Origin of the sequence: Streptococcus ictaluri 707-05 (genome assembly GCF_000188015.2) — a bacterium.
Lineage (GTDB): Bacteria > Bacillota > Bacilli > Lactobacillales > Streptococcaceae > Streptococcus > Streptococcus ictaluri.
The window spans coordinates 1-57,671 of the sequence record NZ_AEUX02000004.1 but is presented as its reverse complement, the minus strand read 5'-3'; the positions used below and the strand labels follow the sequence as shown (position 1 = coordinate 57,671).

The following is a 57,671-nucleotide window of genomic DNA, read 5'->3' as shown; positions in this document are numbered from 1 at the left end:
ATTTGAGTCGATTTAATTTGCTAGATGAGCCCAGGCTATCCGTTGTCATTGATGATCAGGGGATAACAAAAGAAGTGTCTTTACTAGATCTATTTACCAATGCTCACCACTATAAGGACCTAGCTGGTGATACAAAAACGCAGGATTTTGCCGTTTTACGAGTGCTTTTAGCTGTCTTACATACAGTTTTTTCGAGATTTGATGCAGATGGACATCCCTACGATTACCTAGAAGTGGATGAACGTTTCAGACAGGTTGAAGTTGTAGAAGAAGAAGATATTGAAGAATATGCAGAAGATCTGTACGATACTTGGGTAAAGTTGTGGGAACAAGGGAGATTTCCTGAAATTATCAGCCAATATTTAGAAAAATGGCGAGACAGATTTTATCTCTTTGATGAAGAGTATCCTTTCTTTCAGGTCAGAAAAGAGGATATTGAAGAAGTTCTAGACTTAGAAAAAACTTCTGGAACATTATATGGCAAAAATATTAATAGGTTAATTTCAGAAAGTGAAAATACATGTGCTCTATTTTCACCGAAATATAGAGCACAAAAAAATAAAGATCTATTAACAGCATCTGAGATTATTCGTTGGTTGTTAACGTATCAAGGCTATAGTGGTGCAGGAGATAAGCAGAAATTTGCTTCTCAAAGTGGCAAACATTTTATTGGATGGTTGTATGGACTAGGTGGCGTTTATTTACATGGAAACAATTTATTTGAGACTTTAATGCTTAATCTTATTCTTCCCTATAATGAATATGATAATTTATTTCATATTCAAAAACCATGCTGGGAATTTAAAAGTAGTGAAATAGTAGAACTTACAAACGTTAACAATATTGCTAGTTTATATACAATTTGGAGCAGAGGAGTTTATATTGCTCCAAATATTGATACAAATCAACCCTTTTTATGTCGAATAGCTAAAATTGGTAGAATCAGTGAACAAGACAACTTTTTAGAGCCAATGACTTTATGGAAGTATAATAAAACGGGAGTTAATCGAGATACCTTTACTCCTAAAAAACATCTATCTAATCAAGCTCTATGGCGTTCATTCGGACTTTTGACAATTGATCATATAACAAGAAAGCCAGGCATTATTGATTGGCTAAGGAAGATAAAAGAAGAGTTGGGTGATAAAAATATTATTATTTCTGCTGTTAGCCTAAAAGATGATGGTAATAAGTCTTCAATGGTTCCTACTGATGAAATTATTGATTCTTTATCCATAAATGATTTTATAGTAACTGACTTAAGGGAAAATGGTTGGGTTAATCGTATTAACGACGAAGTCGAAGAGACCAAAAAGGTTATCTCAAGAACCTATAAAAAATATATTGATGATATAAAAGAAATACGTAATATTTCTTCAAGTTTATTCACTAATCAAAAAGTGGAAGAATTGTATTTTAAAATTGATCAGCCATTTAGACAATGATTAGCAAGTATTCAGTTTGATGCTGATAAAGATGCAACCATCATGGATTGGCGTAAGATTTTAAAAAGGCTTGTGAAAGAAGAAGCAGAACAAATACTTCGTGGCGGTGGTAATAGAGATTATATTGGCATTTGGGGAGAACGCTCAGTTAAGAATATTGCAACGGCCTACAATGAATTTGAATATTGGCTTAATCAGAATTTGAAATAAAGGAGGGACCAGATGACAAAACAAAAGAAAGTGAGTGTTTCTGAGGTAACGAGAAAAATTCTAATAAAGCTAAGCAAGCAAAAAGATACCTCCTCAGGAAAAGCATTGCTAGCTAGATTACGTCAATCTATTGGAAAGCCAATTAGTGAGACAGTGGTGATATGGTCTGTTTTGTTTAAGGATTTACCAGAGGAATTTTTAGGACGCAATGGTCAGCCTAGCAATGAAGAGCAAGCTATTTTGACCACACTTCAGCTTTATGCCTTACATCAGCAGAGCCAATCTCATAGTGTACTGATTAATAGAGAGGATAAGTATCAGAATATCGGCTATTCATTAAAGCAACTGCGTCAAGGTGAGGATACAACAGCAATAGATCGACGATTCAATGTTATGATAACGGCATCAAGCTTTGAAGAATTGGTTTATCATTTAAGACATCTTATCAGTTTACTAAAAACAAAATCACCTGAAACAAAGGTGGATTACGCCAAGCTATCAGAGGATTTGTATTGGTTTTTAAGAGACTATCAGGAAAGAGTTCGCTTGTCTTGGGCGAGAGAATACTATAAACGCAATGTTAAAGGAGAAAAAGACGCTGCCAAATAATCAACACCTATTTTTAGATATTCACGCTATTCAAACACTTTCCCCATCAAATATTAACCGAGATGATACAGGAAGTCCCAAAACTGCTCAGTATGGCGGTGTCAGACGTGCTAGAGTTAGCTCACAATCCTGGAAGAGAGCGATGCGAAGATATTTTTCAGGCAACAAACAACAAAGCGATGTCGGTGTTAGAACAAAGGATATTGTAAAATACGTTGCTGATAAGATTATTGAACTAGATAAGTCAATCTCTGCTGAGGATGCTTTAAACAAAGCTGACAAGGTTCTCAATGGAGCAGGTGTCAAGACTAAAGATTTTAAGGCAAAAGCCTTGTTCTTTTTAAGTAGCGTTCAAGCTAGGAACTTGGCTCAAGCAGCAATTGATAATGTTACGGACAAGAAAGTATTACATGACATCCTAAACTCTAATGTGGCTATTGATATAGCTTTATTTGGTCGAATGGTGGCAGATGATCCGTCTTTAAATGAAGATGCTTCCTCGCAGGTTGCCCATGCCCTTTCTACACACGCTGTGCAAACAGAGTTCGATTTCTATACAGCAGTAGATGATTTAGCGCCTGAAGATAATGCAGGAGCAGGAATGTTGGGAACAATTGAATTTAATTCCTCGACCCTATACCGTTATGCTAATGTAGCTGTTCATGAATTATTGGAACAGTTGAAGGATAGGGAAAATCTCGTTAATACTTTAAATTTATTTATTGAAGCTTTTGCTAAGTCTCTCCCGACAGGAAAGGTGACTTCATTTGCCAATCAAACGTTGCCACAGGCTTTAGTGGTGACATTGAGAAATGATCGGGCAATTAGCTTGGTTAGTGCCTTTGAGAAACCGATAAAATCAAGTGAAGGTTATGTAAGAAAGTCTATTGAAAAATTATCAAGTGAATTTATCAAGGTAGAGAAATTTGTTAATGAGCCAGTGCTGACTTTTTATGTTGCTTTGGAAGATGTGGAGGCACTAAAGAGCACTGGAGGCATCGAAAAGAACTCTATTTCGGAACTGTTAAATGATTTTTATCAAGAATTGTCACATTTAATTCAAGAGTAGGTGAATAAAATGAGAACCATTTTATTAAAGTTGGCTGGTCCTCTACAATCATGGGGAACTAGTTCACATTTTGAAACCAGGCAGACCGATTGTTATCCTTCAAAAAGCGCAGTGATTGGACTAATTGCTGCTAGTCTTGGTTACCGCAGAGATGAGGATGATAAACTAAGACGATTGAATGAACTAGATTTTGCTGTACGGATTGATCAAAATGGAAATTTACTAAGAGATTATCATACTGCGAAAAAGTATAAACATAATGGTGAGTTTGAAAGAACTTATGTGACTAATCGCTACTATTTAGAAGATGCTATTTTTATTGTAGCCATTTCACATGAAGATGCAGGGCTGATATCAACTATCGAAGAAGCATTGAGACAACCTTATTTTCAACCTTTTATGGGACGAAGGAGTCTGCCTTTGAATGCTGATTTTATTTTGGAAATAACAGCTGATAGTGCGCTAGAGAGTCTGAAGCGATTGGAATGGCAGGCTTCTGAATGGTTTATGAGACAGCATTCTAATGAGACTAGTCTGACTTTGGAAATGTCTGCTGATAGCTATTTGATAAATAAAGAATCCTATCGATTAAGGCAGGATAGAGTTCGGTCCTTCTCACAAAAATCAAGGAAGTTTGGCTTTCGGTACGAAGTACGAGATCTTGTTAATGTATCAAATCCCATGGCTCAAGGGACTGAGACGCGACATGACGTTTTTGGCAGTATAGGAGACTGATCAGCATGTATATTTCAAGAGTAGAGATTGATAAGAATAATAGACAGAAAATTAGGGATCTGAGGAATATTGAGTCATATCATGGTTGGGTAGAGCAAAGTTTTCCAAAAGAGCTTGAGCAAAAGATACATACAAGAAAGCTATGGCGTATTGATCAATTACAAGGTAGTTATTATTTAATTGTGATTAGTTCAGAAAAACCTGATTTAAGGTTGCTTGAAAAGTATGGTGTAAAAGATAGTGCTCAAACAAAGTCTTATGATGCTTTGCTGAGTTCCATAAAAAAAGGGAAGCGAATGGGATTTCGTGTGGTACTCAACCCAGTCATCTCACTAGCCTCAAGAGATGGCTATCATAAAAGAGGGGTTATGAAACCCCATACGACTGTTGAGCACCAACTGAAGTACTTGCGAGATAGGTCTTTGAAAAATGGCTTTTTATTGAAGGAAGATGACTTTTCAATTGTTGAAAAAGGCTACGAAGTTTTTAATAAGGGGACATCACATCCTATTAAGCTTATTAAAGTTGTTTATGAAGGGATTTTAACTGTAAACGATGCTGATCTTTTTAGACGAACATTAATTGAAGGAATTGGCAAAAAGAAAGCTTATGGATTTGGTATGATGACGGTTATTCCTTTAGGTGACCAAAAATGAAGGAAAAATGTGGTGCCAAAAAAACTTCTTTAAAAGAACTTCCTAAAATAAGTGATAGGGTCAGCTTTATCTACGTTGAGCACGCCAAGATCAATCGAACCGACAGTGCAATTACCGTTGCTGACAGTAGGGGGATTGTTAGAACTCCAGCCGCTATGATTGGTGTTCTTTTATTTGGTCCAGGAACTGATTCTCGAAAAGCAAGCTAAATTAGTATCTAATTCGCGCTTACGCTTGCAAGTGGCTCGGAAGATGTATCAGATGAGATTTCCAAATGAGGATGTATCAGAATTGACGATGCAACAGTTACGTGGTAGAGAGGGTGCAAGGATCCGGAAAGTCTATCGTCTACAAGCTAAAAAGCACGATATTCCTTGGACGAAACGAGATTATAATCCTGAAAACTTTGAGGATGGAACACCAGTCAATCAAGCTTTATCTGCTGCTAATGTTGCTTTGTATGGTTTAGTGCACAGTGTTATCGTAGCACTAGGGATTTCTCCTGGTCTGGGTTTTGTTCACACTGGTCATGATTTATCATTTGTCTATGATGTAGCAGATTTATATAAAGCGGAAACGACGATCCCAATTGCATTTGAAATTGCAGCAAACAGCACTTTAGAAGATGATATTGGGAGAATAACAAGGCTTAAAGTGAGAGACTGTTTTGTTGATGGCAAGCTGATATCCCAAATTGTCAAAGACCTTCAATATCTTTTAGAAGTTGAAGAATCAGAGGAATTGGTCATAGATATGTTGGCTTCATGGGATGATAAAGAAAAATTGGTCAAGTACGGAGTGAGTTATAAGGAGGAATCTTAAGATGCCTTTAACGGTTATAACAGTAAAGAATGCTCCGCCTTCTTTAAGAGGGGATTTGACTAAATGGATGCAAGAGATTGCGACAGGTGTTTATGTTGGCAATTTCAATATTAAGATTCGAGAACAATTGTGGAACAGGGTACAGAATACTGTAGGCCATGGAGAAGCCACCATTAGTTTTGCCTATAGGAATGAGATTGGTTATCAATTTGATACGATTAATGCTCAGAGACAGGCTATTGATTACGATGGTATTCCTTTAGTTTTGCTTCCTAACTTATCTCAGAATGCTAGAAAAGCAGAAAATTTGGGATTTAGTAATGCTACTAAATTTAGAAAAATAAAACGGTATAAAACGAGCTATTCACAAGTTGGTGTTCAAACGACTGTTCCTTATGTTGTCATGGACATTGAGACCGATGGTCTGGATGAAAACGAACATTCGATTATAGAAATTGGTGCTATTAAGGTTAATGATTCAGAAATAGAAGAGTTTCATTATTTGGTAAAATACAATAAAGTTTTACCTAAAAACATAGTTACTTTAACAGGTATAAACCAAGAACTTTTGAAGCAACAGGGTAAAGAGATTCAAATGGTACTTCAGGAATTTTTAGAGTTTATTGGAGATCTAAAGCTTGTAGGTTATGGAATTGGATTTGATATTAAATTTATCAATAATGAATTAAAAAAGTTAGGCTACCCTCTATTAGAAAATGAAGCATATGATTTAATCAAGTATGTCAAAAAAGAAAAATTATTCTTAGATGACTACAAACTTCAGACAGTATTGAAAGCTTACAAAATAAACGAAGCTGTTCCTCATAGAGCTCTTCTTGATTCTCGATTAATTTATCAGCTATCTACCAAAGTGAATAAATTTATTGCAAAAATCAATCAAAAGTAGCGGTTTCATAGGGATCTTTTAGTGTTTTACCCGCACACGCGGGGGTGATCCCCACCGTTTTCCGTTCTGTGTCCAAACTCAAGTGATTTTACCCGCATACGCGGGGGTTGTTTCATAAATTTCTTTTTGTCTTCCATATGCTATAATAACCTTATCAAGGTTTAAGGAGAATGTGATGTCTAAGGTCAGGTTCGGGATTGTGTCGACGGCGCAGGTGGCGCCACGCTTTATTGAAGGGGTGCGCCTTGCTGGCAACGGTGAGGTTGTCGCTGTGTTTAGTCGTTCTTTAGCTAGGGCACAGTCTTTTGCTAAGGCTCATGGTTTGCCAAAGGCATTTGGTTCTTTAACAGACATGCTTTTAGATGACGACATTGATGCGATTTATGTTGCTAGTATCAATAGTGACCACTATGAGGCTGCTAAAGCCTCTCTTTTAGCAGGAAAGCATGTGGTGGTTGAAAAGCCTTTCACTTTAACTTCTGCACAGGCTGAGCATCTCTTTCAGCTAGCTGAAGAAAAAGACCTCTTTTTAATGGAGGCGCAAAAATCAGTTTTTATCCCCATGACAGGAGTTATCAAGAACTTGCTTACTTCAGGAGACTTAGGTGACATCGTTTCTGTTTCATCAACGACAGCTTACCCCAATATTGACCATGTGACTTGGTTTAGAGAATTAGTACTTGGAGGTGGCACGGTTCATTTTATGGCACCTTATGTCTTGTCTTATTTGCCCTTTATTTTTAACACCTCTATTAGTCAGATTAAGGGCAAAGTGATAGCCAATCTAAGCTAGTTTTAGAACTTTCAAATGGCATTTTGGCAGATATCTTTTTAACCACACATCTTAAATTAGCTCATGAGCTAGTGATTTATGGTACAAATGGTCATCTTATTATTCCTAACTTTTGGAAAACGACTCATGCAAGATTGATGAAATCAGATGGTAGCCATCAAGTGATTGAAGCTACTATGGCTAGTGACTTTGAAGCAGAGGCTTATCACATCAGTCAAATGATTCTTGAAGGACGATTGACTAGTCCCTATGATGACTAAAGAAATGACTTTAGAAGGCATAAGGGCTATTGAAAACCTTTATCAGAGCTGGGGAAAATGATTTTTTGGCCATACTGAAAATAAATAGTATTAACTTAGGAAAATAGGAGTCGAAGGGCTTGTTATTTTCCTTTTTTTAAGTCATAATGAAGGCAAGATTAGTTCTGGTGAGGAGGACTCTTATGACACCGGCAATTGACTATCGTGGGAAAATCACATTAATTAACTTAGATCGTTTATCCAAGGCAGAAGAAAAAGAATTAGTAGGTGGTAGCACCATAGATGCTGAAATTTTTGACTATGCCAGAGATAAAAACGAAACCTCTTTTATGGAAGAAAATCAAGGAAGATTGACGGTTGTTTATCAAATATTGGAACAACAAAATAAAGCCTATCATCCTAATCATATTCCTCGGGTTTTGCCCATAACCCTCTTTTTAGGTCAAGGTGATTTGTACATCTTAGGAACCCAGCAGGGCTTATCCTTGATAGAGGAATTATTTGATGATCTGGACCAGGACCATTCCCCAAAACATGTGGTCTTTCAACTTTTAACGTCTTTTGCTAAGCAGTATGTGCCCTTAATGGAAGAAATTGCCATCCAAAGAGATCAGCTCATCCAATCTTTACGACAAAAAGCCAATAAAACAAACCTTGAAAGCCTAGCCAATCTGCAAAGTGGGACTGTTTATATCTTGATGGCATCCAAGCAGAATGCACAGATGCTATCTGAGTTAAATGAGTTTCTCAGTCAAAAAGACTTATCAGAAGAAGAGTCAGAGCAGTTGCAAGATGCTATTATTGAGGCGCGCCAGTTATCTAATATGTGTGACTTAAATGCACGTGTCTTGAAGGAAATTTCCTCCTCTTATAATAACGTTCTAAGTAATAACCTCAATAACAATGTGACCAGTTTGACGATTTTTTCCATTGGGATTTCAATCATAGCTATGGTCACTAGCTTTTATGGTATGAACGTTAAGCTTCCTTTTGCTAAGGTTGATCTCGTTTGGCTTTGGATTGCTTTAGTAACGGCTTTGGTAGCTACTATTATCATGTTAATCATGTATATCTATGTGCATAAAGGCAATAAAAAATTTAAAACAGCTGATTCAGACTAAAAAAGTATACTGCGGTATGCTTTTTTGTTTTGAAAATATTAGCAATCGGATAAATGTTTAGGAGAAATCATATCAAATTCAAGTTTTTTCATGTGATTTTCTATGGTTTCCTCTCAAGAGATTCGGTAAAATGATAGTAACTTAAGAAAGGAGTTCACCATGGAAGTAAGTTTTATTTTTGTCTTCTCTGTTTTTGCAGCGGGAGTCTTATCATTTTTCTCACCTTGTATTTTTCCGGTACTACCTGTTTACCTTGGTATCCTATTGGACTCTGACGATTCAAGGACGGTAACCATTTTTGGTAAAAAAATCTATTGGTATGGTGTTGTAAAGACGCTTGCCTTTATACTTGGTTTATCGACTATTTTTGTCATTTTAGGCTATGGCGCTGGCTTTTTAGGAAATATCCTTTATGCCGCTTGGTTCCGTTACTTATTAGGTGCTATTGTCATCCTTTTGGGGATTCACCAAATGGAACTGATTACGATCAAAAAACTTCAGTTTCAAAAGTCCTTCCAGTTCCAAAATAAAAAAGAACGCAATGCAATAGTGAACGCATTCTTACTCGGCATTACCTTTAGTTTTGGATGGACACCTTGCGTTGGACCTGTTTTGAGTTCTGTTTTAGCTTTGGTGGCTTCTGGAGGCAGTGGTGCTTGGCAAGGTGGCTTATTGATGATTGTTTATACCCTAGGTTTAGGGATTCCATTTTTGCTCTTGTCTTTTGCTTCTGGAATCATGTTAAAACAATTTAATAAGCTTAAACCACACATGTTGTTATTGAAAAAACTTGGCGGTGCCTTAATTATAGTCATGGGTCTACTATTAATGACTGGACAACTCAATAACTTAGTTAATCTATTTGGATAGAAGGAGAATAACAATGGCAAAAGGAAAAATGGTAGCAGCAGGAATGGCTTGCTTAGCTCTCTTAACAGCTTGTTCTGCTAAAGATAAGATGACAAACAATGATATGACAAAGAATCAAACCAGCATGGCTCAAAAGGATTCTAAAATGATGACAGACAAGAAGATGTCAGATACTAAGGAGATGCCTAATCAAGGCAAAGCAGTCGACTTTGAGCTAAAGGATATCAATGGTAAGACCTACCGTTTAGCGGATTTTAAAGGGAAAAAAGTCTACCTTAAATTTTGGGCATCTTGGTGCTCTATCTGCTTATCCACGCTTGATGACACTCAAAAGTTGGCAGAAATGTCAGATAAAGATTATGAGGTGATTACAGTGGTTTCACCAGGTCATCAAGGGGAAAAATCAGAAGAAGACTTCAAAAAATGGTTTTCTGGGACAGATTTCAAACAACTACCAGTCCTTCTGGACCCAGAAGGCAAGTTGATTCAAGCCTATGGGGTACGCTCATACCCAACGGAACTCTTTATTGATAGTAAAGGCAATGTTGCTAAAAAACATATCGGCTATGCTAAAAAAGCTGATATTGAAAAGAATCTCAAGGAGATTAATTAAGGAAAGGAGTCTCATTTATGGAAAACAAATGGAAATGGATGCTAATATTGTCTGCTTTCCTACTCATATTAGGAGGTGCTTTCATGATTTTTCAAAAGGGCTATGCTAATGGTTTTGGATCTGGGCAACCCAAATTACCGGCTAAAAAATCAAAAGTCACATCAAGTCATAAATCTGATTTACCAGTCATCCCTAAAGACATTTATTTAGCAGGTGGCTGTTTCTGGGGAGTGGAAGAGTATTTTTCTCAAGTAGATGGTGTTATTGATGTGGTCTCTGGCTATGCCAATGGTCGAGGTGAGACAACCTCTTATTATCTCATTTCCCAAACAGGTCATGCCGAAGCGGTACATGTGACTTATGATGCCAATCGGGTTAGTCTCAGAGACATTCTCCTTCATTATTTTAGAATTATTGACCCAACTAGTCGTAACAAGCAAGGTAATGACAAGGGAAGTCAGTATCGAACTGGTGTTTATTACACTGACAAGGCTGATTTGGCAGTCATTGATCAGGTCTTTAAGGAGAAAGCCAAGGATTATGACAAAGAGATTGTGGTGGAAAAAGAGCCCCTTAAAAACTTTGTCAAGGCTGAGGAATATCATCAAGATTACTTAAAGAAAAACCCAAATGGCTATTGTCATATCAATGTCAACGAGGCCACTTATCCAGTTATCGACCAAGCCAAATACCCTAAACCAAGTCAGGAAGTCATCAAAAAGAAATTAAGCAAGGATGAGTACCGAGTGACTCAAAAAAATGAAACCGAAAGAGCCTTCTCAAATCGCTATTGGGACTCTTTTGACAAGGGGATTTATGTGGATGTGGTTACTGTTGAGCCTCTCTTCTCATCAAAAGATAAATTTGAATCAGGATGTGGCTGGCCTAGCTTTAGTCGTCCTATCAGTCCAGACGTCTTACGCTACAAAAAAGATCATAGTTTCAACATGACTCGTACTGAGGTACGTAGTCGCTCTGGAAATTCTCATTTAGGGCATGTCTTCACAGACGGTCCAAAAGAAGAAGGTGGCCTACGCTACTGTATTAATAGTTTGTCAATTAGTTTCATTCCTAAAGACAAAATGGTAGAAAAAGGATATGGTTACCTCTTATCATCAGTTGACTAGAGTTTTCAAGCCATTCTTTGCTATAATAGAATAAGAAAAATCAGATCAGTTGTCTTGTCTTATAGCAACTGGTCTGATTGTGATTGGAGAAGATTTGTCCAGATAATTGGGATGTTAAGGAGAAAAATGTGTACTCACTTTTGATTGTAGAAGATGAATACCGTGTCAGACAGGGAATTCGGTCATTAATTGATTTTGCTCAGTTTGAGATTGATAGGGTAGAAGAAGCTGAAAATGGTCAGATAGCTTGGGAACTTTTTCAGGCTAGTCCTTTTGACATTGTCTTAACAGATATCAATATGCCTAAGTTAAATGGTATCCAATTAGCAGAATTGATTAAGGCTCACTCTCCACAGACCCACCTTGTTTTTTTAACCGGATATGATGATTTTAATTATGCCCTTTCCGCTCTTAAGTTGGGAGCAGATGACTATCTCTTAAAGCCTTTTTCTAAATCAGATGTTGAAGACATCTTGGCAAAGGTTAAGACAAAACTGGAGATTTCTAATAAAAATAAGGTCCTTCAAAGCTTGATTGACCATTCTGAAAGTGAGGCTTCTGATATCGCTCAGGCTATCCAGGAGCACTTAGGACATTCTGGGCTTACCCTCAAAAGTCTGGCGAGTCAGTTAGGTTTTAGCCCCAGTTATTTCAGTGTCTTGGTTAAAAAGGAGTTGGGTATGCCCTTCCAAGATTATCTGGTTCAAGAGCGTCTCAAGAAAGCAAAGCTTCTCTTATTAACGACAGATTTAAAAGTCTACGAAATTGCTGAGCAGGTTGGATTTGAAGACATTAACTATTTTTCACAACGCTTTAAACAATTAGTAGGCGTCACCCCTCGCCAGTTTAAAAAAGGAATCAATCAATGAAACGCTACCCACTTCTGGTTCAATTACTGACTTATTTTTTTCTCATTGTGATTGTGTTAACAACAACTTTGGGACTTTTGTATTATCAAACCAGTGCTCGTAATATTAGGCAATTAATTGAGAGGGATACCCGACAGAGCATCAGTCAAAGTTCTCAATTTATTGACGCTTATATCAAACCGTTGAAAGAAACAACATCAGCTTTAGCCAATCATCCTGACTTGAGAGCATTTGCTAAAGAAACACAAAGACCGCAGGACCCTAACGTTTTACAATTAATGCAGACAGTTTTGGCGACCAATTCGGATTTAGTGACAGCTGTTCTTGTGACCAAAGATGGCCGTATGATTACGACAAACCCCAAACTCAACATGAAGACCTCTCATGATATGATGGCAGAGCCATGGTATCAATCAGCTATTGATCAAAAAGCCATGCCAGTTTTAACGCCAGCTCGGCAATTGTCCTTTCATTCCAAAAAAGATTGGGTGGTTTCGGTCACTCAGGAGATTGTTGATGAAACTGGAGGAAACTTGGGAGTCTTGCGCTTGGATATTGGTTACAATACGCTTAAATCGTCTTTAGACCAATTACATCTTGGCAATAAGGGATTTGCTTTTATTGTTAATGACAACCATGAGTTTGTTTATCATCCTAAAAAAAGAGTCTATAGTTCTAGTCGTGAAATGGCGGCTATGAAGCCTTACTTGGCTATAAAAAATGGCTATGCAACTGATAAGTCCTCTTACATTTATCAACGAGTGATTCCGGATAGTCACTGGACCTTAGTGGGTGTAGCCTCGCTAGACCAACTTCATCGCGTGCAAAATCAGATTTTATGGTCCTTTTTAGTGACCGGGTGTTTGGCTGCCATTATCTGTGGCTTAGGAAGTATGCTGGTTTTAAGAATGTGGCTCAATCCTCTCAAACAATTTCAGTCAGTTATCTTAGCCATACAAGAAGGTGATTGTCACTTGAGAGCCAAAGAAGAAGGGTCACAAGAATTAGTTTCTTTAGCAAGACAGTTTAATGCCATGTTGGATCAAATCGACAGCTTGATGATTTCAGTAGCTGATCAAGAAAAGGCTATTGGGCAATACCGCTTGCAGGCCTTGGCCAGTCAAATCAATCCCCATTTTTTGTATAACACCTTAGACACCATTATTTGGATGGCAGAGTTTAATGACAGTAAGCGCGTGGTAGAGGTAACCAAGTCCTTAGCCAAATATTTTCGATTAGCACTCAATCAAGGCAATGAGCTGATTCGCCTGCAAGATGAACTAGATCATGTTGCACAGTATCTTTTTATTCAAAAACAACGCTATGGAGACAAATTAACCTATGAGATTAATGGTTTAGAAGATTATCAAGATATGGTCATTCCAAAATTAGTGTTACAGCCCTTAGTTGAAAACGCCATTTATCATGGCATCAAAGAGGTGGACCGTATCGGTATCATTCGTGTTAGTCTTTCTGAAGATCAAGAACACTTACTCATTTCTGTTTGGGATAATGGCCAAGGAATGTCTTTTGACGCAGAAGCAAATAGCCAACACCTATTAGAGCGTGGAGGTGTGGGACTAAAAAATGTCGATCAACGCTTACGCTTACACTATGGTAAGGGGTATTATATGAGCATCAATAGCCAAGCTGACGCTTTTACAGAAATTGTTCTTCATCTTCCAAAAGAATCCTTAAAGCAAAATTGATTGAGTGAAATCGCTTTTGAGCTATCCTTATCTAATCTTAGAAAAGAGAAGAAATGTCTATTCTATCCACTTATTTTAGTCGTAAAGTCCCTCTATTTGATCATTTAATTCCTTATGGTTTTACGTTCGAGGATGGTCTTTATACCTATGAAACTTATTTTTTAGACGGAGCCTTTATTGCCTCATTCACCATTGATTCTTCTGGGAGGATTTCAGGTAAAGTGATCGATAGTGATTTAAAGGAGCCCTACTTGCCTCTACAAAATGAGAGACAAATGGGACCATATGTCACGAAGGTTCGCCAGGCTTATCAGGAGCTGCTGAATCATCTGGCAGAACCTTGTTTTAAAGAGCAGCCCTTTCTTTCCAAGCAAGCTAATGACTTAGCTGAAAAAATAGCCAAGGAGTGGTCAGATCCTAGAGACTACCCTTTTGAGAAACATCCCGAATTTGCCACTTATCGCGTCTTAGGAAAATGGTATCTGATGATTTTCCCACTCCTAGCTGATAAACTAGACAATCCGCCTAAAGCGCTCCTTGGAAAAGAAGTGACTCTCATCACTATCAAGGTGGACCCTAAAATATTGCCAAGGCTCTTATCACAAGATGGTGTTTATCCTGCTTATCACATGTCTAAGAAACACTGGGTTAGTATTATATTGGATGGGTCTTTTGATTGGGAGGTCTTATGGCAGCTCGTTTGTCAAAGCCGCTATTTAGCCAATCCAGATCCTTTAGCCACTGGCGAAGAAAGGGATTACTGGATTATTCCTGCTAATCTCAAGTATTATGATATTGATGCTGAATTTGCAGCTAATCGCGACATTCTCTGGACACAAAAAGCCAGTATCAAGCCTGGCGATTACGTTTTGATATACATTACAGCCCCTACAAAGGCTATTCGCTATCTGTGTCGTGTCTTGAAAAGTGCTATTCCTAATGATGGCTATCGTCAAGATGCCACTATTGAGCAATTGATGCTACTCTCGCTTGAGGAAAGCTTCCAAGATGATTGGTTGACCTTTGAGTTCTTAAAAAAGCAGGGGATTAATGCCATCAGAGGTCCAAGACGAGCAACCCCTCAATTAATTGCTTTTTTAAAGGAAAAAGAGTATCTTAAAGATAATCCATCCAAGGATTAATAGAGGAGGATAAGTCATGGTTCAATTTATTGCTGATCAGAGTTTTTGCACACTTTTTCCAGAAGCTAAATTAGGGGTGTTATTACTGAAAGATTTGACTAATCAAACAGAAAACCACCCTGAAATCGAGTGTATACTGGCAGAAAGTCAGAACATGGCTAAGGCTTACTTGACTAATCCTTCTTTTAGCGATAATGAGATTATTCAGGTTTATCGAAAAGCTTATCAGCAATTTAAAACGAAAAAAGGAGCTAGGTCAAGTATCGAAGCACTTTTAAAACGAGTATCAAAAGGCCAGACGCTTAGTCCTATTAATCCCTTGGTAGACTTGTATAATGCTGCTAGTTTGCGATTTGGTTTACCCGTGGGAGCAGAAGATAGTGATAGCTTTGTCGGAGATTTGCGCTTAACGCTTACTGATGGTGGTGATGACTTTTTCTTAATTGGTGATTGTGAGAACCAGCCAACCCTAGCAGGGGAGTTGTGTTATAAAGATGATGCGGGTGCTGTTTGCCGTTGTCTTAATTGGCGTGATGGTGAAAGAACGATGATTACAGAGCACACCCAAAATGCCTTTTTAATCATAGAGGCCTTAGATGCTAGTGGGCAAGACCGCTTGCAAGAGGCGCTTGATTTTATAGAAGGACACGCCAAAATCTCTCTTGGAGCAAATACAACGTCTTATATCTTGGATAAGGATTGTTCTAGTATTATTATTTAAAAACATAAAAAAACTAGGTTAAGCATATAATAGCTCCCTAGTTTTTGCTTATTTATTACTAAAGAAAAAGGGTGGGGTGTAATGACTCAGGGTTTCAAAGCAAGCTCTAGCTTCTTCATTGCTTTCGCAAATGATAAGGCAGGTATCATCTCCACAGACAGTAGCAATAATTTCTGAAATTTGCATGGCGTCCAAAATGGAACCAAATGATTGAGCCAGTCCAGGTAAGGTTTTTAAAACAATTTGATTTTGAACAACCTTTAGCATCACTAAGGCATCTTCCATATAAAAGCGCAAGCGGTGTTCCCAACGTGTTTGAGAGATAGCTAAGGCTTCATAATGGGTATCGTTACCTGAAGTCACTTTGACAAGATTTAATTCTTTCATATCACGAGAAAGGGTTGCTTGTGTAATGCTAATACCATTTTTTTTCAGGCGTTCTTGCAACTCTTGTTGGGTATGTATAGTGGTTTCAGAAATAAGAGATCTAATCAACTGGTGACGTGTTTCTTTCTTATTCATCTTTTATAATTTTCCTTTAATTTATATTCATACAATCCGAGTATAACAAAAAGACATAAAGGCGTAAAGTTTAAACTGAACCGCTTACAAATATGTTGTTTTTATGTTACAATGAAGTAATGCTTAGTAAAGGAGAATGGTGTGATTCGACGAGAAGATTATCAATACCTTAGAAAACTAGATGACTTTAGTCATTTTACCATTGAACAATTTGATAAAATTGTTGGTCAGATGGAGTTTCGAAAAGCTAAAAAAGACTATATCCTTTTTTTTGAAGGAGATAAGCGAGATAAGCTTTTTTTAGTCACTTCTGGCTATTTTAAAGTGGAACAAACAGATCGTTCAGGAACCTTTATTTACACGGATTTTATTCGACATGGGACTATTTTTCCTTATGGCGGCTTATTTACAGATCCTACCTATCATTTTTCGGTAGTGGCCATGACTGATGTCACTTATTTTTACTTGCCAGTTGAACTCTTTGAAGCCTATTCGTTAGAGAATCGTCAACAAATGAAACATCTCTATAGTAAAATGTCAAAACTTATGGAATTGCACGAATTAAAAGTCCGTAACCTTATTACTTCTAGTGCCAGTTCACGAGTGACACAAGCCTTAGCCATTTTATTGGTTGAAATGGGAAAAGAAAGTGACAGTCTTCCATTTCAGTTGACAACAACAGATATTGCCCAAATGAGTGGAACTACCCGAGAAACGGTTAGTCATGTCTTGCGTGACTTGAAGAAGAAAAAACTGATCAGTATGAAAGGAAAATACCTGACCTATTTAGATCAAACCTATTTTTTACAATATACAAAATAAAGAAAAGCCAAAAAATTAAGATTTTTGGCTTTTTTTCTGAATTTATAAGTATAAAATTTTACGCTAAAATGTAAAAAACTTACAAGTAAACGTATACAAATTTATAAAGATAAAAAAACGACAAGAAAAGTGTAAACGATTACACATTTTAAACGTGAGAAATACCCCCTTTTTAAGTATTCTTTGAGGTAGACTAAGCATGTAAGCAAGAAGAAGAAATCTTGACTAGTGAATTCACAAAACTTATCAATTAGAAAGAGGTAATTCTTATGACTGCTAAATCACCGATTCATGTTTATTCTGAAATTGGTAGACTCAAAAAAGTCTTACTCCACAGACCAGGAAAAGAAATCGAAAACTTGATGCCTGACTATTTGGAAAGACTTTTATTTGATGATATCCCTTATCTTGAAGATGCTCAAAAAGAACATGATGCTTTTGCACAAGCTTTGAGAGATGAAGGTGTTGAAGTTCTTTACCTAGAAAAATTGGCGGCTGAATCATTAATTGATGCTGACATTCGTGAACAATTTATTGAGGAGTATATCTCAGAAGCTAATATCAGAGGGCGTGCCACTAAAAAAGCTATTCGTGAATTATTGATGTCTATCGAAGACAACCAAGAATTAATTGATAAAACCATGGCAGGGGTTCAAAAATCAGAACTTCCAGAAATTCCTGCTGAGGCTAAAGGATTAACAGACCTTGTGGAATCTAACTACCCATTTGCTATTGATCCAATGCCAAACCTTTACTTTACACGTGACCCATTTGCGACAATTGGTGAAGGGGTTTCTCTCAACCACATGTTCTCTGAAACACGTAACCGTGAAACCTTGTATGGGAAATACATTTTCACCTATCACCCAATTTATGGTGGTGGCAAGGTGCCAATGGTCTATGACAGAAGTGAAGACACTCGTATCGAAGGTGGGGATGAATTAATCCTTTCTAAAGATGTTTTGGCTGTAGGGATTTCACAACGGACAGATGCTGCTTCAATTGAAAAACTCTTGGTTAATATCTTTAAACAAAATCTTGGCTTCAAGAAAGTTTTGGCCTTTGAATTTGCTAATAACCGTAAATTTATGCATTTGGATACCGTGTTTACAATGGTTGACTATGACAAATTCACCATTCACCCTGAAATTGAAGGCGACCTCCGCGTTTACTCTGTAACATATGAAAATGATGAACTTCATATTGAAGAAGAAAAGGGTAATCTTGCTGAATTACTAGCAGCTAACCTTGGCGTTGAAAAAGTTGAATTGATCCGTTGTGGTGGTGATAACTTAGTAGCAGCTGGACGTGAGCAATGGAATGATGGTTCAAATACCTTGACCATCGCACCAGGTGTTGTAGTGGTTTACAACCGTAATACCATTACCAATGCTATCTTAGAATCAAAAGGATTGAAATTGATCAAGATTCACGGAAGTGAATTGGTTCGCGGTCGTGGTGGACCTCGTTGTATGTCAATGCCATTTGAACGCGAAGACATTTAAAAAGCTATGAAAGAGCTTATTATTGGTAACCAAGCCTTTCAACGAGCAGCTAGTCTTTATATTAGATACTCAGTTTTCGTTTTAGAAAAACATATCAAACGAGATGAAGAGTTCGATGATAAGGACGTTAGTGACACTTGTTATGCTGTTCTTTATGATCATTCAGAGCCTGTTTCAACTGCACGCTTCCTTCCAGAAATAGCTACTGAAGCTAGAATAACACGTGTTGCTACACTATCAAAACATCGTGGAAAAGGCTATGGTGCTCAGATTATTAGAGCTATGGAAAAGTATGCTCAAAAAGAAGGTTACCATGTATTAGTGATTCATAGTGAACTAAGCGCTAAGTCCTTTTACGAAACGCTTGGCTATAAAGCAAAAGGTCAAGTTTATCTAGAAGATGGGCAAGCTTGTCAAACGCTAGAAAAACATATAGGGGACAGCTAATGCTATGAATAGGTTACACTAAACTAGACAGAATTTATAAAGTGTTCTACACTAAAGAAAATAGGAGAATATTATGTCTAGAAAAATACGTCGCCACTTCACCGATGACTTTAAGCAACAAATCGTTGACCTTCACAATGCAGGGATGAAACGAAGTGAGCTTATCAAAGAATATGAGTTAACCCCATCAACCTTCGATAAGTGGGTACGTCAGGCTAAAACAACTGGTTCCTTTAAAACTATTGATAATCTTACAGATGAGCAGCGTGAACTGATTGAACTCCGAAAGCGTAATAAAGAACTCGAAATGCAGTTAGATATCCTAAAGCAAGCGGCGGTGATTATGGCACGAAAAGAGAAGTAATCACTGCTAATAAAGACAAATATAGCATTTCAGCCATGTGTCGTTGGTTGAACATTCCTCGTTCTAGCTATTACTACAAGGCTGTTAAACCAGTCTCCGAAGCGGAACTTGAAGAAAATATCAAAGCTATTTTTCTCGAAAGTAAGGCCAGATACGGGGCTAGGAAAATCAAGAAATGTTTGGAAAATGAAGGCATCCAGCTGCCTCGTCGTCGGATTCGTCGCATCATGCACAAACTCAACTTAGTATCCGTTTATCAGAAAGCAGCCTTCAAGCCACATTCAAAAGGGAAGAATGTGGCAGCTATTCCTAATCACTTAGCCAGACAATTTCATCAAGAAAAGCCTCTAAATGCTTTAGTAACAGACTTAACCTACGTTCGTGTCGGTAATAGCTGGGCTTATGTTTGCTTGATTATTGATCTCTTCAATCGTGAAATCATCGGTTTGTCAGTTGGTTGGCATAAGACCGCCGAATTGGTTAAACAAGCGATTCAGAGCATCCCTTACGCTCTGACCAAGGTCAAGATCTTCCATTCTGATCGTGGGAAGGAGTTTGATAATCAGCTGATTGATGACATGTTGGAAGCTTTTGGAATCAATCGTTCTCTAAGCCAAGCAGGCTGTCCCTATGACAATGCGGTAGCTGAGAGCACCTATCGCGCTTTCAAAATTGAATTTATTCATCAAGAAACCTTTCAGTCACTGGAAGAATTAATCCTTAAAACGAAAGATTATGTGCACTGGTGGAATTACCATCGCATTCATGGCAGTCTCAACTACCAGACACCCATGACATGGAGATTAATTGCTTAAAGAAAAAAGCACTTTATAAATGTTGTACAGAAAAGTGTTGCCTTTTCACTATTTTGGACATTATCTCTAATGTTAGGAGGCTTTGTTGCCTACTATCTCTATATCACATTCAAGAAAAACAATAAATACTCAAAGGAGAAAAAAGATGACTCAAGTATTCCAAGGACGTAGTTTCCTAGCAGAAAAAGATTTTACACGTGAAGAATTTGAATACCTAATCGACTTGTCAGCACACTTAAAAGACCTTAAAAAACGTGGGATTCCTCACCATTACTTAGAAGGCAAAAACATTGCGCTCTTGTTTGAAAAGACATCAACTCGTACACGTGCAGCCTTCACTACTGCAGCTATTGATTTGGGAGCTCATCCAGAATACCTAGGGGCAAACGATATTCAACTGGGTAAAAAAGAATCAACTGAAGATACTGCCAAAGTTTTGGGACGTATGTTTGACGGTATTGAATTCCGTGGCTTCAGCCAAAGAATGGTAGAAGAACTAGCAGAATTCTCAGGGGTTCCAGTCTGGAATGGCTTGACAGATGAATGGCATCCAACACAAATGCTTGCTGACTACTTGACTGTTAAAGAAAACTTTGGAAAATTAGAAGGCATTACTCTTGTATACTGTGGTGATGGACGTAACAATGTGGCTAACTCACTGTTAGTAGCAGGTACTTTGATGGGAGTAAACGTTCATATCTTCTCACCGAAAGAATTGTTCCCTGAAGAAGAAATTGTTAAACTTGCTGAAGGTTTTGCCAAAGAATCCGGAGCACGTATCTTGATTACTGACAATGCTGATGAAGCTGTTAAAGGCGCTGATGTCTTCTATACAGACGTTTGGGTATCAATGGGTGAAGAAGATAAATTCAAAGAACGCGTTGAGTTGTTGCAACCTTATCAAGTCAACATGGACTTAATCAAAAAAGCAGACAACGAAAATCTTATCTTCTTGCATTGCTTACCAGCTTTCCATGACACAAATACTGTTTATGGTAAAGATGTTGCTGAAAAATTTGGCGTGAAAGAAATGGAAGTTACTGATGAGGTTTTCCGCAGCAAATACGCTCGTCATTTTGATCAAGCAGAAAACCGTATGCACACCATCAAAGCTGTTATGGCAGCAACACTTGGTAATCTCTTTATTCCAAAAGTGTAATTAAGACTTAATGCATTAATTCTTAACAAACAGTAATATAACCATTTCATGTTACTACTTAAAAGGTACTTTAACTAAATGCACAAGTCGTTCTGGTTCTGGCGTCCTTGACCGGAACTAGGGCGACTTCTTTTTATGAAATGTAAGAGGTAAAACATTATGACAGAAGAAAAAAACGGGGGTTTTAGAATCCCTTCTTCTTACACTGTTCTTTTTATCATTATTGCCATTATGGCAATACTTACTTGGATTATTCCAGCAGGATCTTATGATAAGAATAAAGCTGGAGAAGTTATCCAAGGTACTTACCACACCGTAAAAGCAAATCCTCAAGGTTTGTATGATGTCTTTATGGCTCCTGTTCGTGGGATGCTAGGAACTGACAAAACAGATGGCGCTATTCAAGTTTCTTTCTTTATTCTTATGGTTGGCGGTTTCTTGGGTGTTGTTAATAAAACTGGCACACTTGACCAAGGTATTTCATCAATTGTTAAGAAAAACAAGGGTAGAGAAAAAATGCTCATTGCCATTTTGATTCCAATCTTTGCATTAGGTGGATCAACTTATGGAATGGGTGAAGAAACCATGGCCTTTTACCCATTGCTTATACCAGTAATGCTTGCGGTTGGATTTGATACCTTGGTTGCTGTGGCTATTATACTGATTGGTTCGCAAATTGGTTGTTTAGCCTCTACCATAAACCCATTTGCAACAGGAGTAGCAGCTGACGCTGCTGGTGTTTCTATTGCAGACGGTATGTTTTGGCGTATTCTTCAATGGTTTGTCTTAGTAGCTCTATCTATTTGGTTTGTTTATAGCTATGCGATCAAAGTTGAAAAAGACCCAAGTAAATCCTTGGTTGCCGATAAAATGAAAGAACATCGTGAGTTCTTTAAACTTGAAAATCAAGGTTCAGATATGACAAAAGCTCAAAGTAAAGTCCTTTGGATTTTCATTGCTGCTTTTGCCATTATGATTCTAAGTCTTATTCCTTGGGAAGGCTTCAAAATCAATCTCTTTACAGATATTAATAATTTCTTAACAGGATTACCTGTTTTTGGGACATTGTTTGGCAAAACAGCAGCCCCACTTGGAACTTGGTACTTCCCTGAAATTTCAATGCTCTTCATCATGATGGGAATACTAGTTGCTCTCGTTTATAAAATGAAAGAAGAAGACTTCATTTCATCATTTATCGCTGGAGCCGCAGATCTTTTAGGGGTAGCTATTATCTGTGCGGTAGCACGTGGTATCCAAGTCATCATGAACGATGGTCAAATCACTGCAACCATTCTTTCTTGGGGTGAAAAAGGACTTTCTGGACTTTCTTCACAAGTCTTTGTTATCTTAACTTACTTATTCTACCTACCAATGTCATTCTTAATCCCATCAACTTCAGGACTTTCTGGAGCTACTATGGGTATCATGGCTCCTTTAGGCCAATTCTCAAATGTACCGGATCACTTGGTTATTACAGCCTTCCAATCTGCTTCAGGGGTGCTAAATATTGTATCACCAACATCAGCAATTGTAATGGGAGCTCTTGCACTTGGTAAAGTTGACATCACAACTTGGTGGAAGTTTGTCGGAAAATTTATTGCTCTTGTAATGGTAGTTAGTGTTGCTATCATGTTACTAGCAACATTCTTTATCTAAGAGATTTAGCCTTACCTTATTAGAGCTAAGTAATATGGAGGCCTTAATTTATGAAAACCTATATCACACCAAACCATCAAAAAGATTGTGTGGCAGCTATTAAAAAGATTGTCTCCTTTCCTTCTGTTTTAAAAGAAGGAGAGAATGGCACGCCATTTGGACAAGCCATCCAAGACGTCTTGGAAGAAACGTTGAAGCTATGTGAAGAGCTTGGTTTTTCAACTTACATTAATCCAAAAGGTTACTACGGTTATGCCGAATTAGGTGACCCAAAAGAGGTCTTAGCTATTTTGTGTCATTTGGATGTGGTGCCAGAAGGTGATCGAAACTTGTGGAAAACAGATCCTTTTGACTGTGTTGAAGAAGATGGTCGCTTATTTGGTCGGGGGACACAAGATGATAAGGGACCTTCAATGATGGCACTCTTTGCAACCAAAGCCTTAATGGATGCAGGGATTAGCTTTAACAAACGGATTCGTTTCATTTTCGGTACTGATGAAGAAACCTTATGGCGCTGCATGAATCGCTATAATGAAATAGAAGAAGAAGCTACATTTGGCTTTGCACCTGACTCTTCTTTTCCTCTGACTTATGCTGAAAAAGGCTTGCTTCAAGCTAAGTTAATCGGAAAAGGTTCTGAAAGTCTAGAGTTAGAAGTGGGTCAAGCTTATAATGTGGTCCCTGCTAGAGCAAGTTATCAAGGTAGAGACTTAGAAGCAGTAGCCAAAGAGCTTGATAAGTTAGCCTTTGAATATGTCAAAACCGATCAAGAATTAACAGTTTATGGTTTGGCTCAGCATGCTAAAGATGCTCCTGATGGCATTAATACCTTGATCCGTTTAGCCAAAGCCTTAGTCGCTATTTATTCTGATCCAAGCTTGGACTTTTTAGCCAATGTCGTGGATGAAGATGGTAAAGGGCTTAATATCTTTGGAGATATCCAAGATGAGCCTTCAGGAAACTTGAGTTTCAATGCTGCTGGGTTAACCTTGAATAAAGATGAAACCGAAATTCGTTTAGATATTCGGATTCCAGTATTAGCTGATAAAGATAAGCTGGTTGAACAATTAACTGCTAAGGCAAAAGAATATGGGCTAACTTATGAAGAGTTTGATTATTTAGCACCGCTCTATGTGCCTTTGGATAGTGAGTTGGTAAGGACGCTTCTTGAAGTATATCGTGAGCAAACAGGCGATCAAAGCCCTGCTCAATCTTCTGGCGGTGCTACCTTTGCCAGAACCATGGCTAACTGCGTTGCTTTTGGAGCTTTGTTCCCTGAGGCAGTCCAAACCGAACATCAAGAAAATGAACACATCGTCTTAGAAGATGCCTTTAAAGCAATGGACATCTATGCGGAAGCTATTTACCGTCTAACGAGATAATAAATGATGAGGAGAAGAAAAATATGTCAAAACAAAAAATAGTTGTTGCACTTGGAGGAAATGCTATTTTATCCACAGATGCTTCAGCTAAAGCACAGCAAGAAGCCTTAATTTCAACATCAAAATCACTTGTGAAATTAATCAAAGAAGGTAATGAAGTGATTATCACCCATGGTAATGGACCACAAGTAGGTAACTTATTATTACAACAAGCGGCAGCTGATTCCGAAAAAAATCCTGCAATGCCTTTAGATACCTGTGTTGCCATGACTGAAGGAAGCATTGGTTTTTGGTTAGTAAATGCTCTTGATAATGAATTGAAAGCTCAAGGCATTGAAAAGGATGTTGCAGCAGTAGTAACTCAAGTTATTGTTGATAAAAATGATGCTGCTTTCAGCAATCCAACAAAACCAATTGGACCTTTCCTTTCTGAAGAAGAAGCTAAGAAACAAATGGAAGAAACTGGTGCTAACTTTAAAGAAGATGCTGGGCGCGGTTGGAGAAAAGTTGTACCTTCTCCAAAACCAGTTGGCATCAAAGAAGTTAATGTTATTCGTAGCTTAGTGGATTCTGGTGTTGTTGTTGTCAGCGCTGGTGGTGGCGGTGTTCCAGTTGTGGAAGATCCTGAAACGAAACACATTACTGGTGTTGAAGCTGTCATTGACAAAGACTTTGCTAGCCAAACACTTTCAGAATTAGTAGATGCTGATCTGTTCATCGTTCTTACAGGTGTTGATAATGTTTTTGTTAACTATAACAAACCAGACCAAGAAAAATTGGAAACTGTGACTGTTTCTCAAATGAAAGAGTACATCACTCAAGATCAATTTGCTCCAGGTTCTATGTTACCTAAAGTGGAAGCAGCTATTGCCTTTGTAGAAAACAAACCTTCTTCAAAAGCAATCATCACGTCACTTGAAAACATTGACAAGGTCCTTTCTGAGGGAGCTGGTACTCAAATCGTGGCTGACTAGTAGGGTTTGCTAGCTAAAATAAAAACAGAAATAAGTAAAGGAAAAGGCTAAATTAAGCGAATTTAGTCTTTTCCTTTACTTTTATTAATTGTATAATAAGCATAATATTTTTTATTTTTGGACTATTTAAAGATAGAGAATAAAGTGATTAGATCACACTAAATTTTTAAGGAGGGGCTATGAAGAAAAGTTTTATTCATCAACAAGAGGAGATTTCCTTTGTTAAGAATACTTTCACTCAGTATTTAATTGCTAAGTTAGATGTTGTTGAAGTGCAAGGACCCATTTTAAGTCGGGTCGGGGACGGTATGCAGGATAATTTGTCCGGTATTGAAAACCCTGTTTCGGTTAATGTTCTCAAAATTCCTAATGCAACATTTGAAGTTGTCCATTCCCTAGCTAAATGGAAACGCCATACATTAGCACGTTTTGGGTTTAATGAAGGTGAAGGTCTTGTGGTGAATATGAAAGCCCTCCGTCCTGATGAGGATTCTTTGGACCAAACCCACTCAGTCTATGTGGATCAATGGGATTGGGAAAAAGTTATTCCAGATGGCAAGCGTAATCTAGCTTATCTGAAAGAAACGGTTGAAACCATTTATAAGGTTATCCGTTTGACCGAATTAGCGGTTGAAGCCCGTTATGACATTGAAGCTATTTTACCTAAAAAAATTACCTTTATTCACACTGAAGAATTAGTGGCTAAGTATCCAGACTTAACTCCTAAAGAACGTGAAAATGCCATTACTAAAGAATTTGGAGCCGTCTTTTTAATTGGTATCGGTGGGGTTTTACCTGACGGTAAACCACATGATGGCCGCGCTCCTGACTACGATGACTGGACAAGCGAGTCTGAAAATGGTTACCATGGCTTAAATGGTGATATCTTGGTCTGGAATGATCAGTTAGGATCAGCCTTTGAATTGTCTTCTATGGGTATTCGAGTTGATGAGGAAGCCTTGAAACGTCAGGTTGACATCACAGGCGACCAAGACCGCTTATCTTTTGATTGGCATAAATCACTCTTAAACGGCCTCTTCCCTCTAACGATTGGTGGCGGAATTGGTCAATCTCGTATGGCCATGTTCTTATTGCGTAAAAAACATATTGGTGAAGTACAAACTTCTGTTTGGCCACAAGATGTAAGAGATACCTTCGATAATATTTTATAAGCTAAAAAAGTTCTTAGAAGAGTCCTTCAATTGACTCATCTGGGACTTTTTTGGTTTTGATTGGTTTATTCCTTAGGAAAAAAGGGACTAAATTTGAAAAAAGTTATTCTTTTTAAGGTATGGTTAGGGATTTTTGCTATAATAACTATTATGAGAATTGTATCAGGTGAATTTGGTGGTCGTCCCTTAAAGACCTTAGAAGGTAAAACGACGCGTCCCACTTCCGATAAGGTGCGTGGCGCAATTTTTAATATGATTGGCCCTTACTTTGATGGAGGTAGGGTCTTAGATTTGTTTGCGGGCTCTGGTGGACTAGCCATTGAAGCTATCTCTCGAGGTATGTCTGAAGCAGTATTGGTGGAGCGTGACCGTAAGGCACAAGCTATCATTCAAGACAACATCGCCATGACCAAATCTTCTCAGCAATTTCGGTTGATAAAAATGGAGGCTGAACAAGCCATCAAAAGTCTTGACAGGCCTTTTGACCTCATTTTTTTAGACCCGCCATATGCTAAAGAAAGAATTGTTGAGACCATCGAAGCCTTGTCTGCTAAGAAGCTTTTGAGTGAAGAGGTTATGATTGTCTGTGAAACCGATAAAGCGGTACAATTACCCGAAGAAGTAGCAGACGTAGGCATTTGGAAAGAAAAACAATATGGAATTAGTAAGGTAACCGTCTATGTCAAGTAAAATTGGACTTTATACAGGATCCTTTGATCCCGTAACAAATGGCCACATGGATATTATTAAGCGTGCCAGTCACTTGTTTGATCAGCTCTATGTGGGTATTTTTTACAATCCTAATAAAAAAGGCTCTTTTTCTATAAGAAGCCGTGTCCAGATATTGGAAGAGGCCTTACAAGAAATGGATAATGTTATAGTCGTTACAGCTGAAAACCAATTAGCTGTTGAACTGGCAAAAGACTTATCCATAACTCATTTTGTTAGGGGCTTACGCAATGCCACTGATTTTGATTATGAAGCGAATTTGGATTATTTCAATCACCAATTAGCACCAACTATTGATACCATTTACCTGATTTCAGATCATCAATTACAACCCATCAGTTCAAGTCGTATTAGGGAGCTCATTCATTTTGGCGCTTCTATTCACGACTTTGTCCCCCAATCTGTACTTAACCAAGTGGAGAAAGAAAAAAATGAAAACAGTTAAAAAACTAAAATGGTGGCTAGTTACTTTAGTCGCTTTAATGGGAGTCTTGGTTTCTTTAGTCTTTCCATTACCCTATTATATTGAGATGCCAGGTGGTGCCTACGATATTCGGACAGTTTTAAAAGTCAACGACAAAAAAGATAAGGAAAAAGGTTCCTATAACTTTGTTGCTATTACGTTAAGCCGAGCCACTTTAGCCCAACTCCTTTATGCCTGGTTAACACCTTTTACGGAGATTAGTTCTGCAGAAAATGCTACTGGAGGCTATAGCGATGCTGATTACTTGCGAATTAACCAATTTTTTATGGAAAGTTCTCAAAATGAAGCGATCTATCAAGCCCTAACTTTGGCTGGCAAAAAAGTAGATGTGGATTATAAGGGTGTTTACGTGCTTGATATTAGTAAAGACTCAACTTTTAAAGGAAGATTACACTTAGCTGATACGGTAACAGGTGTCAATAACAAAGAATTTGAAAGCTCAGCCGAACTTGTTAAATACGTTTCAAGTCTGAAACGTGGTGAAAAAGTTAGTGTTCAATTTACCTCTGATGGAAAATCCAGGTCTGAAAAAGGCAAGATTATCAAGCTCAAAAATGGTAAAAACGGTATCGGCATTAGCTTGGTAGACCATACACAAGTTAAATCGGAAGATAAAGTGACATTTGATGCCCAAGGTGTAGGTGGACCAAGTGCTGGTTTAATGTTTACCCTTGATATTTATGATCAAATTAATCATGAAGATTTACGTAAAGGTAGAGTCATTGCTGGAACAGGTACGATCATGAATGACGGGCGAGTTGGAGATATTGGAGGTGCGGGCTTAAAAGTCGTTGCGGCACATGAAGCTGGAGCAGAGATTTTCTTTGTGCCTAATAACCCTGTCGATAAAGCCCTTAAAAAAATAGACCCAACAGCTATTAGCAATTATGAAGAAGCCAAAAAAGCAGCTAAGCAATTGAAAACCAAGATGAAAATTGTTCCAGTTAAAACCGTTCATGAGGCCATTGCTTACCTAAAAAAATAAGACAGTGAGTGACTAATTGATAAAAAAGATAAAACCAAAGACTTCCAGATTATTCTGGAAGTTTTTTGACTTTTATCTTTTTCTAAATAGACTATACTAGTTAATGTAAGGGGTTACAATATGAGGAGATATCATGAATAGTAGGCAAAAGAGTTTATTAAGAGATTTATTGAATCAGAACGATTATAAAAGATCAAAGGACTATGCAGAGCTTTTTTCGGTATCTACCAAAACGGTCTATAAGGATATTGACCATTTAAATCAATTTTTAGAGCCCTTTGAGATTGCTATTGATCGAAAGCCTCACCTTGGGATTATTTTAATAATTTCTGATAATGACCGACAAAAACTAATCCAGCAATTACAGGGAACTGATGAGCAAAGTGAATCAGATTTTAAGATGTCAGTAGCTTATCGTGAATTGGAAGTTATTAGAGAGTTAGGTTTTGGTTCAGGCAGTATAGATCCGCTTGCATTTGCTTTAGATCATTTTGTGAGTGAAGCTTCAATCAAGCGAGATTTGGAAAAATTAGCAGATACTGCTAAGGATTTTCAAATTGTTTTAGAGAGATCTGCGGGAAAGATTTCCTTGAAAGGGAAGGAGTCCAGTATCCGAACCTTTTTAAGACAGGTTATTAGTGACCGTATCTTGAAAGATCATGAAGAAATGTCATTAGCTATATTGGAACGTTTTTTCTTAACCAAAGACTTAACAAAAATCCTCTCAAGTTTAACCCATTACACTGAGCACTATCATTTTGAAATTAGTGATGTCTACAAATACTATTTTATTTTTGACGCTACAATAGCTTTTCTAAGATTTAAGCAAGGCAAGTTACTTAATCACATTGAGGATTTGACCTCTGAAAGTCTTCAAAGATATGAAGTTTCCTTTTTAGCTGATCTTTATCAACTTTCTCCTGAAAGCTTACCTCAAACAGAGATTTTAGCTACTTTATCAGCTATGTTGGCAGTTGGATACATAAAAAATGATTCTCACTTTGAACCAGAATTAGTGAAGCAAGTGCAAGATTTAATTGCAAAAGTCAGTCAACTAACTAGTATAGGGTTAAGTGATGACAAGCATCTGCTTAAAATGTTATTGGTGCATATCCAGCCGATGCTCTTTCGACTTAAGCATCAGGTTCTGATTTCTAATCAAATGACAGAGGTGATAAAAACACAATACAGTGTCTTATATCATTTAGTCTGGCTTGCCACAAAAGAACTCTCTGCTCATTATCAAGTTAATTTAAATGCTACAGAAATTTCTTTTCTAACCATTCACTTTGAAGTTGCTATTCAAAGAAAATTAAAACCTTTGACCATTTATGTGATTTGCCCGCACCATTTAGCTACTTCTGAATTAATTATGTCTCAGCTACGTAAAGTTTTACCGTTGAATGAATGTATTCAAGCAGTTAGTAAAGAAGATTTAAATCAGATAGATTTAACTGATCACGATTTAATCATTAGTTCGGTTGATATTTCAGAGATGGGACGCCCCTTTATTTTTGTTGATAGTATTATTACACCAGCTCAGTTGCAAGAAATTCAACGATACTATTCCAATTTTTTACAAGGAAATACCCAATTATTAGCGCAGCTAGCCGATCATAAAACCTATATAGAATCGATTATTAATCATTTAATCGATGAGAGTATTTTTCTGAAGAAATCGTTTAAGTCAAAAAGAGAGTGTTTAGAGTATATTATCTCTTTATCGGCTTTTGAGAATCAAGAAAATCCTGCTTATCATAACTCAATTTTTAAGCGTGAACGCTTAGGTTCTACCAGAGTTTATACTGGTATTGCTTTACCTCATGCTAATCCAGAAGCAGTCACTAAATCTCAGCTGATTATGATGACCTTGGACAAGCCAATCAAATGGGGGATGCACTATGTTAAAGTGATTATGCTGATTGCTATTGCAGGAAACGAAGTTGACTGGTATCGAGAGGCCTTGATAAGTATTTATTCTAAAATTGATAGTACGGCTTACATAGAGGATTTATGGGAAGCCAATGATAGTAAGAGGTTTAAGGAAGCCTTATTTAAAGAAGTTTATTATTAAAAAGGAGGATATATGAGCCCAATTATTCCAAGGTTAGTGGGTACAGATTTGATAAATCTTAATGTCTGTGCGCAGAGCCAATCAGAGTTATTAGCTAGTCTTTCAGACTATTTACTGAAAAAAGACTATGTCTTAGAAAGTTTTGAGGAGGCCATAATTTTAAGAGAAAAAGAATATCCAACTGGCTTACAACTAGAAAATATAGCCGTTGCTATTCCTCACACTTACGCTCAACATGTCAAAAAACCATTTATTTTTATTAATCGACTTGCAAAACCAGTTTCCTTTATCCAAATGGGAACTGACGATGAGAAATTAGATGTTAAGTATGTTATGGTTTAGGGTATTTCACAGCCAGAAGAACAAACCAGTTTATTATCTGAATTGATGGAGCTTTTTTCTAGACCATCCTTTATTCAAGCTTTAGAAAATGCTGAAGATCCGATGGCTGTTTATCAATTATTTTCGCAACCAAAAAATCTGGAGGATTTAACATGAAAAAAATTATTGTAGCCTGTGGTTCAGGCGTAGCAACTTCTCAAACTGTAGCTTCTAAAGTTAGTCGTTTGCTAAAAGAAGAAGGTCATCCTTGTGAAATTGAAGCAGTTGATATGAAATCCTTGGATCATCATATCAAGGGAGCCGATGCCTATATCTCTATTGTAAAGCCCAAAAAAGATTATGGTATTCCAGTTTTTAATGGGGTTGCTTTTTTAACAGGTATGGGACAAAAACAAGAGTTAGATAAGATTGTTAATTTTATCAAGAGTTAAAAGGAGTGGGTTATGGATATCTTAAAGACGGTTATTCAATACATATTAGATTTAGGAGCAGCTGTTTTTGTGGCTTTCTTGATGTTGGTTGTTGGATTACTGATGAAAATGAAATTCAGAGATGCCTTTTCAGCAGCTTTAACCTTAGGGATTGCCTTTACAGGAATGGGGATTTTGGTTAATTTCATTATGACCAGTATGGGTGCAGCCGCTAATGATTTGACAACACATACCGGTATTTCTTTACCAGCTGTTGATATTGGTTGGCCAGGGGCAGCCAATATTAGTTGGGCTTGGCCTTATGCCTTCCTCATGTTTCCTTTGCAATTGGGAATCAATTTCTTATTGTTAGTGACCAATCAGACCAAAACCTTAAATGTGGATTTGTGGAATGTCTGGAATAAAATTTTCACAGCCGTAATTGTGACTTATTTTACCAATAATGTTTTCTTTGGTTTCCTTGCAGCAGCTATTATTATCGTTTTAGAACTGAAACTTGGCGATGTTTTTGCACCGGAAGTAGAGCGACTAACTGGTATTCCAGGTGTTACAGTACCTCACTTTATCTGTTTGATTGCTGTTTTACTTCATCCGATTGATGAATTGTTAAAGAAAATACCTTTATTAAATAAACAGTTTGATGCCGATACCCTAAAAGATAAAATTGGGATTTTTGGTGAAAATGCTGTAATGGGTGCGATCATTGGTTTCATACTTGGTTTATCTTCTGGGAATGGTATTAAATATGCCTTTACTCTAGCAGTACAAGCAGCCACTGCCTTAACCTTATTTCCAATGGTTTTTAAATTATTCTCCCAAGCTCTTTCTCCGATTTCTGAGGTTGTTTCTGAGTTTATGCGTGAACGATTCGAAGATAGAGAAGTTTACATTGGCTTAGATTGGCCAATTTTAGCAGGGACTGACTTTAATAGTTATCCAAAATCTCCGGAAATAGAAGTCATGCCAATTCCTGAAAATATGCAACATCAATACTTGCTGATTTCAGCTTCTTGGAGTCATTTTAGGCAGTTGAAAAACCAGCCAGCTGTTGACTCTGGAATTATTCGTTTAACTCAGACGGGCTACCAGATTATAGCAGGATTTAATTCTGGTAAAAAGCCAACAAGTGAAATTTTCATGCATATTTTAGCGCACTCAGCTAGACTAGCTGTCAATAAAGACCATAGAGTAGTTGTTCATAATCATGCTACTAACTTAGTTCTTTATTCTTTACTTAATGAGGTAACTAGTAAAAGTTTAACCTTAGATTTGTGGTCGGTTTTGACAGAATCTATCGTGGTATTTCCAGATGGTATTGCAGTATTGCCTTGGGAAGTTCCTGGAACTAGACAAATAGGTCTAGATACAGCCAGAGAACTTAAAGACCATCGTCTAGTTGTTTGGGCAAAGCATGGTGTTCTTTCAACAGGTGTAGATTATCAAGATTGTTTTGGATTGATTGAAACAGCTAACAAGGCAGCTAAGATAGCTCTTGATTTAAAAATGATTAGTCAAAAAAACTTGAAGGAATGTAATATTCTAACGATTGACAATTTAAAAGAAGTCTGTCAAGCGCTCAAAGTAGACGGAAAATATTTAGATTAGTGGTAGTAACAAAACGTCTTATCGTATCGAACTAAAGCCCTTGCTTAATTAGCGTGGAAAAAGGTTCACTAACGATAGGACTTTTTTTATTTCAAAAGTTGATTTCTTATAGCTTGACAAGGTTTTGGAAAACGGTTACAACAAGAAATGTGAGAACGGTTCCATAAAAAGAAATAGAAATAAGGAGGTAAGACTGTGGCCACTATCAAACAAGTAGCTGAAGAAGCAGGAGTGTCCAAGTCGACAGTCTCTAGGTATATTTCTCAAAATGGTTATGTTTCGGATCAAGCTAGAGAAAGAATTAAGGCTGCTATTGCTAAGTTACACTACAGTCCAAATGTCTTAGCTCAGTCTTTAAAAACCAAAAAAAACCAATTAGTTGGCCTCTTGTTACCGGATATCTCCAATCCTTTTTTTCCTCGTTTAGCTAGAGGAGCAGAGGAGTATCTTAAGGGAAAAGGCTACCGTGTTATGCTAGGAAATATCTCAGACAGTGAAGCACTGGAAGAAGAATATTTGCATGTCTTATTGCAAAGCAATGCGGCTGGTATCATAACTACCCATGATTTCACGCAACGACACCCAGAATTAGAGTTACCAGTAGTTGTTGTCGACCGGGTAGATCAGCGTACAAAATACGGTGTCTTTTCAGATAATAAAGCTGGTGGACGCCTAGCGGCCGAGACTGTTTGGCAAGCAGGCACTCAAGAAGTCTTATTAATTAAAGGGCCTCTTGATAATGCTGAAAATATCAGTCAACGTTTTGAAGCTAGCCTATCCTTTTTAGAGCAGAAAGCTGTCACTATTTACATTTGTGATAGTCAAAGTTTTGATTTTGAAACTATCCAGCAAGAGGCTTGTCGTCATCTTAAAACCTATCCGACTATTGATAGTATCATTGCTCCTTCTGATATACATGCCATTGCCTACATTCATGAGTTACATTCAAAAGGCAAAAAAATTCCAGAAGAAGTTCAAGTCATGGGCTATGATGATATCTTGATGAGTCAATTTATCTACCCGTCCTTGTCAACGATCCATCAGTCCTCTTATTTGATGGGACATTATGCAGCTGAATTAGTCTATAAGATTGCCAATCAATTGCCGGTAGAGGCTAATCGGATTAAATTACCTGTTCACTATGTTGAACGTGAAACTATAAGGAGAAAACATGAGTAAAATTGTTATCGTTGGAAGTATTTCCATGGATTTAGTGATGGAGACCAATCGTATCGCCAATGAAGGTGAGACTGTTTTTGGAGAAAAATTCTCTATGGTACCAGGTGGTAAAGGGGCTAACCAAGCGGTAGCTGTTGGGCGTTTGTCTTCTAGCACTGACCAGATTAGTGTCTTAGGAGCTGTGGGAGAAGATTCATTTGGTCCTCTATTACTAGCTAATCTTAAAGACAACAATCTTTTGGTGGACCATATGGGAACGGTACCTCAATCATCTGGCATCGCTCAAATTACCATTTACCAGCAAGATAATCGTATTATCTATTGCCCAGGAGCAAATGGGCAAGTGGACACAGATACTTGGGACAGTGAATGGCAATTGTTAGCGGAAGCAGATTTGGTTATTTTACAAAATGAAATACCTCATCAAGCTAATATGGCTATTGCCCAGTTCTGTTTTGATAAGGGCATTAAAGTCCTTTACAACCCTGCACCAGCAAGGCAAACAGACAGTCAAATGCTTGATTTAGTCACTTATTTTACGCCAAACCAACATGAAGTCAAAGAATTGTTCCCAGATCAGTCATTGAAAGATTCTTTAAGACAATATCCAAACAAGTTGATTGTTACTTTGGGAACCAAAGGTTCGACCTATTATGATGGTCAAGAGATTCAAGTCATTCCTGCTATTAAAGCAGAGGCTGTTGATACAACGGGAGCTGGTGATACTTTTAATGGCGCTTTTGGATTTGCTATCGCCAAAGGCATGACAATGACAGAAGCCATCTCTTTTGCCACCTTAGCGTCGCACTTATCCGTACAACAATTTGGTGCCCAAGGAGGGATGCCAAGCTTAGCAGAAATGAAGGAGCATGCAGCATATGAAAAAACATGGACTTTTAAATAGTGATTTAGCGAAATTAGCAGCCGACTTAGGACATACCGATAGGGTCTGTATTGGTGATTTAGGTCTCCCTGTTCCAGATGGCGTTACTAAGATTGATTTGGCTTTAAAACCAGGACAGCCTAATTTTCAAGAGGTAGTAGATGTTTATTTGGAGCACATCTTAGTGGAAAAGGTTATCCTAGCAGAAGAAATCAAAAGTCATAATCCCAAACAATTGGAAGCTTTTCTGGCTAAATTAGATGATCAGGTAGAAGTAGATTATGTAAGCCATGAGGCATTAAAGAAATACAATCAAGAAGTAAAAGCCGTCATTAGAACAGGTGAAAACACACCCTATTCCAATGTGATTTTACAATCTGGCGTGACACTATAGAAAGGCAGAATCAAGATGAAAATTGAAATGAAGGCTATTTCAAAATCCTTTGGTCAAAATAGGGTTCTTGAAAAAATTGATTTGCTGCTAAAATCTGGTGAGATTCATGCTCTCATGGGGGAAAATGGAGCAGGCAAATCAACCCTCATGAATATTTTGACGGGTCTTTTTCCGGCAAGTTCTGGAACGATTATAATTGATGGCCAAGAAAGAACCTTCGCTAACCCTCAAGAGGCAGAAGCTTTCGGGATTTCTTTTATTCACCAAGAAATGAACACCTGGTCTGACATGACGGTTTTGGAAAATCTCTTTTTGGGACGGGAAATCAAAAATGCCTTTGGCTTTCTGGATAAGAAGGCTATGCGTAACAAGGCGCTATCAGCTTTTAAACGTTTAGGTGTTACCATTCCTTTAGATAAAGAAATAGGTTTATTGTCTGTCGGTCAGCAGCAAATGATTGAAATTGCCAAGAGTCTCCTCTCAGAAGTTACCCTTCTGATCATGAATGAACCAACTGCCGCTCTAACGGATCGTGAAACAGAGAATTTATTTAAAGTCATTCGTGGACTAAAAGAAGAAGGTGTGGGTATTGTCTATATTTCACACCGAATGGAAGAAATCTTTAAGATAACGGATTTGGTAACCGTTATGAGAGACGGTATTGTGGTTGACACTAAGCCAACTGCCGAGACTAATCCAGATGAACTGGTTAAAAAAATGGTGGGTCGAGATATAGAGGATTACTATCCTGAAAAAGAAGCGATGATTAGAGAAGTAGCTCTAGAAGTTGAAGACTTATCTGGACAAGGATTTGATCATATTTCTTTTCAAGTAAGAAAAGGTGAAATTCTAGGTTTTTCAGGTTTAATGGGTGCTGGACGAACAGAGGTCATGCGAGCCATCTTTGGATTAGATAAGAAAACAAGTGGTCGAATCAAGATTAATGGTCAAGAAGTGAGTATTAATAGCCCTTCCCAGGCAATCCAACATGGGATCGGTTTTTTGACAGAAGATCGTAAAGACGAGGGTCTCATTTTGGACTTTAGTATTAAAGATACTATGACCCTACCAAGCACCAAAGAATTCAGTAAAAAAGGATTTTTTGATGATAAAACCAGCACTAGCTTTGTGCAACAATTAATTGATCGGCTTCATATTAAGTCAGGTAGACCTGATTTGCCTGTGGGTAATCTTTCAGGAGGAAACCAACAAAAAGTGGTCTTGGCTAAATGGATTGGCATAGCTCCAAAATTGTTGATTTTAGATGAGCCAACTCGTGGTGTCGATGTCGGAGCCAAACGTGAAATTTATCAATTGATGAACGAATTGGCAGACAGAGGGGTGCCAATCATTATGGTATCGTCAGATTTACCAGAAGTATTGGGTGTTAGTGATCGTATTATTGTCATGCATGAAGGAAAGATTGCTGGTCAACTGAGTCGAGTCCAAGCAGACCAAGAAAAAGTCATGCAATTAGCCACAGGAGGAAACTAACGTGAAACAAGTTATGAAATATGTGTCAGAGCTAACCACTCTGCTAGCATTGGTGGGGTTAATGATTGTCATTACTTTGATTAATCCTAATTTTTTAACCACTAATAATCTCTTAAATCTATTGTTACAAGTAACAGCTAATGGATTTATCGCTTTTGGGATGACCTTTGTTATCCTAACAGGAGGAATTGATTTATCGGTAGGCTCTATTTTAGCCCTATCTAGTGCCTTATCAGCTGGATTAATAGCGGGTGGTCTTCCGGTTCCCTTAGCCATTTTATTAGCCATTATCATGGGTGGTATTTTTGGAATGATTAATGGGCTCTTCATTTCCTATGGAAAACTGGCTCCTTTTATTGTAACCCTGGCGACGATGACTATTTTCCGCGGGGCCACACTGGTTTATACTAACGGAAATCCAGTTACCAAGGGCTTATCGGATTCTTTCTTATTCCAATTTTTAGGACAAGGTTACATCCTAGGTATTCCTTTTCCAGTTATTTTAATGTTTGTGATTTTCTTGGTTCTTTATGTCCTATTGCATAAGACTGCTTTTGGTAAATCAGTTTATGCTATTGGAGGCAACGAAAAAGCCGCTTTCATCTCAGGGATTAAACTCAATAAAGTAAAAATCATTATCTACACCATTTCAGGAATGATGGCAGCTATCTCTGGCTTGATTATTACATCTCGTCTAAGCTCAGCCCAGCCAACAGCAGGAAGTAGCTATGAAATGGATGCCATTGCAGCAGTCGTTCTAGGAGGAACATCTTTATCTGGTGGTAAAGGTCGTATTCTTGGAACCTTAATTGGGGCCCTCATCATTGGTGTCTTAAACAATGGTTTGAATATTATTGGTGTCTCAGCTTTTTGGCAACAAGTGGTAAAAGGGATTGTGATTTTAATTGCTGTTCTTTTGGACCGTTTTAAAGTAGCTAAGAGCTAAGAAGAGCCCAACTTACTTTGGTTTCATAAAAATAAATAAAAAGGAGTTTCACAATGAAATTTGGAAAATCAATAGGTCTTATGGCCTTGCTAATGGCAATGCTTCTTGTCTTAGGAGCATGTGGAAAAACAGGTTTAGGCAATGCCTCTAACAGTTCAAAAGAAGTGACTAAAAAGGCAGCTAAAGACTTAAAACTTGGGGTATCTATCTCAACGACTAACAACCCTTACTTTGTGGCTATGAAGGATGGTTTGGACAAATACGCTTCTGCTAAAAAAGTTAGCTTAAAAGTAGCAGATGCTCAAGATGATGCGGCACGACAAGCCGATGATGTGCAAAACTTTATTAGCCAAAATGTCGATGCTATTTTAATCAACCCAGTTGATTCAGACGCTATTGTTCCTGCGATTAAAGCAGCTAATACAGCAAATATTCCTGTTATTTTGATTGACCGTGGTAGCAACGGTGGTGATGTCCTAACAACTGTCGCTTCTGATAATGTGGAAGCTGGAAAAATGGCAGCTGAGTTTGTCGTTAAAGAGTTAGGCGAAAAAGCTAAAGCATTTGAATTATCAGGTGTTCCAGGAGCTTCAGCAACGGTTGACCACGGAAATGGTTTCAACAAAATTGCTAAAGAAAAATTGGACGTTTTATCAAGTCAATCAGCCAATTTCGACCGTGCCAAAGCACTCAATACGGCTCAAAACATGATTCAAGGTAATAAAGAAGTTCAAGTCATTTTTGCTCAAAATGATGAAATGGCTTTAGGCGCTGCTCAAGCGGTTAAATCAGCTGGCTTACAAAATGTCCTTATCATCGGAATTGATGGTCAACCAGATGCTCATCAAGCTATTGAAAAAGGTGATATCACAGCAACAATCGCTCAACAATCTGCCAAAATGGGTGAAATTGCCATTAAAGCAGCTATTGAACACTACCAAGGAAAGAAAGTGGATAAAGAAACAGTTTCACCAATCTTCCTTGTCACAAAAGAAAATGTTGATCAATACAACTGGTAAGACTTTAGGGTAATCAGTTAAGGTGAACATACTTAGTTATCTCTGAGGTAGATGATTAGTGTGTTCCCTTTTTTTGTTTCTTTGAGGAGGCTGAGTCAGCTATTTTGCTTCTAGTTTTACTTAAAAATCAGTTATTCTCTCATTAGTCCTAACTTCTCGTAACGTGTTATAATAAAAGAACATGTGAAGCGTCATCTTAAAAGGAGTAGCCTATGATAGAAAGACTTCGGATTATTCACCTTAATGATTTTCATTCTCACTTTCAAGCCTATGAATAGGTTACACTAAACTAGACAGAATTTATAAAGTGTTCTACACTAAAGAAAATAGGAGAATATTATGTCTAGAAAAATACGTCGCCACTTCACCGATGACTTTAAGCAACAAATCGTTGACCTTCACAATGCAGGGATGAAACGAAGTGAGCTTATCAAAGAATATGAGTTAACCCCATCAACCTTCGATAAGTGGGTACGTCAGGCTAAAACAACTGGTTCCTTTAAAACTATTGATAATCTTACAGATGAGCAGCGTGAACTGATTGAACTCCGAAAGCGTAATAAAGAACTCGAAATGCAGTTAGATATCCTAAAGCAAGCGGCGGTGATTATGGCACGAAAAGAGAAGTAATCACTGCTAATAAAGACAAATATAGCATTTCAGCCATGTGTCGTTGGTTGAACATTCCTCGTTCTAGCTATTACTACAAGGCTGTTAAACCAGTCTCTGAAGCGGAACTTGAAGAAAATATCAAAGCTATTTTTCTCGAAAGTAAGGCCAGATACGGGGCTAGGAAAATCAAGAAATGTTTGGAAAATGAAGGCATCCAGCTGTCTCGTCGTCGGATTCGTCGCATCATGCACAAACTCAACTTAGTATCCGTTTATCAGAAAGCAGCCTTCAAGCCACATTCAAAAGGGAAGAATGTGGCAGCTATTCCTAATCACTTAGCCAGACAATTTCATCAAGAAAAGCCTCTAAATGCTTTAGTAACAGACTTAACCTACGTTCGTGTCGGTAATAGCTGGGCTTATGTTTGCTTGATTATTGATCTCTTCAATCGTGAAATCATCGGTTTGTCAGTTGGTTGGCATAAGACCGCCGAATTGGTTAAACAAGCGATTCAGAGCATCCCTTACGCTCTGACCAAGGTCAAGATCTTCCATTCTGATCGTGGGAAGGAGTTTGATAATCAGCTGATTGATGACATGTTGGAAGCTTTTGGAATCAATCGTTCTCTAAGCCAAGCAGGCTGTCCCTATGACAATGCGGTAGCTGAGAGCACCTATCGCGCTTTCAAAATTGAATTTATTCATCAAGAAACCTTTCAGTCACTGGAAGAATTAATCCTTAAAACGAAAGATTATGTGCACTGGTGGAATTACCATCGCATTCATGGCAGTCTCAACTACCAGACACCCATGACATGGAGATTAATTGCTTAAAGAAAAAAGCACTTTATAAATGTTGTACAGAAAAGTGTTGCCTTTTCACTATCCAAAGTTAAAACGATTTATACAAGCTAAAAAAAGCGATGGTATTGAGACGATTGTACTTGATATGGGAGATAATTGTGATCGTAGTCATCCCTTGACGGAAGCTAGTCAAGGAAAGGCCAATATCACATGGATGAACGATTTAGGAATCCAGTATGCGACAATTGGTAATAACGAAGGGGGAGGCTTTAGTAAAAAGAGTTTGAATGCTCTTTACCAAGAAGCAGATTTTTCAGTCATCATTGGCAACCTTCAGGATAAGGGAGCTTGTCCACAATGGGCAAAACCTTACACCATCTACCAAACGTCTCTAGGGCATCGTATTGCAATTTTAGCCTATACTTTTCCTTATTATCTTACCTATGAGCCTAATGGTTGGGACATTTTAGACCCTTTAGAAAGATTAAAAAAGGATTTAGAAAGGCCTGAAGTCAAAAAAGCTGACTTTCGCCTTATCATGAGTCACCTAGGTAGAGCACTTGATGAACAAATTAGTCAGCTAACCAATGAGATAGATCTTATCATTGGAGGACATACCCATCATGTTTTTGAAGAGGGAGCTTGTATACAAGGAACCTATCTAGCAGCGGCGGGGAAATACGGTCAGCATATTGGAGAAATTAACCTAACATTGGATGAGGGACAAGTCCTTGAAATGGCTATTAGAGCTCATGAGACAAGTCATTTGCCAAGTCTCCCAGAAGATAAAGAGTGGTCTGACAGCCTTTATCAAGAAGGAATGGAACAATTAGCTAAAGAAAAAATCAAGTGTTTTTCAAAAGACCTGACATCTAAAGAATCAGCAGACCTAGTCATGACTGCAATGACAGCTTACGCCCAAGCAGATCTTGCCTTGATAAATTCAGGCTTGTTGGTAGAACCTTTTTCCAACCCCTTAACCAAAGCTAGCCTTCTTGAGAGTTTACCACACCACATGAGATTGATTCGCTTAGAGCTTACGTTAAAAGAGTTAGACACTATATGCCAAGATATCTTTAGTCAAGAGCCTCTTTTGCAAAGACAGGAGATTCGAGGAATGGGTTTTCGAGGAAAGCATTTTGGACATATTCTAACCAAGGGATTTGCTTACAAAAATGGGAAAATAGTGTATAATAAAAAAGTTATGGGTAAGTCAGAAAAACTATCCTTGGTTTTGGTTGATCAGTATTATTTTGCGTCTTACTTCAAATCAATCAAGGCTAAAGAACCAGAAATCTTGTTTCCTCACTTACTCAGAGAATTAGTACAAGATTATGTAATAACTAATGATATTTAAGAAAGGAGTCACATGAAAAAAGACATTTCACCGGAAATGTATAATTACAATAAATTTCCAGGACCGGATTTCGTTCATTTCGATCACTATGTCAAATCAGACGGTATCACATTTGAACTGATAGCCAATGAAAAAGATGCTTTTAACACAACTAGTTTTGGTCAACGATTTACCGAAATTTTACTCAAATATGATTATATTGTGGGTGATTGGGGAAATGAACAACTACGGCTTAAAGGATTTTACAAAGATCATAATGATGTTAAAAAAACGAGTCGTATTTCTCGTTTAGAAGATTACATCAAAGAGTTTTGTAATTTTGGCTGTGCTTATTTTGTCCTTGAAAATGAGAATCCACAACTCATTACCTTTGAAGAAGAGCGTTTGCCTAGACGTAAAAAATCCACAAAAAACACTCGTCGTAAACCTCAGAACGCTAAGCAAAGACCCGCTAAAGAACAAGGGACATCAAAGCCAAAACCAATAAAGGCTTCTAAAGAAAAAACAAATGATAAAGTCATTTTTACTAGTAAAAAGCGTAAAGATACTAGTAAAGTAAAGGCTAGATCCAAATCATCTCAGACGGCAAAGAGTCAATCTCAGACCAAGTCAGATCATTTTATTATCAGAAAGAAGGATAACAATTCATGAAACCATCCATTTACAGCTTAACGCGTGATGAGTTAATTGCTTGGGCAATCGACAATGGTCAAAAAAATTCAGAGCGACTCAAATTTGGGACTGGCTATACAAAAAACGTGTCCAATCTTTTGAGGAGATGACTAATATTTCAAAAGATTTCATTGCTTTATTAAATGAGCATTTTTGCCTCAATCCCTTAAAACAGCGCGTGGTTCAAGAGTCAGCAGATGGAACTGTTAAATACTTGTTTGAATTACCTGATAGGATGTTGATTGAGACGGTTTTGATGCGTCAACATTATGGTCACTCTGTTTGTGTGACCACGCAAGTAGGCTGTAATATTGGTTGTACGTTCTGCGCTAGTGGGTTGATTAAAAAACAACGTGATTTGACCAGTGGCGAGATTACAGCTCAAATTATGTTAGTGCAAAAATATTTTGATGACCGTGGTCAGGATGAGCGTGTTAGCCACGTGGTAGTCATGGGTATTGGTGAGCCTTTTGACAACTACAAAAATGTCATGAGTTTCTTAAGAACGATCAATGATGACAATGGTTTAGCCATTGGTGCACGCCATATCACAGTATCTACTTCAGGTTTGGCTCACAAAATCAGAGATTTTGCTAATGAGGGTGTTCAAGTTAACCTGGCCGTTTCACTTCATGCACCGAATAATGACTTGCGTTCAAGTATCATGCGGATTAACCGTTCTTTCCCGCTTGAAAAATTATTTGCAGCTATTGAGTACTATATTGAAACCACTAACCGTCGTGTGACCTTTGAATACATCATGTTAAATCAAGTCAATGATGGCGTTGAGCAGGCCCAAGAATTAGCAGATTTAACCAAAAACATTCGCAAGCTTTCTTATGTCAACCTTATTCCATATAATCCTGTATCTGAACATGACCAGTACAGTAGAAGCCCTAAAAAACGCGTTTCAGCCTTTGATGACGTTTTAAAGAAAAATGGGGTTAATTGTGTGGTGCGTCAAGAACACGGAACTGATATTGATGCCGCTTGTGGTCAATTACGTTCAAATACCATGAAAAAGGATCGCGAAAAAGCAACCCGTCAAAAAGATAACAAATGAGTCATTTATTTTTTGATGAAACAAAAGAAGTCAAGGCTCCTTGGCGTAGACTGCTTCAGATAGGTCTCATCTTATACCTTATTGTGATTATCTATCTTTGCTTTCAGCCTCAACCGCACCTATTCAAAGGTATTCAAACACCTAATGTTTTTGCGGTTGGACGCTTAAAATTCTTATTAGTCCCTTTTAATACTTTGTGGTCACTTGGTGATGTCAGCGGTGGTTTGGCCAAGTCATGGGTAGTGGCACAAAATGTGATGAATATCTTCTTGCTCTATCCAGCCTTATTTATCATTCATTTTTTAAGCTCTCGATGGCGAAGTGCTCGAAAAAGTTTATTACTTGGATTTTTAATGAGTCTGACGATTGAATTGACGCAACTTCTTTTAGATCAACTCATCGATGCCAATCGTGTCTTTGAGTTAGATGATCTTTTGACCAATACCTTAGGAGCACTTTTAGCTTTCTATACTTATGACTTTGTAATAAAAAGGGTCAAGCATGATTGATAAGCTCTCTCCTTAGGAGAGACTTTTTATTAGACTAGAAAGATTAGAAAGATTGACATATTAATGTGAAAGGAGACCTATGTCTATTATTAAGCACTTGTAGTGGTTTTTTAAAGAAGAGAAGAAACCCTATTTAACTGGAATTTTATCCTTAAGCTTAGTGGCACTACTAAACCTCATTCCCCCTAAAATTATGGGATCGGTGATAGATGCGATTACAGCAAGAAGCTTGAGTAAGCAGGTCCTAATCTTACAACTGTTTTATTTGGTTTTAGCAGCTTTAGCCATGTATTTATTACGCTATCTTTGGCGTATTTGTATTTTTGGAACTTCTTATCGCTTAGGGAGAGTTATGCGTTTTAAGCTCTTTCAACACTTCATGAAAATGTCACCTTCTTTTTATCAAAACTATCGAACGGGTGATTTAATGGCTCATGCCACCAATGATATCAATGCCTTGACGCGATTAGCAGGAGCAGGAGTAATGTCAGCAGTAGATGCTTCTGTAACTGCCATTGTAACCTTAATAACCATGCTTTTTACCATTTCATGGCAAATGACTGTGATTGCAGTACTTCCTTTACCACTAATGGCTTATGCGACTAGTCGACTGGGACGAAAAACTCACAGGGCTTTTGGCGAATCTCAAGCTGCCTTTTCTGAGTTGAACAATAAAGTCCAAGAAAGCGTCTCTGGTATCAAGGTAACTAAGTCTTTTAGTTATCAAGCTGATGAATCAGAGTCTTTCAAAGCCATTAATCAGATGACCTTTCAAAAAAACATGAGAACCATGTTTTATGATGTCATGTTTGACCCAGTAGTACTTCTTTTCATTGGCTTATCCTATGTTTTAATCCTAGCTATGGGAGCACTGATGATAAAGGTTAACCACATTACCATTGGAAGTTTGGTGACCTTTATGACCTACTTAGATATGCTAGTTTGGCCTCTAATGGCAGTTGGTTTTTTGTTTAACATGATTCAAAGGGGATCCGTTTCTTATGAACGCATCTCAGGACTCTTACAAGAAGTCTCTGACGTTCAAGACAGTGATCAGGTTCTTGATAGTATTTCTAATGGCCCCTTGCAATACAATATTGATCAGTTTTCATATGAAGATGAGACGACTCTTTCTGATATTCATTTTAAATTGGATCAAGGACAAACCTTGGGTTTGGTTGGGCAGACAGGTTCAGGTAAGACTACGCTCATCAAGCTCTTATTAAGAGAGTATGATCTTGATGAGGGACAAATTCTTTTAAACCATCATAATATCAAAGACTATCGCTTGGCTGATTTAAGAAAACTGATTGGCTATGTGCCTCAAGATCAGTTTTTGTTTGCGACAAGTATCTTAGAAAATGTCCGTTTTGGTAATCCTAGCTTAAGTTTAGAAGAGGTCGTAGCTGCTACAAAATTGTCTCAAGTGTATGAAGATATCAAGGCTATGCCAAAGACTTTTGACACTTTGATAGGTGAAAAAGGGGTGTCTTTGTCAGGTGGTCAAAAGCAACGTATCGCTATGAGTCGTGCCATGATTCTTGACCCAGATATCTTAATTTTAGATGACTCTTTATCGGCAGTAGATGCAAAAACAGAACATCATATTATCGAAAATCTCAAGCAAAAACGTCAGCATAAAACCACCATTATTTCTGCTCACCGATTGAGTGCAGTGGTACATGCCGATTTAATTCTAGTCATGCAAAATGGTTGCATTATCGAACGCGGTCGACACGAGGACTTAATAAAGGTAAATGGTTGGTATGCCAAGACTTATCTTGCCCAACAGATGGAAATGGAGGTGACAGCTGATGATGCCAACTAGTCAGTGGCAAATTTTTAAGCGATTGTTAACTTATTTGAGGCCATACAAGTGGTTGACAGGACTTGCCCTAAGCCTTTTGTTGTTAACGACTATTATTCGTAGCTTGATACCTTTGGTGGCATCTCGTTTTATTGATCATTACCTGACTGACTTTAATCAAGCTGCTATCCTACTCTTATTGGCTTATTATGGGATGTATCTGTTTCAAAGTCTCATTCAGTATCTAGGAAATCTTTTTTTTGCTAGAGTTTCTTATAGTATTGTAAGAGACATTCGTCAAGATGCTTTTGATAATATGGAAAGATTAGGCATGTCTTATTTTGACAAGACGCCTTCAGGATCTATTGTGTCACGCCTAACTAACGATACAGAAGCTATCAGTGATATGTTTTCGGGCATCTTATCAAGTTTTATTACTGCCATCTTTATTTTTTCAGTTACCTTATATACTATGTTAGTTCTGGATGTCAAGTTAACAATCATCGTTGTTCTTTTTCTTCCTTTTATTGTGATTTTGGTGACTGTATATCGTCAAAAATCTGTGACTGTCATTGCTAAAACCAGATGCCTGCTTAGTCAGATTAATAGTAAATTAGCTGAAAGCATTGAAGGCATTCGAATCATTCAAGCATTTGGACAAGAAGAGCGCTTGAAAGAAGAGTTTGAAGTGATTAATAAAGAACATGTTCGCTATGCCAATCAGTCTGTAGCTTTAGATAGTCTCTTTTTACGACCAGCCATGTCCTTTCTCAAGTTATTAGCCTATGCTGTTTTGATGGCTTATTTTGGCTTTAAGGGAATTAATGGAGCAATAACAGCTGGTGTCATGTATGCTTTCATTCAATACATTAATCGACTATTTGATCCTCTCATTGAAGTGACTCAAAATTTTTCAACCCTCCAAACCTCTATGGTTTCAGCGGGAAGAGTCTTTCAATTGATTGATGAAGCAACTTTAGAGCCGACTCAAGAAGGGCAGGAAGATAGCATTCAAGAAGGAAATGTTTGCTTTAAAGACGTTTTGTTTTCATATGATGGCAAACATCAGGTTCTAGATAAAGTCTCCTTTAGTGTTAAAAAAGGAGAGACTATTGCTTTTGTTGGGGCTACATGGTCTGGGAAATCCTCTATTATTAATGTTCTGATGCGTTTTTACGAGTTTCAATCGGGGCAGATTCTGATTGATGGCAAAGATATTCGTGAGTATTCATCAAGTGCTTTGAGACAATCCATTGGACTTGTCTTGCAAGATCCCTTTTTATATCATGGAACCATTGCTTCAAACATTAGGATGTATCAGGATTTGAGCGAGGAAGCTGTTCGGGCAGCTGCTGAATTTGTTGATGCGGATGATTTTATTCAACAATTGCCTGAAAAATACCAGGCTCCCGTATCAGAACGCGGGTCTAGTTTCTCAACTGGTCAACGGCAGCTCCTAGCCTTTGCAAGAACAATTGCTAGTCAACCGAAACTCTTGATTTTAGATGAAGCGACAGCCAATATTGACTCAGAAACAGAAACCATTGTTCAGGCTTCTTTAGCCAAAATGAGAAAAGGTCGCACAACCATTGCTATAGCACATCGTCTGTCTACTATTCAAGATGCTAATTGTATTTATGTGCTTGACAAAGGACGGATCGTAGAAGACGGCACTCATGATCAGCTTCTTAAGCAAAAAGGTTATTATTACAAGATGTATCAACTTCAAGCGGGTATGTTAGAGGCATAAGCAGAGCAGTTCAACTCCAGTTGGACTGCTCTTAATGTTTGCTAGATACAAAGAAGGATAATGACAAATGAGGTACTGAGATAAGGAATAAAAGGGATTTTTTTGACTCTAAAGAATAAGCAGGCCAAAATAGCTAAGCAAGAGGCCAGTTGAATCAGCCATAAGAGACTTGTCGTAGGAAGAAGCAAACTTAAACTAGCCAAATAAAGAAAATCACCTGAACCAATATGAAGTGGAAAAAGTTGAGTAATTAGAGCTAAGAGTAAGAAAATTAGGCATAAAAAATGGAATGAAGAAAAAAAGATTTGTCCTATAAAGCTAACCAACCAGATGACAAATGGATATTGCATCTCTTGCAGATCAAAGCGACTAAGTAGCAAGGATAAACTTAGCAAATAAAGTTCAGTAGCAGAAAAATATCCCTTATAAGTAAACAGAAATAAGAGACCCATTAAACACTCAAGATAAGCTTTGTGATTTTGTTTAAGGTGATATTTTATCAGGTAGTGGCTGGAAAAAGGTAAAAAATAAGAACTAATTGCTCTCCAAAATGTTTTCTTACAATTAGGATATGAAAAAGACTGATGAGATGTTTGTGAAAACAAGGAAAAGAGAACTGTTAACAGGTTTCCTACTAGAAAACCAGTATAAAAAATCAAAATAGCTAACATACTTATTTATTCGAAAAGAAGTCAATTCCTTGCAATCTTTTTATAATCGTTGTAGAATAGAAGTATAAAACGAGAATGATTCTAATTAAGTTTTCGGAAAATCAAAGCTACTGATCTTGTTTTCCTTTTGAAAGCTTTTAGGATTAATCCGTTGTTGTCGAATTGGACTTAGAAAAAAGCATCTGATTGGAAAAAATGATTTAGCAATCATCCTTCCAGTTGCCCAATTCTTGGCTTTTATTTCAAAAAGTAAGGAGAATTATTATGACAAACACACTCGTTGACAAAATTTACGCATCTGTAACCCACAATATTTCTAAAAAAGAAACATCAAGTAATGAAAAAACAAAGGCTGTTTTAAATCAGGCCGTAGCAGATCTTTCTGTAGCAGCTTCAATTGTTCACCAAGTGCATTGGTATATGCGCGGACCAGGCTTTTTATACCTTCACCCAAAAATGGATGAACTTTTAGATGGTTTAAATGAAGACTTGGATGTCATGAGCGAACGTCTGATTACTATTGGTGGGGCGCCTCATTCAACCTTGGCAGAGTTTAGCCAACACTCAAAATTAGACGAATCAAAAGGTAGCTTTGACAAATCCATGGCGCAACATTTGGCACGTCTGGTAGAAGTCTACATTTACCTAAGCAGTCTTTATCAAGTAGGGCTTGATATTACAGATGAAGAAGGGGATGCTGTTACAAATGACATCTTCACAGCTGCAAAAAACACAGCTGAAAAAACCATTTGGATGCTACAAGCTGAACGAGGACAAGGTCCTGCCATTTAATAGACATCAAAGAATCTGGAGTTTTCCAGGTTCTTTTAGTTTTCTTGAAAAATAAAGAAACTCAATTTTCAGAAATATAGAAAGCGATTGCATAATGATCTTGTAATCTTGATGATATTTTGCTAAAATTTACTTATATGAAAACATTATATGATGTGCAACAACTCTTAAAAAATTTCGGTATTTTTGTTTATCTTGGAAAGCGCCTATATGACATTGAAATGATGAAAATAGAGCTGAAAAGACTATATGATAACCAATTAATTGATAAAGAAGATTATTTACAAGCTGAATTAGTTTTAAGACGCGAGCACAGGCTAGAATTAAAAAAAGAGGGAAGAGAAAAATGAGTCAAAAGTTATTGGGAATTGATCTGGGAGGGACAACCATCAAGTTTGGTATCTTAACACTAGAAGGTGAAGTTCAAGAGAAATGGGCTATTGAGACCAATATCCTAGATGGCGGGAAGCAGATTGTTCCTGATATTGTAGCCTCCTTAAAACATAGACTGGATTTATATGGTTTAAGCAAAGAAGATTTTGTAGGGATTGGCATGGGGTCACCTGGGGCAGTTGACCGAGACGCTAAGACAGTTGCGGGTGCCTTTAACTTAAACTGGAAAGAAACCCAAGAAGTAGGTTCTGTTATTGAAAAGGAAATAGGAATTCCATTTGCTATTGATAATGATGCGAATGTGGCTGCACTTGGAGAGCGTTGGGTTGGTGCAGGTGAAAATAACCCTGATGTCGTTTTCATGACCCTTGGAACAGGAGTCGGTGGAGGGATCATTGCCCAAGGAAATCTGATTCATGGAGTCGCGGGTGCTGGTGGTGAAATTGGTCATATGATTGTTGAGCCTCAAAATGGCTTCGCTTGTACTTGCGGTTCAAGTGGTTGTTTAGAAACAGTTGCTTCTGCTACAGGTGTGGTTAGAGTAGCTCGATTATTAGCAGAAGCCTATGAAGGTGACTCAGCAATTAAAGCAGCTATTGATAATGGGGAATCTGTAACAAGTAAAGATGTCTTTATGGCAGCTGAAGCTGGCGATGGCTTTGCTAATTCTGTTGTGGAAAAAGTTAGTTATTATCTAGGCTTAGCATCAGCTAATATTGCTAATATCCTTAATCCAGATTCAGTCGTGATTGGAGGAGGGGTTTCAGCCGCCGGGGAATTTTTGCGTTCACGCATTGAAAAGAATTTTGAAACCTTCACTTTCCCTCAAGTACGTCATTCTACAAAAATTAAAATGGCAGAGTTAGGCAATGATGCTGGTATTATTGGAGCTGCAAGCTTAGTAAGAGATTTTAGTAAAGAATAGGAGTTACGAATGTCACCATTGACCATTATCACTTGGCTCATTTTAGTTGCCATTGTGGCATATTATGTTTGGAATTACTTTACTTACAAGAAGATGGCTAAACAAGTTGATAATCAAACCTTTCAAACTTTAATGAGACAAGGGCAAGTTATTGATTTGCGAGACCCAGCTGCCTTTAGAGCAAAACATATCTTAGGAGCTCGTAACTTTCCTGTTCAGCAATTTGATACTGCCATCAAAGCCTTAAGAAAAGATAAGCCTGTTTTGTTATATGAAAATGCTCGTCCACAGTACCGTATTAGAGCTGCCAAAAAGTTACAAAAAGCAGGGTATAATGATATTTATGTTTTAAAAGAAAGTATTGATTACTGGGATGGTAAAGTAAAAACACTTAAATAAGGTTCTCAATTATTAGACAAGACAAAAACGATCTAAAAGGTCGTTTTTTAATTTGTTTTTAAAATAATTAATAAAATATAATTAAAATATTGACTATTGATTAACTTTAAGTTGAAATAATATTATTAAAACATAAAAAGGAGATGTTCGATGACAAGAAAAATGAAACGTTTTAGTAAAGTTCTTGCTCTTAATTCATTACTATTATTTGCATTTGCGGCTGGAAATAGTGTAAATGCTCAAAGTGCTTATACTCAAGATGGTAAGATTGACCTTTGGTGGAATAATAATGGAGATGTGAGTAAATACGTTGACTACACACGAGTGGTAAATGATAAGGATGTCGAATGGACAATCACATTTAACAAATCACAAGAAGGATGGTCGCATCCAGATTATGCCATCTTTTTACCTAAAGGGGTAGAGATGCCTGAATTTATTGAGATTAAAAGAGAAGCTCCACATGGCCAAAAATCAATTACGGGCAAACAATCTACGCAGTGGTTTTATGATTTTAATTCTCAAAGATCAGAATTTGATAAGGAATGGGAAAAATTTCCTGGGAAAACTGGATCAAGTTATGAGTTAGATAAATTTACAAAGATAAAAGATTCTGGTGATTTCTCAAGAGTCCTTGTTGAACACGATGATTTCTATAGTAATGATAAAGTAACTTGGACATTTAAAACTAAAAAAACAAGTGATTATGATTACCATAATTATCAAGATAAAACAGCATTTTTAGCTGGTATGCAACAAACAAGGGGGACTTACTATAACCCTAGTTTTAAAGGTGAGCTAAGCAAGGTGGGAGTTTCATTAGGAGCATCTCACAAAAAATATAATGCTATTAATGAGGGAGCCTATAGTTTATTTAATAAAGGCACTTCATTAGAAGATATTGTGAAGTATATGCAGAAAAAGAATATTGTTCCGTCAGATTCTGAAATTGAATTAAGTGAGGATGAAAAAGGAGAGGTTTCAGTTAACCGATTTGAGCCCTTGTTCGAAGATAAAAATGTCTACATGTACAAATCAAAAACGCCAGAGGAAATAGAAAAAATTAAACAAGAAGAGATAGAAAAAAATAAGCAAGAAGAAGCTAGAAAGAACAGATATAAAAATAGGAGAAGATCAAGTGGGTCAAGATTGTGGGACCCATACTTGAGATAATGACATAAACTTTTTAGGAATTTATCAATGAAGAAGAAAACGTTAAACTGATTTGTTAACCTTTCAGGTCTGGTTTGGTGTTTTCTTTTTTTCTCTTCGTTTCTAAGATAAGAAATGGCAAGTCATTATTTGAAAACATTTACAGTAGGTGAATTTCTACTTTTTGTCAAAAAGTGTGTTATACTTATTTAGTTAAAAAACAAACCTCTAAGAATGGCTTTTTAATAGCGTTCTCAGGGGTTTGTTTTTGATTTTTTTAACAAAAGGGGCTTGTAAGGTGCATGTTATAGCACAAAATTATCTAGCTTTTCAGTTAGTTCTTTTTTCATGTTACTAGTTACATGGGAATATATCTCTAAAGTCATTTTTGAGTCACTGTGTCCGACCCTATCCATAATCTGCTTTATAGGGACCCTCATTTCGGCCAAGAGAGAGATGTGGGCATGCCTAAAAAGATGGCTAGTGATTTTAAAGTTAAATCCTAAACTTTCCCCCGCTTTACCTAAAACAGTATTAAAAGATGGAAGTGGCAGCGGTGATCCGCTTTTGGTGATAAAAATATATTTTTCCTTATTATCTGTCTTGTAAAACTTCATAGCATTATTGATAAGAGTTTCGTTGATTAACTCGAGGACACCATCAGTGACAACTACATCTCTATGCGAATTAACTGTCTTTGTAGCTCCCTTAGTTTTCGTTACATAGTCATAAGTGCCGTTGATATGTATTATATTATTTTCCCAGTCTATATCTTGCTCACGTAGCCCACACAATTCCCCATATCGCATGCCCGTTTGGTAAAGTATACTCACCATCCTGGCATGGTGATAATTTTTAGGTCTTTGATTAAAGTAATCAACAATTTTTTTAACATCTTTTTTGTCTAGATATTTGCTATCCAATACCTCCGTGACTCTTTTATTTTTGTGGTATTTTACAAATTCAATCTCATTTTTAGTGATACAACCGATGCGCATACCATACTTATAAACATTTTTGAGTCTTGTGTAATACTTGTTGAGAGTTTCGTTTGCATAGTTTTTAGCAAAAATAGCATTGACGATTTTTTGTAGGAGTAACCTATCTATATTATTGACAATGCATCCTTTAGGGAAGAGCTTTAATAAATTTTTATCTATACTTCTAAAGATTCGCTTACTAGTATTGCGTACAGTTAGTTCCCATTCAACTCGATACGCGGAGAATAACTCTTCAACACTCATATCAGATGATATGCTGTTAGATGACACTAAGCTAATTTTCTCGTTTAAGTGCTTCTGTACTTTTTTTCGAGATTGCGGTGTATCTCTATCCATTGTTACAGATTTTTTCTTACGTCTACCTGTATTGTATATGGATCTTTATAGTATTCAATAAATTTAAATTTTCCGTTATCTAAAATTTCTACATGCATTTGATTATGCCTTTCATTTTTGATAAAATAGGCATAAGAAAACGAGCCTTTTTAATGCTTGTTTCTTATGTTAGTTACGCCCTGCGCTCGGACCGACCAAAGTTGAGCGTGGGGCTTTTTTTATTTGTCATTTAACTTTTTCAATTCATTGATGATTTGCTGGTTTTGATCCATGAGGATCCAGTTTTGTTTAACTATCGTCGACAAATACCCAACTTTTGTTTGTTCCTCTATTTTAGAAAAACTTAAAGCTAAAGAAGCACGTCCTAATCCTTGAGCCGAAAGATCATTAACAATATTTTTAATAGGTTCTGCATATTTGTCTGGTAAGTTACTGATTCCGTGCTGTTCTAAATATATTTCTGCCATTGATTTTTTTGGACTTTTTTCGTTTTTGTTAAATAATCCCATTTTTTCTCCTAAACACTGAGCTATAAGCTTAATTTTGACTTTGCTCTAAAATTATTTCGAGTTTTTCTTGCAAATCATTTATTTTAGACAAACTTCTACCTCTGTCGTTTGAGTAGTAGTTGATTTCGTCGTAAATTCTATTGACACTTGATGGAGCATTTAGCGAATTTAAGTAATCATTTATTTGTCCCGCGTTGTAAAATGAAGTGCAACAAAAAAGACATGTTCGTCTGATATACTAGAATTCCCCAATTCAGTATGGAAAGCAGATGAACATGTCCAACATTAATTCTACCAGAAAATCATCCTATTCTCATCTTTCAGCCACAGAACGGGGTGAAATTGCTGCTTATCTTAAAATGGGAAAGAAACCCGCTGAGATTGCTCGACTCTTGGGTCGTCACCGTTCTACAATCTGCCGAGAAATAAAACGTGGTTCAGTAGAACAGGTAAAGGATAAGAATGGAAAACAAACCTTCTTCAACGCCTATTTCGCTGATAGTGGGCAACGTGTCTATGAAACCAATCGTCAAAAGAGTTCTTATCTCAAGTTGAATAACTGCTCCGCTAGGTTCATTGAACAATTAGAATCTGCCTTGACGGCTAACATTCGTCTCCATAGTGTGGATAGTTTTGTTCAGACTTACAAAGTGAACCATCCTGAAGAAGTCGTCCCCTCTACCAAAACGATTTATCGTTATATCAAAGAGGGGGTATTAGCTATTAAACCAATCGATTTGCCTAAGATGGTTAGTATCAGAAAACGTTCTAAGAAAGTCATGAAGACGAATAAGAAGACTTTAGGTAAATCTATCGAAGAACGTCCAGAATATATTAATGATCGTTCTGAATTTGGGCATTGGGAGATTGATTTGGTTCTCGGCAAGAAAACCAAAGGTGAAGCTGTTATGTTGACTTTGGTAGAGCGCCAGACACGCTATGCACTAGGAGTTAAGCTAGAAGACAAGCAATCCCAAACCATTAACCGTGCTGTCACGCATCTCATCAGTCAGTATCCTATTGCATCCATCACAGCGGATAATGGTTCTGAGTTTAGTTTACTCTCAAACTTAGAAGCTGTTGAAGTTTACTTTGCACATCCCTATTCTTCACATGAGAGAGGAAAAAACGAGAACTTCAATGGCCTCCTCAGAGAATATGTCCCTAAAGGAGTCTCACTTAATCCACTAACCTCTGAAGAACTTGACAATTATATTACTGCCATCAATGAGCGCCCAAGACGACTTCTTCAATATCAATCCTCAAAATTCCTGTTTGAGCTATCCCGAACAGCTTAACATCTGGAACTCTAGTTATCTATGAACTGGTTGCACTTGACTTGACAACTTGCGAATCAATCATTTTATCACAATATCGCACATTTTCTTTATGATATTTTATCTCAGATTTATAAACAAGGATATCAAATTTTGTTTTATTCCAATTAGGGAAGTCAATATCTAGGCAAAGTGGATATCTTTTTGCAGAGTGAATATCCCAAAGAGTAATATACTTTTCATAAATTTCTCTACCTTGTTCTGTAAGTGATGTTTTTTCGGATTGATCTATTAACCATCCTCTTTTTTTAAATTGAAAAGTCAATTTTTCGGCATTTATGCTGTAATTTGTAAAAAAATACTTAGGAATTGCTACTGTTGACTTACGTCCATTTTTTGTTTTTCCCCACCAAACTAACAGAAGAAGCTCTCTAAGTTTAAAACCTTCATCCGTCCGATAACTGTCGTCATATTTCGGAAAATCATAAGGCCTCCCCAAAGCATCGGCAATGCTAGGACTTTGCTGTAACAGTTGATAGTATTTGTCTGTATAGTAATTAAAATCATCGTCACTAAAAGAAGATAAACTTAAGCAATCCCATAACGTACCTCAATATTCTTTTGGCATAAAGTTGCCAACGATTTTACCTATAATTCGTGGATCTTCACTAAAAGGAGCGAATTTGTCATGATACTTTTTGTTTAAGGAGACTAGCTTCAAACCTTCTTTTTCTCTATAAACTTTTTTAATATAGGTTTGTCCATCCCATTCAACAGCATAGATACCACCATCATAATCAAAACCAGTTTGTTTTATAAGTACAACCTCACCATTTAGATAAGTTGGTTCCATCGAATCTCCGAAGACCCACGATGCAAAATCGTAATCCAGTTCTTCTTCGTAAAAAACAGTGTCATAATTTCCATCTCCGAAGTAACCATAACCTGTACCAGCCGAAAGTTTTTCATATACTCTATACTCGTATAACTTTTCTTCTATGGATGTTATCTTATTTTTTTGCTCTTTTAATTGCTCAGTAGCGTAGTCTAAAACCTTTTGTTTACGAGGGACGTTTAATTCTACCACCGTCGAAGTTATTTTTTTGACGAGTGGAGAAGTTGGTATCTTGAGTTCGTGATTCTTTTTACGAGAAGCAAACCTTGGGTCTATATCCGATTTCATTAAACCAAAATAATCAGCTATCTTTTGGACGTTACCAGGGATTGGTAAAGATGTCCCTTTTACATATCCTGTAAGCGTGCTAGGTGGGATTCCTGTAGCTTTTGAAAGTTCAACTTGCTTTGTATTCGTTTCATTGAGCAAATTATTAAGTTTGCTCGAAAAGAATTGCATCGCCTCGATTTCCTGAGGGGTTAACTTACCTCTTCCTCTTGCCATTATTTTTCCTTTCGAATTTTTATACTTATATAATATCGTTTTAAATCGTATTTGTAAATAATATTTTTAAAATAAATACGATTTTTTTCGGAAAAACATTCGCCATACGATTTAATTCGTAGTATACTATAGTCAAGCTTAAGGAATTAAGCAAAACAAAAACTCCCAAGAGGGAGTGGAAAGGGTGGGTTAGAATGGCAGTGGTCTTTCAGGTCTTAGGGGTTTGTTATGGGTTTCTAGTGATAAAAATCTGGGACCGATATAGTTTTTTTTGTTCCCCAAAAAGTTCTCTAAAGTGGATTTGGATAAGTTTGGTAAGCTTAGCTTTTGGGATAATACTGTTCCTTCTGTTAGCAATTGTTCAATAATGAGGTCAAATAATTCAGAGGCTTTTTTTGCAAATATTTCATAATCATAATCGTATTCAGCGTTACGATAAAAATGTAAAGAGGTTGCAGAATTTAGGGTGTATTCAGAGTATTTCATAGCAACTGATACAGGTAATTTTTCAAAATTTTTTAACAATAAGTTTGTCAGAAAATCTTGTGTATTTGTTGTATATCTAGTAAATGCCACTAGCCAATAATAACTTTTGTTATTGAATGATTGCGAATTCATCCACTTTATTAACGGTACATAGAGAGTTAGGTATATTTCTTTTTCTTCATCAAATTTCAATTATATCACAGAAAGGGGGTGGGATAATGACGAAAATGACACTAAGAGTGCTACGCGTTAATTATAGTCTTAGCGCTAAAGAAGTTGCGCAAGAGCTTGGTATTCACCATCAAACTTTATTAAAATACGAAATTGATAGTAGCAAGATCCCTGTATCGCTACTAAATGAATTGGCAGATTTTTATAAAGTAGATGTTAATAATATTTTTTTAGGCAATAAATACGATTTAAATCATATAAAACAATTACAACACTAGAAAGGACAATATGAACGAACTAGAAAACAAAATAAATGAACTTGAAGAAATAGTAATCAACATGGATGAAGTAGCTGTAGTGATTCCATGGAAGGTAGCAAAAAACCTACTACAAAGAGCAGGTTATTTATCAGAAGAGGAACGCAGATTGTTGCAGTGGAAATTTGGAGATTCTCCCCACCAAGGTAAACGTTCCGAAAAAGTCCGCAATATGCTAGAGGGACTTAGGAATAGTGGAAATTCCGAGA

General features: G+C 37.2%; 54 protein-coding genes and 5 pseudogenes. 53 read left to right on the top strand and 6 right to left on the bottom strand.

Annotation, left to right across the window (positions count from 1 at the left end; translation table 11 throughout):
- The first annotated feature begins 2 nt into the window (after positions 1 to 2).
- From STRIC_RS02940 to STRIC_RS02865, 16 genes and pseudogenes are all read left to right on the top strand, one after another.
- Positions 3 to 1,655, top strand: a pseudogene (locus STRIC_RS02940) (type I-E CRISPR-associated protein Cse1/CasA).
- Positions 1,656 to 1,667: 12 nt separating this feature from the next.
- The gene (gene casB, locus STRIC_RS02935) at positions 1,668 to 2,264 is read left to right on the top strand and encodes a type I-E CRISPR-associated protein Cse2/CasB (RefSeq protein ID WP_008087921.1); all 597 of its coding nucleotides are present in this window, start codon (positions 1,668 to 1,670) and stop codon (positions 2,262 to 2,264) included.
- Positions 2,233 to 3,333 carry a type I-E CRISPR-associated protein Cas7/Cse4/CasC gene (cas7e, locus tag STRIC_RS02930; RefSeq protein WP_008087838.1) on the top strand — a complete coding sequence of 367 codons (1,101 nt, stop codon included), beginning with the start codon at positions 2,233 to 2,235 and terminating at the stop codon, positions 3,331 to 3,333. The genes casB and cas7e overlap by 32 nt, the downstream gene beginning before the upstream one ends.
- 9 nt (positions 3,334 to 3,342) lie before the next feature.
- Positions 3,343 to 4,068 (top strand): type I-E CRISPR-associated protein Cas5/CasD, encoded by a 726-nt coding sequence (gene cas5e / locus STRIC_RS02925; RefSeq protein ID WP_008087956.1) that lies wholly within the window; start codon positions 3,343 to 3,345, stop codon positions 4,066 to 4,068.
- 5 nt (positions 4,069 to 4,073) lie between these two features.
- Positions 4,074 to 4,724 carry a type I-E CRISPR-associated protein Cas6/Cse3/CasE gene (gene cas6e / locus STRIC_RS02920; RefSeq protein WP_008087967.1) on the top strand — a complete coding sequence of 217 codons (651 nt, stop codon included), beginning with the start codon at positions 4,074 to 4,076 and terminating at the stop codon, positions 4,722 to 4,724.
- Positions 4,721 to 5,546 (top strand): annotated as a pseudogene (gene cas1e / locus STRIC_RS02915) (type I-E CRISPR-associated endonuclease Cas1e). The gene cas6e and the pseudogene cas1e overlap by 4 nt, the downstream one beginning before the upstream one ends.
- Position 5,547: 1 nt before the next feature.
- Complete coding sequence (cas2e, locus tag STRIC_RS02910; RefSeq protein ID WP_008087938.1) at positions 5,548 to 6,453, top strand: type I-E CRISPR-associated endoribonuclease Cas2e; 906 nt, start codon at positions 5,548 to 5,550, stop codon at positions 6,451 to 6,453.
- Positions 6,454 to 6,628: 175 nt separating this feature from the next.
- Positions 6,629 to 7,567: pseudogene (locus tag STRIC_RS02905) on the top strand (Gfo/Idh/MocA family protein).
- A 121-nt stretch (positions 7,568 to 7,688) separates the two neighbouring features.
- Positions 7,689 to 8,627 (top strand): magnesium transporter CorA family protein, encoded by a 939-nt coding sequence (locus STRIC_RS02900; protein ID WP_008087987.1) that lies wholly within the window; start codon positions 7,689 to 7,691, stop codon positions 8,625 to 8,627.
- 159 nt (positions 8,628 to 8,786) lie between these two features.
- Entirely contained in the window at positions 8,787 to 9,497 is a 711-nt protein-coding gene (gene ccdA2 / locus STRIC_RS02895) for a thiol-disulfide oxidoreductase-associated membrane protein CcdA2 (RefSeq protein ID WP_008087857.1), read from the top strand.
- Positions 9,498 to 9,510: 13 nt separating this feature from the next.
- Positions 9,511 to 10,110, top strand: coding sequence for a TlpA disulfide reductase family protein (locus STRIC_RS02890; protein ID WP_008087977.1), 600 nt, complete (start codon positions 9,511 to 9,513; stop codon positions 10,108 to 10,110).
- Between the two features lie 17 nt (positions 10,111 to 10,127).
- Positions 10,128 to 11,237 (top strand): peptide-methionine (R)-S-oxide reductase MsrB, encoded by a 1,110-nt coding sequence (gene msrB, locus STRIC_RS02885; protein ID WP_040831890.1) that lies wholly within the window; start codon positions 10,128 to 10,130, stop codon positions 11,235 to 11,237.
- 128 nt (positions 11,238 to 11,365) lie between these two features.
- A complete protein-coding gene (locus STRIC_RS02880) occupies positions 11,366 to 12,106 on the top strand; it encodes a response regulator transcription factor (RefSeq protein WP_008087949.1) in 741 nt (246 codons plus the stop codon).
- Positions 12,103 to 13,815, top strand: coding sequence for a cache domain-containing sensor histidine kinase (locus tag STRIC_RS02875; RefSeq protein ID WP_008087897.1), 1,713 nt, complete (start codon positions 12,103 to 12,105; stop codon positions 13,813 to 13,815). Before STRIC_RS02880 ends, STRIC_RS02875 begins: the two co-directional genes overlap by 4 nt.
- Positions 13,816 to 13,868: 53 nt before the next feature.
- Positions 13,869 to 14,957, top strand: a complete 1,089-nt coding sequence (locus STRIC_RS02870) for an MmcQ/YjbR family DNA-binding protein (RefSeq protein ID WP_008087900.1) — start codon at positions 13,869 to 13,871, stop codon at positions 14,955 to 14,957.
- A gap of 16 nt (positions 14,958 to 14,973) precedes the next feature.
- Positions 14,974 to 15,678 (top strand): B3/B4 domain-containing protein, encoded by a 705-nt coding sequence (locus STRIC_RS02865; protein WP_008087823.1) that lies wholly within the window; start codon positions 14,974 to 14,976, stop codon positions 15,676 to 15,678.
- 48 nt (positions 15,679 to 15,726) lie between these two features.
- Here the strand turns inward: STRIC_RS02865 and STRIC_RS02860 are convergent, their stop codons facing one another.
- Positions 15,727 to 16,200: an arginine repressor gene (locus STRIC_RS02860; RefSeq protein WP_008087919.1), complete on the bottom strand. Its 474-nt coding sequence runs from the start codon at positions 16,198 to 16,200 to the stop codon at positions 15,727 to 15,729.
- Between the two features lie 141 nt (positions 16,201 to 16,341).
- On the opposite strand from STRIC_RS02860, the gene STRIC_RS02855 reads away from it, so the two are divergent.
- From STRIC_RS02855 to STRIC_RS11530, 34 genes and pseudogenes are all read left to right on the top strand, one after another.
- Entirely contained in the window at positions 16,342 to 17,022 is a 681-nt protein-coding gene (locus STRIC_RS02855; protein WP_008087920.1) for a Crp/Fnr family transcriptional regulator, read from the top strand.
- A gap of 269 nt (positions 17,023 to 17,291) precedes the next feature.
- On the top strand, positions 17,292 to 18,527 hold the full coding sequence (gene arcA / locus STRIC_RS02850; protein ID WP_008087965.1) for an arginine deiminase: 1,236 nt from the start codon (positions 17,292 to 17,294) through the stop codon (positions 18,525 to 18,527).
- 6 nt (positions 18,528 to 18,533) lie between these two features.
- Entirely contained in the window at positions 18,534 to 18,974 is a 441-nt protein-coding gene (locus STRIC_RS02845) for a GNAT family N-acetyltransferase (protein ID WP_008087989.1), read from the top strand.
- A 73-nt stretch (positions 18,975 to 19,047) separates the two neighbouring features.
- Positions 19,048 to 20,153 (top strand): IS3 family transposase gene (locus STRIC_RS02835; protein WP_156033571.1). Its coding sequence is split into 2 segments (ribosomal slippage): positions 19,048 to 19,324 and positions 19,324 to 20,153, totalling 1,107 coding nucleotides; the frame shifts between segments, so codons are not numbered across the junction.
- Between the two features lie 145 nt (positions 20,154 to 20,298).
- Positions 20,299 to 21,312 carry an ornithine carbamoyltransferase gene (gene argF, locus STRIC_RS02830; RefSeq protein ID WP_008087936.1) on the top strand — a complete coding sequence of 338 codons (1,014 nt, stop codon included), beginning with the start codon at positions 20,299 to 20,301 and terminating at the stop codon, positions 21,310 to 21,312.
- A gap of 159 nt (positions 21,313 to 21,471) precedes the next feature.
- A complete protein-coding gene (locus STRIC_RS02825; RefSeq protein ID WP_008087915.1) occupies positions 21,472 to 22,968 on the top strand; it encodes a YfcC family protein in 1,497 nt (498 codons plus the stop codon).
- 50 nt (positions 22,969 to 23,018) lie between these two features.
- The gene (locus tag STRIC_RS02820) at positions 23,019 to 24,350 is read left to right on the top strand and encodes a dipeptidase (protein ID WP_008087849.1); all 1,332 of its coding nucleotides are present in this window, start codon (positions 23,019 to 23,021) and stop codon (positions 24,348 to 24,350) included.
- Between the two features lie 23 nt (positions 24,351 to 24,373).
- Complete coding sequence (gene arcC / locus STRIC_RS02815; RefSeq protein WP_008087963.1) at positions 24,374 to 25,324, top strand: carbamate kinase; 951 nt, start codon at positions 24,374 to 24,376, stop codon at positions 25,322 to 25,324.
- A gap of 179 nt (positions 25,325 to 25,503) precedes the next feature.
- Positions 25,504 to 26,496 carry an aspartate--ammonia ligase gene (asnA, locus tag STRIC_RS02810; protein ID WP_008087816.1) on the top strand — a complete coding sequence of 331 codons (993 nt, stop codon included), beginning with the start codon at positions 25,504 to 25,506 and terminating at the stop codon, positions 26,494 to 26,496.
- 150 nt (positions 26,497 to 26,646) lie between these two features.
- Positions 26,647 to 27,186, top strand: coding sequence for a 16S rRNA (guanine(966)-N(2))-methyltransferase RsmD (rsmD, locus tag STRIC_RS02805; protein ID WP_040831917.1), 540 nt, complete (start codon positions 26,647 to 26,649; stop codon positions 27,184 to 27,186).
- Positions 27,176 to 27,670, top strand: coding sequence for a pantetheine-phosphate adenylyltransferase (gene coaD / locus STRIC_RS02800; protein ID WP_008087888.1), 495 nt, complete (start codon positions 27,176 to 27,178; stop codon positions 27,668 to 27,670). Before rsmD ends, coaD begins: the two co-directional genes overlap by 11 nt.
- A complete protein-coding gene (locus STRIC_RS02795) occupies positions 27,657 to 28,694 on the top strand; it encodes a SepM family pheromone-processing serine protease (RefSeq protein WP_008088008.1) in 1,038 nt (345 codons plus the stop codon). Before coaD ends, STRIC_RS02795 begins: the two co-directional genes overlap by 14 nt.
- A gap of 133 nt (positions 28,695 to 28,827) precedes the next feature.
- Positions 28,828 to 30,768 carry a BglG family transcription antiterminator gene (locus STRIC_RS02790; RefSeq protein WP_008087821.1) on the top strand — a complete coding sequence of 647 codons (1,941 nt, stop codon included), beginning with the start codon at positions 28,828 to 28,830 and terminating at the stop codon, positions 30,766 to 30,768.
- 12 nt (positions 30,769 to 30,780) lie between these two features.
- Positions 30,781 to 31,110: a PTS sugar transporter subunit IIA gene (locus STRIC_RS02785; RefSeq protein WP_008087861.1), complete on the top strand. Its 330-nt coding sequence runs from the start codon at positions 30,781 to 30,783 to the stop codon at positions 31,108 to 31,110.
- A gap of 152 nt (positions 31,111 to 31,262) precedes the next feature.
- Positions 31,263 to 31,541 carry a PTS sugar transporter subunit IIB gene (locus STRIC_RS02780; RefSeq protein ID WP_008087869.1) on the top strand — a complete coding sequence of 93 codons (279 nt, stop codon included), beginning with the start codon at positions 31,263 to 31,265 and terminating at the stop codon, positions 31,539 to 31,541.
- Between the two features lie 12 nt (positions 31,542 to 31,553).
- Complete coding sequence (rhaD, locus tag STRIC_RS12570; RefSeq protein WP_008088000.1) at positions 31,554 to 33,146, top strand: rhamnulose-1-phosphate aldolase; 1,593 nt, start codon at positions 31,554 to 31,556, stop codon at positions 33,144 to 33,146.
- Positions 33,147 to 33,341: 195 nt separating this feature from the next.
- Positions 33,342 to 34,325, top strand: a complete 984-nt coding sequence (locus STRIC_RS02765; protein ID WP_008087840.1) for a LacI family DNA-binding transcriptional regulator — start codon at positions 33,342 to 33,344, stop codon at positions 34,323 to 34,325.
- Positions 34,318 to 35,229, top strand: a complete 912-nt coding sequence (gene rbsK / locus STRIC_RS02760; protein WP_008087928.1) for a ribokinase — start codon at positions 34,318 to 34,320, stop codon at positions 35,227 to 35,229. The genes STRIC_RS02765 and rbsK overlap by 8 nt, the downstream gene beginning before the upstream one ends.
- Positions 35,204 to 35,602: a D-ribose pyranase gene (gene rbsD, locus STRIC_RS02755; protein ID WP_008087918.1), complete on the top strand. Its 399-nt coding sequence runs from the start codon at positions 35,204 to 35,206 to the stop codon at positions 35,600 to 35,602. Before rbsK ends, rbsD begins: the two co-directional genes overlap by 26 nt.
- Before the next feature lie 15 nt (positions 35,603 to 35,617).
- A complete protein-coding gene (locus tag STRIC_RS02750; RefSeq protein WP_008088015.1) occupies positions 35,618 to 37,096 on the top strand; it encodes a sugar ABC transporter ATP-binding protein in 1,479 nt (492 codons plus the stop codon).
- A 1-nt stretch (position 37,097) separates the two neighbouring features.
- On the top strand, positions 37,098 to 38,042 hold the full coding sequence (locus tag STRIC_RS02745; protein WP_008087819.1) for an ABC transporter permease subunit: 945 nt from the start codon (positions 37,098 to 37,100) through the stop codon (positions 38,040 to 38,042).
- Positions 38,043 to 38,095: 53 nt separating this feature from the next.
- On the top strand, positions 38,096 to 39,061 hold the full coding sequence (locus tag STRIC_RS02740; RefSeq protein ID WP_008088017.1) for a substrate-binding domain-containing protein: 966 nt from the start codon (positions 38,096 to 38,098) through the stop codon (positions 39,059 to 39,061).
- 339 nt (positions 39,062 to 39,400) lie between these two features.
- A protein-coding gene (locus STRIC_RS02730) for an IS3 family transposase (RefSeq protein ID WP_156033570.1) occupies positions 39,401 to 40,506 on the top strand; the annotation gives its coding sequence in 2 pieces (ribosomal slippage) (positions 39,401 to 39,677 and positions 39,677 to 40,506; 1,107 coding nt in all).
- A 19-nt stretch (positions 40,507 to 40,525) separates the two neighbouring features.
- Positions 40,526 to 41,833: a bifunctional metallophosphatase/5'-nucleotidase gene (locus STRIC_RS02725; RefSeq protein ID WP_008087863.1), complete on the top strand. Its 1,308-nt coding sequence runs from the start codon at positions 40,526 to 40,528 to the stop codon at positions 41,831 to 41,833.
- Between the two features lie 12 nt (positions 41,834 to 41,845).
- Positions 41,846 to 42,484 (top strand): YutD family protein, encoded by a 639-nt coding sequence (locus STRIC_RS02720; RefSeq protein WP_008087825.1) that lies wholly within the window; start codon positions 41,846 to 41,848, stop codon positions 42,482 to 42,484.
- A pseudogene (rlmN, locus tag STRIC_RS02715) lies at positions 42,481 to 43,568 on the top strand (23S rRNA (adenine(2503)-C(2))-methyltransferase RlmN). The gene STRIC_RS02720 and the pseudogene rlmN overlap by 4 nt, the downstream one beginning before the upstream one ends.
- Positions 43,565 to 44,077: a VanZ family protein gene (locus STRIC_RS02710; protein WP_008087898.1), complete on the top strand. Its 513-nt coding sequence runs from the start codon at positions 43,565 to 43,567 to the stop codon at positions 44,075 to 44,077. The pseudogene rlmN and the gene STRIC_RS02710 overlap by 4 nt, the downstream one beginning before the upstream one ends.
- Before the next feature lie 79 nt (positions 44,078 to 44,156).
- A pseudogene (locus STRIC_RS02705) lies at positions 44,157 to 45,905 on the top strand (ABC transporter ATP-binding protein).
- Positions 45,895 to 47,634 carry an ABC transporter ATP-binding protein gene (locus tag STRIC_RS02700; protein WP_156033576.1) on the top strand — a complete coding sequence of 580 codons (1,740 nt, stop codon included), beginning with the start codon at positions 45,895 to 45,897 and terminating at the stop codon, positions 47,632 to 47,634. Before STRIC_RS02705 ends, STRIC_RS02700 begins: the two are co-directional and overlap by 11 nt.
- Before the next feature lie 935 nt (positions 47,635 to 48,569).
- Positions 48,570 to 49,097, top strand: a complete 528-nt coding sequence (locus STRIC_RS02690) for a Dps family protein (protein WP_008087874.1) — start codon at positions 48,570 to 48,572, stop codon at positions 49,095 to 49,097.
- Between the two features lie 137 nt (positions 49,098 to 49,234).
- Complete coding sequence (locus STRIC_RS02685) at positions 49,235 to 49,447, top strand: YqgQ family protein (protein ID WP_008087853.1); 213 nt, start codon at positions 49,235 to 49,237, stop codon at positions 49,445 to 49,447.
- A complete protein-coding gene (locus tag STRIC_RS02680) occupies positions 49,444 to 50,415 on the top strand; it encodes an ROK family glucokinase (protein ID WP_008087979.1) in 972 nt (323 codons plus the stop codon). Before STRIC_RS02685 ends, STRIC_RS02680 begins: the two co-directional genes overlap by 4 nt.
- A 9-nt stretch (positions 50,416 to 50,424) precedes the next feature.
- Positions 50,425 to 50,814 carry a rhodanese-like domain-containing protein gene (locus STRIC_RS02675; RefSeq protein ID WP_008087868.1) on the top strand — a complete coding sequence of 130 codons (390 nt, stop codon included), beginning with the start codon at positions 50,425 to 50,427 and terminating at the stop codon, positions 50,812 to 50,814.
- 150 nt (positions 50,815 to 50,964) lie between these two features.
- On the top strand, positions 50,965 to 51,987 hold the full coding sequence (locus tag STRIC_RS11530; RefSeq protein ID WP_008087867.1) for a hypothetical protein: 1,023 nt from the start codon (positions 50,965 to 50,967) through the stop codon (positions 51,985 to 51,987).
- 284 nt (positions 51,988 to 52,271) lie between these two features.
- Here STRIC_RS11530 and STRIC_RS02665 read toward each other — a convergent pair whose 3' ends face one another.
- Complete coding sequence (locus STRIC_RS02665; RefSeq protein ID WP_008087884.1) at positions 52,272 to 53,303, bottom strand: tyrosine-type recombinase/integrase; 1,032 nt, start codon at positions 53,301 to 53,303, stop codon at positions 52,272 to 52,274.
- A 218-nt stretch (positions 53,304 to 53,521) separates the two neighbouring features.
- Positions 53,522 to 53,812: a hypothetical protein gene (locus STRIC_RS02660; protein ID WP_008087894.1), complete on the bottom strand. Its 291-nt coding sequence runs from the start codon at positions 53,810 to 53,812 to the stop codon at positions 53,522 to 53,524.
- Between the two features lie 275 nt (positions 53,813 to 54,087).
- Between STRIC_RS02660 and STRIC_RS02655 the strand changes: the two genes are divergently transcribed.
- Complete coding sequence (locus STRIC_RS02655) at positions 54,088 to 55,110, top strand: IS30 family transposase (protein WP_200857365.1); 1,023 nt, start codon at positions 54,088 to 54,090, stop codon at positions 55,108 to 55,110.
- A gap of 19 nt (positions 55,111 to 55,129) precedes the next feature.
- On the opposite strand, the gene STRIC_RS02650 is transcribed toward STRIC_RS02655, so the two are convergent.
- The 3 genes from STRIC_RS02650 to STRIC_RS02640 all read right to left on the bottom strand — a co-directional run bounded on the left by STRIC_RS02650 (position 55,130) and on the right by STRIC_RS02640 (position 57,166).
- Positions 55,130 to 55,588, bottom strand: a complete 459-nt coding sequence (locus STRIC_RS02650; protein ID WP_008088011.1) for a hypothetical protein — start codon at positions 55,586 to 55,588, stop codon at positions 55,130 to 55,132.
- Positions 55,589 to 55,699: 111 nt separating this feature from the next.
- Positions 55,700 to 56,488 (bottom strand): LexA family transcriptional regulator, encoded by a 789-nt coding sequence (locus STRIC_RS02645; protein WP_008087996.1) that lies wholly within the window; start codon positions 56,486 to 56,488, stop codon positions 55,700 to 55,702.
- Positions 56,489 to 56,677: 189 nt separating this feature from the next.
- Positions 56,678 to 57,166, bottom strand: coding sequence for a hypothetical protein (locus STRIC_RS02640; RefSeq protein ID WP_234944184.1), 489 nt, complete (start codon positions 57,164 to 57,166; stop codon positions 56,678 to 56,680).
- Between the two features lie 26 nt (positions 57,167 to 57,192).
- Here STRIC_RS02640 and STRIC_RS02635 point away from each other — a divergent pair, with 26 nt between their 5' ends.
- Both STRIC_RS02635 and STRIC_RS02630 read left to right on the top strand, forming a co-directional pair.
- Positions 57,193 to 57,423: a helix-turn-helix transcriptional regulator gene (locus tag STRIC_RS02635; protein WP_008087836.1), complete on the top strand. Its 231-nt coding sequence runs from the start codon at positions 57,193 to 57,195 to the stop codon at positions 57,421 to 57,423.
- 10 nt (positions 57,424 to 57,433) lie between these two features.
- The coding region (locus STRIC_RS02630) for a hypothetical protein (RefSeq protein ID WP_040831885.1) at positions 57,434 to 57,671 on the top strand (238 nt) is incomplete at its 3' end.

What these genes read in the sequence shown, in the direction of transcription:
- STRIC_RS02750 (WP_008088015.1), top strand. Translation starts at nt 35,618, where the DNA reads ATGAAAATTGAAATGAAGGCTATTTCAAAATCCTTTGGTCAAAATAGG.
- STRIC_RS02720 (WP_008087825.1), top strand. Translation starts at nt 41,846, where the DNA reads ATGAAAAAAGACATTTCACCGGAAATGTATAATTACAATAAATTTCCA.
- STRIC_RS02725 (WP_008087863.1), top strand. Translation starts at nt 40,526, where the DNA reads ATGTTGTACAGAAAAGTGTTGCCTTTTCACTATCCAAAGTTAAAACGA.
- cas6e (WP_008087967.1), top strand. Translation starts at nt 4,074, where the DNA reads ATGTATATTTCAAGAGTAGAGATTGATAAGAATAATAGACAGAAAATT.
- STRIC_RS02825 (WP_008087915.1), top strand. Translation starts at nt 21,472, where the DNA reads ATGACAGAAGAAAAAAACGGGGGTTTTAGAATCCCTTCTTCTTACACT.
- STRIC_RS02860 (WP_008087919.1), bottom strand. Translation starts at nt 16,200, where the DNA reads ATGAATAAGAAAGAAACACGTCACCAGTTGATTAGATCTCTTATTTCT.
- STRIC_RS02655 (WP_200857365.1), top strand. Translation starts at nt 54,088, where the DNA reads ATGTCCAACATTAATTCTACCAGAAAATCATCCTATTCTCATCTTTCA.
- STRIC_RS02680 (WP_008087979.1), top strand. Translation starts at nt 49,444, where the DNA reads ATGAGTCAAAAGTTATTGGGAATTGATCTGGGAGGGACAACCATCAAG.
- STRIC_RS02710 (WP_008087898.1), top strand. Translation starts at nt 43,565, where the DNA reads ATGAGTCATTTATTTTTTGATGAAACAAAAGAAGTCAAGGCTCCTTGG.
- STRIC_RS02820 (WP_008087849.1), top strand. Translation starts at nt 23,019, where the DNA reads ATGAAAACCTATATCACACCAAACCATCAAAAAGATTGTGTGGCAGCT.
- STRIC_RS02870 (WP_008087900.1), top strand. Translation starts at nt 13,869, where the DNA reads ATGTCTATTCTATCCACTTATTTTAGTCGTAAAGTCCCTCTATTTGAT.
- STRIC_RS02790 (WP_008087821.1), top strand. Translation starts at nt 28,828, where the DNA reads ATGAATAGTAGGCAAAAGAGTTTATTAAGAGATTTATTGAATCAGAAC.
- STRIC_RS02900 (WP_008087987.1), top strand. Translation starts at nt 7,689, where the DNA reads ATGACACCGGCAATTGACTATCGTGGGAAAATCACATTAATTAACTTA.
- rbsD (WP_008087918.1), top strand. Translation starts at nt 35,204, where the DNA reads ATGAAAAAACATGGACTTTTAAATAGTGATTTAGCGAAATTAGCAGCC.
- rsmD (WP_040831917.1), top strand. Translation starts at nt 26,647, where the DNA reads ATGAGAATTGTATCAGGTGAATTTGGTGGTCGTCCCTTAAAGACCTTA.
- rhaD (WP_008088000.1), top strand. Translation starts at nt 31,554, where the DNA reads ATGGATATCTTAAAGACGGTTATTCAATACATATTAGATTTAGGAGCA.
- rbsK (WP_008087928.1), top strand. Translation starts at nt 34,318, where the DNA reads ATGAGTAAAATTGTTATCGTTGGAAGTATTTCCATGGATTTAGTGATG.
- STRIC_RS02635 (WP_008087836.1), top strand. Translation starts at nt 57,193, where the DNA reads ATGACGAAAATGACACTAAGAGTGCTACGCGTTAATTATAGTCTTAGC.
- STRIC_RS02685 (WP_008087853.1), top strand. Translation starts at nt 49,235, where the DNA reads ATGAAAACATTATATGATGTGCAACAACTCTTAAAAAATTTCGGTATT.
- STRIC_RS02740 (WP_008088017.1), top strand. Translation starts at nt 38,096, where the DNA reads ATGAAATTTGGAAAATCAATAGGTCTTATGGCCTTGCTAATGGCAATG.
- STRIC_RS02660 (WP_008087894.1), bottom strand. Translation starts at nt 53,812, where the DNA reads ATGGGATTATTTAACAAAAACGAAAAAAGTCCAAAAAAATCAATGGCA.
- STRIC_RS02865 (WP_008087823.1), top strand. Translation starts at nt 14,974, where the DNA reads ATGGTTCAATTTATTGCTGATCAGAGTTTTTGCACACTTTTTCCAGAA.
- STRIC_RS02875 (WP_008087897.1), top strand. Translation starts at nt 12,103, where the DNA reads ATGAAACGCTACCCACTTCTGGTTCAATTACTGACTTATTTTTTTCTC.
- STRIC_RS02700 (WP_156033576.1), top strand. Translation starts at nt 45,895, where the DNA reads ATGCCAACTAGTCAGTGGCAAATTTTTAAGCGATTGTTAACTTATTTG.
- STRIC_RS02845 (WP_008087989.1), top strand. Translation starts at nt 18,534, where the DNA reads ATGAAAGAGCTTATTATTGGTAACCAAGCCTTTCAACGAGCAGCTAGT.
- argF (WP_008087936.1), top strand. Translation starts at nt 20,299, where the DNA reads ATGACTCAAGTATTCCAAGGACGTAGTTTCCTAGCAGAAAAAGATTTT.
- STRIC_RS02795 (WP_008088008.1), top strand. Translation starts at nt 27,657, where the DNA reads ATGAAAACAGTTAAAAAACTAAAATGGTGGCTAGTTACTTTAGTCGCT.
- cas7e (WP_008087838.1), top strand. Translation starts at nt 2,233, where the DNA reads ATGTTAAAGGAGAAAAAGACGCTGCCAAATAATCAACACCTATTTTTA.
- STRIC_RS02665 (WP_008087884.1), bottom strand. Translation starts at nt 53,303, where the DNA reads ATGGATAGAGATACACCGCAATCTCGAAAAAAAGTACAGAAGCACTTA.
- STRIC_RS02785 (WP_008087861.1), top strand. Translation starts at nt 30,781, where the DNA reads ATGAGCCCAATTATTCCAAGGTTAGTGGGTACAGATTTGATAAATCTT.
- arcC (WP_008087963.1), top strand. Translation starts at nt 24,374, where the DNA reads ATGTCAAAACAAAAAATAGTTGTTGCACTTGGAGGAAATGCTATTTTA.
- coaD (WP_008087888.1), top strand. Translation starts at nt 27,176, where the DNA reads ATGTCAAGTAAAATTGGACTTTATACAGGATCCTTTGATCCCGTAACA.
- casB (WP_008087921.1), top strand. Translation starts at nt 1,668, where the DNA reads ATGACAAAACAAAAGAAAGTGAGTGTTTCTGAGGTAACGAGAAAAATT.
- STRIC_RS02675 (WP_008087868.1), top strand. Translation starts at nt 50,425, where the DNA reads ATGTCACCATTGACCATTATCACTTGGCTCATTTTAGTTGCCATTGTG.
- STRIC_RS02645 (WP_008087996.1), bottom strand. Translation starts at nt 56,488, where the DNA reads ATGGCAAGAGGAAGAGGTAAGTTAACCCCTCAGGAAATCGAGGCGATG.
- ccdA2 (WP_008087857.1), top strand. Translation starts at nt 8,787, where the DNA reads ATGGAAGTAAGTTTTATTTTTGTCTTCTCTGTTTTTGCAGCGGGAGTC.
- asnA (WP_008087816.1), top strand. Translation starts at nt 25,504, where the DNA reads ATGAAGAAAAGTTTTATTCATCAACAAGAGGAGATTTCCTTTGTTAAG.
- arcA (WP_008087965.1), top strand. Translation starts at nt 17,292, where the DNA reads ATGACTGCTAAATCACCGATTCATGTTTATTCTGAAATTGGTAGACTC.
- cas2e (WP_008087938.1), top strand. Translation starts at nt 5,548, where the DNA reads ATGCCTTTAACGGTTATAACAGTAAAGAATGCTCCGCCTTCTTTAAGA.
- STRIC_RS02690 (WP_008087874.1), top strand. Translation starts at nt 48,570, where the DNA reads ATGACAAACACACTCGTTGACAAAATTTACGCATCTGTAACCCACAAT.
- STRIC_RS02890 (WP_008087977.1), top strand. Translation starts at nt 9,511, where the DNA reads ATGGCAAAAGGAAAAATGGTAGCAGCAGGAATGGCTTGCTTAGCTCTC.
- STRIC_RS02780 (WP_008087869.1), top strand. Translation starts at nt 31,263, where the DNA reads ATGAAAAAAATTATTGTAGCCTGTGGTTCAGGCGTAGCAACTTCTCAA.
- msrB (WP_040831890.1), top strand. Translation starts at nt 10,128, where the DNA reads ATGGAAAACAAATGGAAATGGATGCTAATATTGTCTGCTTTCCTACTC.
- STRIC_RS11530 (WP_008087867.1), top strand. Translation starts at nt 50,965, where the DNA reads ATGACAAGAAAAATGAAACGTTTTAGTAAAGTTCTTGCTCTTAATTCA.
- cas5e (WP_008087956.1), top strand. Translation starts at nt 3,343, where the DNA reads ATGAGAACCATTTTATTAAAGTTGGCTGGTCCTCTACAATCATGGGGA.